This window comes from Microcoleus sp. B5-D4 (assembly GCF_036705145.1).
Taxonomy (GTDB): Bacteria; Cyanobacteriota; Cyanobacteriia; order Cyanobacteriales; family Microcoleaceae; genus Microcoleus.
Genome location: NZ_JAUBTV010000007.1, coordinates 1 through 57,671, shown reverse-complemented (window position 1 = coordinate 57,671; position 57,671 = coordinate 1). Strand labels below are relative to the sequence as shown.

The 57,671-nt window shown below is 45.8% G+C and carries 26 protein-coding genes (1 of these 26 running past the window's edge); 24 read left to right on the top strand and 2 right to left on the bottom strand.

Annotation, left to right across the window (positions count from 1 at the left end; translation table 11 throughout):
- The 8 genes from QUB10_RS05200 to QUB10_RS05165 form a co-directional block, all read left to right on the top strand.
- Nucleotides 1-2,746: the 3' portion of an amino acid adenylation domain-containing protein gene (locus tag QUB10_RS05200; RefSeq protein ID WP_333200168.1), read on the top strand. 527 nt of this gene lie to the left of the window's left edge; only the last 2,746 of its 3,273 coding nucleotides appear in the window; its start codon lies off the left edge, out of view; it ends in the stop codon at nucleotides 2,744-2,746.
- Nucleotides 2,747-2,950: 204 nt separating this feature from the next.
- The gene (gene panP, locus QUB10_RS05195; protein ID WP_333200166.1) at nucleotides 2,951-4,639 is read left to right on the top strand and encodes a pyridoxal-dependent aspartate 1-decarboxylase PanP; all 1,689 of its coding nucleotides are present in this window, start codon (nucleotides 2,951-2,953) and stop codon (nucleotides 4,637-4,639) included.
- A complete protein-coding gene (locus tag QUB10_RS05190; protein ID WP_333200164.1) occupies nucleotides 4,626-6,176 on the top strand; it encodes a condensation domain-containing protein in 1,551 nt (516 codons plus the stop codon). Before panP ends, QUB10_RS05190 begins: the two co-directional genes overlap by 14 nt.
- A 167-nt stretch (nucleotides 6,177-6,343) precedes the next feature.
- Complete coding sequence (locus QUB10_RS05185) at nucleotides 6,344-7,417, top strand: TauD/TfdA family dioxygenase (RefSeq protein WP_333200162.1); 1,074 nt, start codon at nucleotides 6,344-6,346, stop codon at nucleotides 7,415-7,417.
- A gap of 22 nt (nucleotides 7,418-7,439) precedes the next feature.
- Complete coding sequence (locus tag QUB10_RS05180) at nucleotides 7,440-10,679, top strand: amino acid adenylation domain-containing protein (protein ID WP_333200160.1); 3,240 nt, start codon at nucleotides 7,440-7,442, stop codon at nucleotides 10,677-10,679.
- Nucleotides 10,676-16,411 (top strand): amino acid adenylation domain-containing protein, encoded by a 5,736-nt coding sequence (locus QUB10_RS05175; protein ID WP_333200158.1) that lies wholly within the window; start codon nucleotides 10,676-10,678, stop codon nucleotides 16,409-16,411. Before QUB10_RS05180 ends, QUB10_RS05175 begins: the two co-directional genes overlap by 4 nt.
- A 191-nt stretch (nucleotides 16,412-16,602) precedes the next feature.
- Nucleotides 16,603-20,943 (top strand): amino acid adenylation domain-containing protein, encoded by a 4,341-nt coding sequence (locus QUB10_RS05170; RefSeq protein ID WP_333200156.1) that lies wholly within the window; start codon nucleotides 16,603-16,605, stop codon nucleotides 20,941-20,943.
- 59 nt (nucleotides 20,944-21,002) lie between these two features.
- Entirely contained in the window at nucleotides 21,003-22,394 is a 1,392-nt protein-coding gene (locus QUB10_RS05165; protein WP_333200154.1) for an aspartate aminotransferase family protein, read from the top strand.
- A 6-nt stretch (nucleotides 22,395-22,400) separates the two neighbouring features.
- Here QUB10_RS05165 and QUB10_RS05160 read toward each other — a convergent pair whose 3' ends face one another.
- Nucleotides 22,401-22,922 (bottom strand): hypothetical protein, encoded by a 522-nt coding sequence (locus tag QUB10_RS05160; RefSeq protein WP_333200153.1) that lies wholly within the window; start codon nucleotides 22,920-22,922, stop codon nucleotides 22,401-22,403.
- Between the two features lie 424 nt (nucleotides 22,923-23,346).
- On the opposite strand from QUB10_RS05160, the gene QUB10_RS05155 reads away from it, so the two are divergent.
- The 5 genes from QUB10_RS05155 (at nucleotide 23,347) to QUB10_RS05135 (ending at nucleotide 35,934) form a co-directional block, all read left to right on the top strand.
- Nucleotides 23,347-28,830, top strand: coding sequence for an AAA family ATPase (locus QUB10_RS05155; RefSeq protein WP_333200151.1), 5,484 nt, complete (start codon nucleotides 23,347-23,349; stop codon nucleotides 28,828-28,830).
- Nucleotides 28,831-28,963: 133 nt separating this feature from the next.
- Entirely contained in the window at nucleotides 28,964-31,483 is a 2,520-nt protein-coding gene (locus tag QUB10_RS05150; RefSeq protein ID WP_333200148.1) for a phosphodiester glycosidase family protein, read from the top strand.
- 240 nt (nucleotides 31,484-31,723) lie between these two features.
- A complete protein-coding gene (locus QUB10_RS05145) occupies nucleotides 31,724-33,217 on the top strand; it encodes a serine/threonine-protein kinase (RefSeq protein WP_333200146.1) in 1,494 nt (497 codons plus the stop codon).
- A 646-nt stretch (nucleotides 33,218-33,863) separates the two neighbouring features.
- Nucleotides 33,864-34,265 carry an endonuclease domain-containing protein gene (locus QUB10_RS05140; protein ID WP_333200144.1) on the top strand — a complete coding sequence of 134 codons (402 nt, stop codon included), beginning with the start codon at nucleotides 33,864-33,866 and terminating at the stop codon, nucleotides 34,263-34,265.
- A 307-nt stretch (nucleotides 34,266-34,572) separates the two neighbouring features.
- Nucleotides 34,573-35,934, top strand: a complete 1,362-nt coding sequence (locus QUB10_RS05135; protein ID WP_333200142.1) for a protein kinase domain-containing protein — start codon at nucleotides 34,573-34,575, stop codon at nucleotides 35,932-35,934.
- Between the two features lie 69 nt (nucleotides 35,935-36,003).
- On the opposite strand, the gene QUB10_RS05130 is transcribed toward QUB10_RS05135, so the two are convergent.
- A complete protein-coding gene (locus QUB10_RS05130; RefSeq protein WP_333200140.1) occupies nucleotides 36,004-37,137 on the bottom strand; it encodes a succinylglutamate desuccinylase/aspartoacylase family protein in 1,134 nt (377 codons plus the stop codon).
- A 229-nt stretch (nucleotides 37,138-37,366) separates the two neighbouring features.
- On the opposite strand from QUB10_RS05130, the gene QUB10_RS05125 reads away from it, so the two are divergent.
- The 11 genes from QUB10_RS05125 to QUB10_RS05075 all read left to right on the top strand — a co-directional run bounded on the left by QUB10_RS05125 (nucleotide 37,367) and on the right by QUB10_RS05075 (nucleotide 57,492).
- Nucleotides 37,367-40,105, top strand: coding sequence for a DEAD/DEAH box helicase (locus QUB10_RS05125; RefSeq protein WP_333200135.1), 2,739 nt, complete (start codon nucleotides 37,367-37,369; stop codon nucleotides 40,103-40,105).
- Between the two features lie 358 nt (nucleotides 40,106-40,463).
- Complete coding sequence (locus tag QUB10_RS05120) at nucleotides 40,464-43,205, top strand: family 10 glycosylhydrolase (protein ID WP_445300800.1); 2,742 nt, start codon at nucleotides 40,464-40,466, stop codon at nucleotides 43,203-43,205.
- 451 nt (nucleotides 43,206-43,656) lie between these two features.
- Nucleotides 43,657-43,872, top strand: a complete 216-nt coding sequence (locus QUB10_RS05115; protein WP_333200131.1) for a hypothetical protein — start codon at nucleotides 43,657-43,659, stop codon at nucleotides 43,870-43,872.
- A 115-nt stretch (nucleotides 43,873-43,987) separates the two neighbouring features.
- Complete coding sequence (locus QUB10_RS05110; protein ID WP_333200129.1) at nucleotides 43,988-47,932, top strand: PAS domain S-box protein; 3,945 nt, start codon at nucleotides 43,988-43,990, stop codon at nucleotides 47,930-47,932.
- A gap of 7 nt (nucleotides 47,933-47,939) precedes the next feature.
- Nucleotides 47,940-49,364 (top strand): response regulator, encoded by a 1,425-nt coding sequence (locus tag QUB10_RS05105; protein ID WP_333200127.1) that lies wholly within the window; start codon nucleotides 47,940-47,942, stop codon nucleotides 49,362-49,364.
- Between the two features lie 354 nt (nucleotides 49,365-49,718).
- Entirely contained in the window at nucleotides 49,719-50,111 is a 393-nt protein-coding gene (locus QUB10_RS05100; protein WP_333200125.1) for a response regulator, read from the top strand.
- On the top strand, nucleotides 50,108-52,678 hold the full coding sequence (locus QUB10_RS05095) for a response regulator (protein ID WP_333200123.1): 2,571 nt from the start codon (nucleotides 50,108-50,110) through the stop codon (nucleotides 52,676-52,678). The genes QUB10_RS05100 and QUB10_RS05095 overlap by 4 nt, the downstream gene beginning before the upstream one ends.
- Complete coding sequence (locus QUB10_RS05090) at nucleotides 52,653-54,311, top strand: adenylate/guanylate cyclase domain-containing protein (protein ID WP_333200121.1); 1,659 nt, start codon at nucleotides 52,653-52,655, stop codon at nucleotides 54,309-54,311. Before QUB10_RS05095 ends, QUB10_RS05090 begins: the two co-directional genes overlap by 26 nt.
- Before the next feature lie 68 nt (nucleotides 54,312-54,379).
- Nucleotides 54,380-54,895 (top strand): DUF1499 domain-containing protein, encoded by a 516-nt coding sequence (locus tag QUB10_RS05085; RefSeq protein ID WP_333200119.1) that lies wholly within the window; start codon nucleotides 54,380-54,382, stop codon nucleotides 54,893-54,895.
- Between the two features lie 607 nt (nucleotides 54,896-55,502).
- Nucleotides 55,503-56,378 carry a DUF2382 domain-containing protein gene (locus QUB10_RS05080; protein ID WP_333200117.1) on the top strand — a complete coding sequence of 292 codons (876 nt, stop codon included), beginning with the start codon at nucleotides 55,503-55,505 and terminating at the stop codon, nucleotides 56,376-56,378.
- A 220-nt stretch (nucleotides 56,379-56,598) separates the two neighbouring features.
- Nucleotides 56,599-57,492 carry a DUF2382 domain-containing protein gene (locus tag QUB10_RS05075; RefSeq protein ID WP_333200115.1) on the top strand — a complete coding sequence of 298 codons (894 nt, stop codon included), beginning with the start codon at nucleotides 56,599-56,601 and terminating at the stop codon, nucleotides 57,490-57,492.
- Nucleotides 57,493-57,671: the final 179 nt, after the last annotated feature.

Here is a 57,671-nt window from a genome sequence, read left to right as displayed (position 1 = left end):
CCCTCGCCCTTATCGGGATTACATCGCCTGGCTGCACCAGCAAGATTTATCGGCGGCTGAGTCATTTTGGCGGCAAACTCTCAAAGGTTTTGCAGCTCCAACTGCGATCGGCCGGGGCAATATTGTCGCGGGAAACCGTTTAGAAAGTAGTGGCGAACAGCAGGTGATATTTTCTGCAACAGCCACCGCCGCACTGCAATCTGCCGCGCGGCAGCATCAGCTAACATTAAATACCCTCGTACAGGCAGCTTGGGCGCTACTTTTGAGCCGATACAGCGGCGAGGAAGATGTGGTTTTTGGTACGGTTGTCTCCGGGCGACCGCCAGAGTTAATGGGTGCTGAATCGGTAGTGGGACTGTTCGTAAATCCTCTGCCAGTGCGCGTAAAAATTGACCCAAAGGATTCTATTTTATCCTGCTTGAAAGAACTCCAAGCGCAACAAGTTGAGGCGAGGCAGTATGAGTACAGCCCCCTCGTTGAGGTGCAGGGGTGGAGCGAAGTTCCTCGGAGTTTACCTCTATTTGAGAGTTTGGTCGTTTTTGAAAATTATCCTTCGGATGCTTCTTTGCAGGAGAAGATTCAAAACTTAAAAATAGAGAATATTCGCTCCTTGGAAACAACGAATTATCCTCTAACGGTGATGGCAATGCCCGGTGCGGAATTGACGCTGAAAATTGGTTACAATAGCAACCTCTTTGAAGACGCTGCTATCGCACGGATGCTCGGACACCTGCAAACTTTACTAGAGGAAATGACTGCCAATCCTGAGCGGAAACTGTCAGAATTGCCCCTATTGAGCGCCGCCGAACGCCAGCAATTACTTGTCCAGTGGAACGACACCCAAGCGGATTACCCCAAAAATTCCTCAATTCACGAATTATTTGCAGCGCAAACAGAGCGAACCCCAGATGCAGTGGCTGCAATTTGCGAAAATGAACAATTGACTTACCGCGAATTGAATGCCAAAGCCAATCAAATCGCGCATTACCTGCAATCTCTAGGTGTAAAACCCGAAGTTTTGGTGGGAATTTGCTTAGAGCGATCGCTGTCGATGCTGGTGGCCATTTTGGGCATTTTAAAAGTCGGTGCCGCTTACGTTCCTATCGATCCTGCTTATCCCCAAGAACGCCGCTCCTTTATGCTAGCCGACGCAAAAGTTCCGGTGCTTTTGACTCAAAAAAACCTCCTAGAAACCCTCCCCGAACACAGCGCTAAAGTCGTCTGTATCGACGCCGAATGGCAGGAAATTTCCCGCGAGAGCGATCGCAACCCCGCTGTTAAAGTGGAAGCTGAAAACCTCGCTTACGTCCTCTACACTTCCGGCTCGACAGGCACTCCCAAAGGCGTACTCGGCACCCACCGAGGCACAGTCAATCGCTGTTTTTGGAACCCCTACCCTTTTATCGAAGCAGATATTTGCGGTCAAAAAACGTCCTTAAATTTTGTCGATTCGGTTTGGGAAATATTTGCTCCTTTGCTGCATGGGTTGCCCACTGTCATTATTCCCGATCGCTCCGTCAAAGATATTAACCAATTCCTTCAAACCTTATCAAAGCAAAATGTAACTCGACTGGTGCTGGTTCCTTCTTTGTTGCGCGCTATCTTAGATTCCTTCCCTGATTTAGACAGGCGTTTGCCTCAATTACAATATTGGATTTGCAGCGGAGAAACTCTGCCGCTCGAACTTTGCCAGCAATTTCGAGAGCAGATGCCCCAGCGGGTATTAATCAATCTTTATGGCTCTTCGGAAGTAGCTGCAGACGTGACGTGGTACGATGCAACTCACTGTGTCGAGAAAGTTCCAATCGGTCGCCCGATCGCCAACACGCAAATTTATCTGCTCGATCGCAATTTGCAACCCGTTCCGATCGGAGTTCCCGGCGAGATTTACGTCGGCGGCGATGGATTGGCACAGGGCTACTTAAACCGCCCGGAATTAACCTCGGAGAAATTCATTTCTAACCCGTTTGGGCAACAAAAATTAGATTTTCTCGGTAATTATCATCAAAAAGTTTTGTTCAAAACAGGCGATATCGGTTGTTACCTGCCGGATGGTAATATAGAATTTCTGGGTCGTGGCGATTGCCAAGTAAAAATGCGCGGTTTCCGCATTGAGCTAGGAGAAATAGAGGCAGCACTTTCTCAACATTCTTCTGTATCCACCGCTGCTGTTTTGCTTCAAGAAAATGCACCGGGGAGTCAACGCCTAGTCGCTTACCTAGTTCCTAACTCAGGGTTCAGAAATCAGCACCCAGAACTTATTTCCGAACTGCGTTCATTCTTGAAGCACAAACTGCCCGATTACATGGTGCCTTCAGCTTTTATGCTATTAGATGCGTTGCCATTAACGCCCAACGGAAAAATTGACCGTCTCGCCTTATCTCAAAGGTGCGATTACGTTTCTGATGAAACAGCCTTCACTGAGCCACAAACGCCTACAGAGGAGAAAATTGCTGACATTTGGACTGCTATTTTAGGGCTAGAAAAAGTAGGAATTAAGCAAAACTTTTTTGACCTCGGCGGTCACTCTCTGATGGCAACACAGTTAATATCGCGAGTGCGATCGTGCTTTGGGGTAGAGTTAGCACTGTGCGATTTTTTTGCTGCTCCCACCCTTCAGAATTTAGCTGAACTAATCGAGGAAGAAATTCTGGCAAACGCCGATGCTAACCAGATAGATAAATTGCTCGATCTCTTAGAAAAGAGTGATGGAGAGTCAGCACAAACTGTGATGGTGGCTGAGTAAATATCGGGTGGGTCAAAAAACACAAAAAGCCCTTTGCTCCTTAAGGGTTCGCTGGGTAATTGGAGATTTAAAAATCCCATTTAATATCCATTCCGGTTGTATCGGAATGATTAAACCGCAGAGGACACAGAGGATACAGAGAAAGGGAAGAGAGAGATGAATAATGCCGATGCTAACGGATTTGATATAACAGGATAAATTCGCATGAGTAAACTAACAGTAAAAGCCACAAGTTCTCAAGATGTAATGCAGCCATTGAAAGCCTCGGTTAACCCAATTGAAGAAAAGTTAATGGAGCTATTCAGTGCCTCAGAAAAGTCATTTTTGGCAGAAGAAGCAATGGAGGAGCGAATTTCTGCCTTAGTTCAAGACTTTTTGTACGCAAAAACCGCTAGTACAGATATTGACTTAGAGTTAATTATTCAGCAGTTTATGGAAAACAAAATTCCCGCCCTTCCTACAGATGTTGGGAATTATATCGATGATTTGACCCAAACCCTCGTTGCCCATTCCATTCACACATCTTCCCCCCGATATATCGGTCACATGACGAGCGCACTTCCCTATTTTGTGCGCCCGATCGCGAAGCTGTTAACCGCGATGAATCAAAATTTAGTCAAGATGGAAACAGCCAAAGTTTTAAGCCCCTGCGAGCGCCAGACTTTGGCAATGATGCACCGATTAATTTACGATTTTTCTGAGGATTTTTATAACCAGCACATTCAAAAAAGTGACAGCACGCTCGGTATCATGACAACGGGTGGCACCCTAGCTAATATCACAGCTTTGTGGTGCGCTCGCAACGCTTCTTTAGGGCCAAAAAATAACTTTGGTGGCATTGAAAAAGAAGGCTTGTACGCAGCTTTAGAGTTTTACGGCTACAAGGGAATGGTGATAATCGGTTCGAGTTTGATGCACTATTCTTTTGAAAAGGCTGCCGGTTTATTAGGCATTGGCGATCGCAATCTCCTAAAAATCCCCACCGATTCCAATCACAGGATGGATTTGGCAGCGCTGCGCCAAACTGTAGCCGAATGTCGCGATCGCAACCTGCACATTCTGGCAATTATCGGTATTGCAGGCAGCACCGATTCGGGAAGTATCGATCCGCTTCCAGAAATAGCCGCGATCGCGCAAGAAGCAAACGCTCACTTTCACGTCGATGCCGCGTGGGGCGGCCCCGTGCTTTTTTCCCAACGTCACCGACACAAATTAGCAGGCATTCAACTAGCAGATTCCGTCACCATAGATGGACACAAACAAATGTATTTGCCAATGGGAATCGGTATGGTTTTATTCCGCAATCCCCAAACCGCCAAAGTTATTGAAAAAAACGCACCCTACACGGTGCGAAAAGACTCGATCGATCTAGGGAAACGCTCTCTCGAAGGCTCTCGATCGGGTGCGAGTTTGTTCTTGCAAGCCGCCTTAAATATCATCGGCCATCAAGGCTATGAGTTTTTGATAGATGGAGGCATCCATAAAACGCAGCACTTAGCCAATTTACTTCGGGAAAATCCAGCATTTGAATTGCTGCTAGAACCAGAAATTAATATTCTTTTATACCGCTACATTCCAGAAAAATTCAGGGAAAAAGCAGCCAAAAAACAACTAACAGAAGCAGACTACCACTTCATTAATGAATTTAACGAGCGCCTTCAGGAGGCCCAGCGGCAAGCCGGTCACACCTTCGTATCGCGAACAACCGTGCAAAACACCTGTTATGGCAAAACCATTCCCATTGTTGCTTTTCGAGTCGTCCTTGCCAACCCCCTCACCACTGAAGCAGATATCAACGTTGTTTTAAACGACCAGCTAAAAATAGCAGCAAAGCTTTCCTTAACTATCACAAACAGCGACCACTGCGAGGAAGTGAATTATGATGTCTACTAATCGTTCAGAACGACTAAAAAACCTCTCGCCCCAGAAGCGATCGCTCCTCCTCAAAGCATTAGGCAAAGAGGCAGTACAGGCTGAGCAATCTAAGCGTATTCCCAGGCGATCGCAGCAAAATTCTGCTCCCCTTTCTTTTGCCCAGCAACGGCTGTGGTTTCTCGATCGATTGTCTCCAGAAAACCCTGCCTACAACCTTCCTGCTGCTGTGCGGTTGCAAGGGCAATTGAATTTGTCGGCACTGCAACAAACACTCAATGAAATTGTCCGGCGTCACGAAGTTTTACGGACTGCTTTTGCAGAAGTGGACGGGGAACCTGTCCAACTGATTTCTCCTTCCTTGAATTTCGCTTTGTCGGTGGTAAACTTGCAACATTTACCAGAAACTGAGCAGCAAGCTGAAATTGAGCAGCGTACTCTTGAAGAAGCCCAACGCCCCTTTGACTTAACGCGAGATCCCTTACTGCGGGGCACTTTGCTGCAACTTGGTTCGGCAGAATATGTGTTGCTGCTGACGATACACCACATTATTTCTGATGGTTGGTCTATGGGCGTGTTGGTGCGAGAAGTAGCCGCACTTTATGAAGCTTTTTCCACTGACAAACCCTCTGGGTTGCCTGAACTTCCCGTGCAGTATGCCGACTTCGCCAGTTGGCAGCGGCAGCATTTCCAGGGAGAGAAATTAGAAAAACAGCTCGCTTATTGGAAACAGCAATTGGGAGGCGGTTTAGCTGTACTGTCAACTGATCGGCAGCGCTCTCCCGTGCAAACTTTCCAAGGATCGCAGCAATCTTTTGTGATTTCTGCGTCTTTAAATGAAAGGCTGAAAACGCTCGCCCAGCAACAAGATGTCACCCTATTTATGACATTCTTGGCAGTATTTCAATCCTTGCTATCCAGCCAAATAAAGCAGGATAACCTCGCTATTGGCTCTCCCATTGCCAATCGCAACCGCATTGAATTAGAGGAAATAATTGGATTTTTTGTCAATACTTTAGTGCTGCGAATTGACACCGCAGGTAATCCAACTTTCCGCGAACTACTCGGTCGAACACGCGAGGTAGCGTTAGCAGCTTACGCTCACCCGGATGTTCCTTTTGAAAAGCTCGTGGAGGAATTGCAGCCGGAGCGAAATCTCAGCTATAACCCGCTGTTTCAAGTGTGGTTTGTACTCCAGAATGCGCCCATGCCACCCTTGGAGTTAGCTGGTTTGACCTTGAGCATTCTGGAATTCGATGTCGGTATGTCGAGACACGACTTAAGCCTCACTCTCTGGGAGGCTTCAGAAGGAATTCAAGGCTTATTTGAGTACAAAACAGACTTATTTGAGGCTGCGACTATTGCCCGAATGGTGAGAGGTTTTCAAATCCTCCTCAACCAGGTAGTCATCCAGCCAGATATCAGAATCGACGACTTGGCAGAAATTCTTGCCGAAGCAGAAAGGCAGCACCAAATCGAACAGCAAAAACTAATTCATCTTTCGGGAATTCAAAAATTAAAAATGGCTAAACGCAAAGTTATGAAAAGTAGAAAATGATGGCTCATATCAATTCCGGTTGCATTGGAATGATTAAACCGCAGAGTACGCAGAGAACGCAGAGGAAGAGAACAGAGAGATGAATAGTTCCGATGCTAACGGATTTAATTTCAATCTCTCAGGTTTTTTCGGGAAAAAGGGATAAATTTTTCACCAAAGCAAAAATTATGACAAATACAGAAACAAAGAATCTCAATTCCCAAAAGTTAGGATCGGTTAGGCGCAAAGCCGTCAGCCTATCCTCAGAGGAATTAGTCAAAACCGCCTACCTCCAGCCCGAAAACTTTCTACCTCTAGTGGTTCAGCCAACAGTAGAAAAATTAAATCTCGCGGGTTGGGCTGCGAACAATCGCTCATCAATTGAAATGCAGTTATGGAAGCATGGAGGAATACTTTTTCGAGGCTTTGAAGTGGGCGGGGTGAATGGTTTCGAGCAGTTTATTCAAACTCTTGCGGGCGACTTGTTGGAATATTCTTTTCGCTCAACTCCGCGCAGTCAGGTGAGCGGAAATATCTACACTTCCACCGAGTATCCTGCTGAGCAATTCATCCCACTGCACAATGAAATGGCTTATTCTAGAAATTGGCCACTGAAAATCGCTTTTTTCTGCGTCAAGAAAGCCGAACAGGGAGGAGAAACCCCGATCGCTAACAGCCGCAAAGTGTTTGAAAGCCTGGATTCAAATATTAGAGAAAAGTTTGCCCAAAAAAAGGTTATGTATGTGCGAAATTACGGCGGTGGCGTAGATTTACCCTGGCAAAATGTCTTCAATACTGATAGCAAAATTGAGGTAGAAGAGTATTGCCAAAAAGCGGGAATTGAGTTAGAATGGAAAAGTGGCGATTCCCTTCGGGATAGCTTCGCTTCACGCTTGAGAACTCGGCAAATATGTCAAGCTGTCGCTGAACACCCACAAACGCAGGAAATGGTGTGGTTTAATCAAGCTCACCTCTTCCACATTTCCAATCTCGAACCCGCCGTTCGCAAAGAGCTTTTAACTTCTTTTAAAGAGGAAGATTTACCCCGCAATGCTTATTACGGCGATGGCTCGCCCATTGAAGATTGTATATTAGACGAAATTCGTCGCTGCTATCAGCAAGAAACGATTGTTTTCCCTTGGGAAGAAGGAGATGTCTTGCTGTTAGATAATATGCTAGCCGCGCACGGACGCACGCCATTTTCTGGTTCGCGTCGGGTTGTTGTCGGTATGGCAGAAGCGTTTAGCTGTCAAGATATTTAGGCTTATTAAAGGAACTTTAGAAATGCAAAACGAAACAATCGAAGGGTTTAGACTCTCTCCACAGCAACGGCATCTGTGGGGGTTACAGCAAAATAAAAGCCAACAGACTTATCGCGTTCGAGGTGCAATTTTAATTACCGGAAATCTCGATCGAGAGATTTTTACAAGGGCGCTGCAAAATGTCGTGAATCGGCACGAAATCCTGCGGACTAGCTTTCACTGCTTGCCTGGGATGACACTACCCCTGCAAGCGATCGCCAGCACTGGTGAAGTTCCTATCTCGGAACACAATCTGAGCGGTTTGTCTCCTGAAGAACAAGAAGCTAAAATCGCAGCGCTTTTTCCGCAACTAAGTCTGCTTCCTTTTGATTTTGAGCGCGGCCCACTTTGGCATATCTCTTTAGTCACTCTCGCCCAAGACAAGCACCTATTGCTGGCGAACTTCTCTGCCTTAATTGCAGATAGCGTCACCCTGAAAAATTTTACCCGCGAAGTCAGTCTTTCCTACTGGGCCTGTGCGTGCCAAGAAGAAGCAGCCGATGAGCCAATGCAATATGCCGATATTGCTGAGTGGCAAAATGAGTTACTCGAATCAGAAGAAACGGCAATCGGCCAAGAATACTGGCGAAAGCTGAACCTTGAATCTTTGGATTTATTAACGCTTCCTTGGGAAAAGAAGAATTCAGAAGCGGAATTTAAGCCGCTAGTAGAAAGGGTGGAAATTCGGGGTGATTTGTTGAACAGCCTGGAAGCGATCGCCCCAAAGCACAAAAGCGATATTTCTGCCTTCCTGCTGACTTGCTGGCAAATTCTCATTTGGCGGCTTACCAGAGAGCAAAACCCGATAATCGGCGTAGCGATTGACGGCAGAAAATATGAAGAATTAGAACACTCTCTGGGGCTGCTGTGCAAATACTTACCCCTACGATGCCTAGTGCAAGACGAGTTAAATTTCTCACAAGCGAGGCAGCAAGTTGAGCTTAATCTCAACGAAATGTACAACTGGCAAGAATATTTTAGCTGGGAAGAAATTTTAGAAAACGAAAAAAGCAGCAGCTTTTGGCCCGTCTGCTTTGAGTTCCAAGCAGAGCCTAAGAACTATGGTAATTCAGGCGTTTCATTTTCCCTTGTTCGGCAAGATGCCTGCCTAGAGCCATTCAAACTCAAGCTCTCCTGCCTTCGCCTGTGCAATTCCATAACCGCTGAATTTCACTATGATTCCGCTTTATTTGCTGCGGCAGATATAAAGCGCTTGTTACAACACTTTCAGGCGCTCTTAGAAAGCACAGTCAAAAATCCAGAAGTCGCTATCAGTCAGGTAGACATACTGAGCGATCGCGATCGGCTGCAACTTCTCATTGACTTTAACCAAACTCAAAAAGATTACCCGAAAAATAAATGCGTTCATCAGCTTTTTGAAGAACAAGCAGAAGGCAACCCAGACAGCATTGCCGTCATCTTTGAAAGTCAACAAATCACCTACCGAGAACTCAACGATCGCGCCAATCAACTCGCCCATCACCTGCAAAACTTGGGAGTTGAGCCAGAAGTCGTTGTGGGCATTTGCCTCGATCGCTCCTTAGAAACAATCGTAGGAATGCTGGGCGTACTCAAAGCCGGTGGCGCCTATTTACCCATCGCTCCAACGACCCCAATAGAGCGCAAAGCCCTAATGCTAGAAGACGCTCAGGTGAAGGTTTTGCTCGTACAACAGCGGCTCATCGAAACCTTGCCGAAAACTCAGGCAAATATTGTTTGCATCGATACAGATATTCCCACTGTTTCTGCATCTTACACGCCCCGTGTTTCTACAGACAATTTAGCTTACGTCATCTATACTTCCGGTTCCACTGGCATTCCCAAAGGAGTAGCGATCGAACACCGGCAACTGCTCAATTACCTGCACAGCATTCAGGAAAAATTAAACCTACCAGCCAAAGCCAGTTTTGCTACCGTTTCCACCTTCGCCGCCGACTTAGGAAACACAGCGATTTTCCCCGCCCTTTGTTTCGGCGGTTGCCTGCATATTATCTCCCAAGAACGCGCCACCGATCCAGAGGCACTGGGTGAATATTTCTGCCGCAATCCCATCGACTGCCTCAAAATAGTTCCCTCTCACCTAGCCGCCCTTTTAAATTCCTCTCAACCCAAGTCAATTTTGCCTGGTAAACGGCTTATTTTAGGAGGTGAATCTGCCAACTGGAGCTTAATTAAAACACTTCGCAATCTGGCTCCCAGTTGCTCAGTATTCAATCACTACGGGCCAACAGAAACAACTGTAGGTGTCCTGACTTATCAAGTCGAATTTGATAAAATTGGGTGCGATTTTGACACAGTTCCCCTCGGTCTTCCGATTGCCAACACTCAGATTTATATCTTGGATTCTTACTTGCAGTCGGTGCCCATAGGCGTACCTGGTGAACTGTACATCGGCGGTGATAATTTGGCGCGCGGATATCTTAACCGCCCTGAATTAACCGCAGAAAAATTTATTCCCAATCCCTTTGACACGCAAGCAAAGACGCGACTGTACAAAACCGGCGACTTGGCTCGCTATTTGCCCGACGGAAACATCGAATTTATCGGGCGAATTGACGACCAAGTAAAAATTCGCGGTTTCCGCATTGAATTGGGAGAAATTGAGGCGGTGCTGGGGCAACATCCAGATATCGCGCAGGCTGTAGTGGTGGCGCGGGAAGATGCGCCTGGTGAAAAGCGTCTCGTGGCTTATTTTGTTTCTAATCAGAAACAAGCACCTACCCACAAGGAAATTCGCAATTTCTTAACCTCAAAATTGCCGGAGTACATGGTGCCTTCTGCTTTTGTGATCCTCAAAAGTTTTCCTTTAACTTCTAACGGAAAAGTAGACCGACGATCCCTGCCCGCACCTGATGAAATGCGACCGGAGTTGACAGGAAACTTTGTCGCGCCTCGCACAAATATCGAGGAAGTTTTAGCCGCTATCTGGGCTGAAGTTCTCAAACTTGAAAAAGTCGGCATTTACGACAACTTTTTTGAATTAGGAGGGCATTCCTTATTAGCAACTCAAGTAATTTCCAGAGTGCGCCAAGCATTTCAGGTCGAGTTGCCTTTGCACCGTTTATTTGAGTCGGCCACTGTCGCCGATTTTGCTGTAGCGATCGCCCAAAAGCAAGCCGAACAAACAGACAGTGAAATGCTAGCGATGGTGTTAGCAGACCTCGATCAACTGTCAGAAGTACAAATTCAGGAAATTCTCGCCCAACAAGGAGTCAGTAAATGAGTGATTTAATCGAACGCATCGCGACTCTTTCTCCCCAAAAGCGGGAGTTGCTGTTGCAGCGACTCAACCAGAAAAAAGAAAACGTTTTGCTAGCAAAAATTCTGCCTCAAAGTCGAGATTCTAACACTTTTCCTCTGTCGTTTGCTCAACAGCGGTTGTGGTTTTTTGAGCAACTAACTCCAGGCAACTTTACCTATCACATCGTCGCCGGCGTGCGTTTGACGGGAACACTCGACGCGAGATCCCTCGATCGCAGTCTCAACGAACTTGTCAAGCGTCATGAAGTTTTGCGAACGGCTTTTAAGACAATAAACGGGCAACCCGTTCAGGCGATCGCTTCAAATCTGGAATTGAAAATTTTAGAAAGAGATTTGCGATCGCTTCCTGAAACTGAACGATCTCGCGAAGTAGAACGGTTAATCGCCGCAGAAGCAAAGCTTGCTTTCGACCTCTCACAAGCACCCTTATTGCGTGCCAAATTGCTGCAATTGAGCGATTCAAACTGGGTGCTGCTATTGAGTACGCACCACATCATTTTCGATGCCTGGTCAATGGGAATATTCATCCAGGAACTCGCCACGTTTTATCAAGCCTTTTGCACTGGCAAACCTTCTCCCCTTCCCGAACTGTCGGTACAGTACGCAGACTTTGCAAGTTGGCAGCGCCAGTGGTTGCAGGGAGAAGTTTTAGAGACGCAGCTTGCTTACTGGAAAAAACAGCTTGGAGGCAATCTCCCTGTACTAAATTTGCCAACTGATCGTCCCCGCTCGGCAGTACAAACCTTCCGAGGTGCGGTGCATAAATTCACCATTCCCAAGGCGATCGCAGAGGAAATCGCCCAATTAAGCCAGCGGGAAAAAGCGACTTTATTTATGACCCTACTGGCAGCGTTTAAAACATTGCTCCATCGCTACACCGGGCAAGAAGATATTTTAGTCGGCTCCCCCATTGCTAACCGCAACCGACGCGAAATCGAGGAATTAATTGGCTTATTTGCTAACACCTTAGTTTTCCGCACCAATCTGTCGAGCAACCCGACTTTTAAAGAGTTACTGGGTCGTATGCGAGAAGTAGCTCTCGGCGCCTATAACCACCAGGATTTGCCATTCGAGAAAGTGGTAGAAATCATACACCACGAACGAGATTTAAGTCATAATCCCCTATTTCAGGTATTGTTTTCTCTGCGAAATGTTCGGACGCCGCAGATAAAATTGCCAGGAGTGACGTTGAGCAGTTTGGAAATAGAACGGAACACGGCTCGATTTGATTTAGCGCTTGACCTGGAGGAAGGATTAGAGGGTATTAATGGAACGCTTGAGTACAGCCAAGATTTGTTTGACGCTAGCACTGCACGGCGGATAGCCGGACATTTTCTAACCTTACTAGAAAGTATAGCTGCTAATCCCGAACAGCGCATTTCACATTTGCCAATCTTGACGAAACCTGAACAGCAGCAACTGCTGTTCGAGTGGAACAATACTCAATCAAATTTTCCGCAAGATAAGTGCATACATGAACTATTTGAAGCGCAGACAGAGCGGACGCCGGATGCGATCGCTGTCGTCTTTGAAAATGAATGTCTGACTTACCGGGAACTGAACAAAAAAGCAAATAACCTCGCAAGTTACTTGCAAAAAATCGGTGTCAAACCAGAATTTTTGGTGGGGATTTATGTCGAGCGTTCCCTAGAAATGATTGTAGGGCTTCTCGGCATTCTCAAAGCCGGTGGCGCTTATGTCCCCCTCGATCCAGCGTATCCACCAGAGCGCCTGGGATTCATGCTGGAAGACGCGAAAATTTCCGTGTTACTCACTCAGAAAAAGCTATTAGAAACCCTGCCAAGAAATAGCGCCTCCATCGTGTTTCTGGATGCAGATTCGGAAGGCCTATCGAGCTGCGACGAGCCACTCGTGGGTTTACAAAATTCCTCCAATTTAGCCTATGTCATCTATACTTCAGGCTCAACAGGTAAACCCAAAGGAGTGCAAATTTCCCACGCCTCTGCCGTTAACTTCTTGAGTTCTATGCGCCAACAACTCGCGATCGCAGACGGAGATGTTTGGCTAGCAGTAACATCCTTATCTTTTGACATTGCAGCGCTGGAACTGTTCCTGCCTATTACAACAGGTTCTCAGGTTGTTGTAGCCAGCCGAGAAGTGGCATCTAACGGCGAAAAGCTTTTAGAAACATTAACAAATTCTGGCGCGACATTCATGCAAGCTACTCCAGCCAGTTGGAAAATGCTTTTAGCAGCAGGATGGCAGGAAAACAATCAATTAAAAATACTGTGCGGGGGAGAAGCTTTACCCCGACAACTCGCCAATCAGTTGCTTTTGCGCGGCGCTTCTGTGTGGAATTTATACGGCCCTACAGAAACCACTATCTGGTCTACTCTCAATCAGGTCGATCGCAAAGATGAATCAGTTTCCATCGGTCGCCCGATCGCTAACACTCAAATTTTCATATTAGACCGCTATTTAATGCCGGTTCCCGTTGGCGTTTTTGGCGAACTGCACATCGGCGGTGCCGGCTTATCTAGAGGCTACCTAAACCGACCGGAACTGACCGCAGAGAAGTTTATTCCTAACCCCTTTGTAGAAGACCCAATTCATGCTTCATTCATCCTTAATTCTTCATCGTTTATTCTTTCAGAACGCCTCTATAAAACCGGGGACTTGGCTCGCTATCTCCCCGATGGAAACATTGAATTTATGGGGCGCAGCGACCACCAAGTGAAAGTTCGCGGATTTCGCATTGAATTAGGCGAAATTGAAGCGGTACTCAGCCAATACCCAGCCGTGCGAGAAGCGATCGCACTGGTTCGAGAAGACAATCCGGGCGACAAGCGTTTAGTAGCTTATATCGTTGCTAACTCAGCACTCAAAACTCAAGACTCAGAACTTATTAATGATTTGCGCTCTTACCTGAAACAAAAATTGCCGCAGTACATGATTCCCTCAGCGTTTGTTTTATTGGAGTCGCTTCCTTTAACGCCTAACGGAAAAATCGATCGGCGATCGCTAAGAGCACCTGACACAAACACAGCCGAATTCGAGAGCAATTTTACCGAGCCTCGAACTCCCGACGAGCAATTAATTGCAGAAATTTGGGCGGAAGTTCTCGGTTTAGAGCGAGTGGGAATTCACGATAACTTCTTTGAATTGGGAGGTCATTCATTGCTGGCTACTCAGGCGATTTCTCGCCTGCGAGAAGCTTTTCAAGTTGAACTGCCCTTGCGCTCTCTTTTTGAATCCCCTACCGTCGCCACTGTTACCGAAAGCCTCTTGCAATATCGCGCCTCGCAAAAACTGAAAGCACCCCCCATCAAGCCTGCGTCAAGGCTGGGAGAATTACCCCTTTCTTTTGCACAACAACGACTGTGGTTTCTCGACCAATTGCAGCCGGGAAATCCTGCCTATAATATCCCAGCAGCCGTGCGCTTGAAGGGGGCGCTAAATGTAGCGGTTCTAGAGCAAACTTTTCAGGAGATTATCAAGCGACACGAAGCATTGCGGACAACTTTTAACTCGGTGGAAGGACGACCCGCTCAGGTTATTATTTCATCTTTTAAATTCACATTGCCGATCGTAAACTTAAGAGAGTTATCGCAAGCTGAACGAGAAGCCGAGGCAATGCGACTTGCCGCTGAAGAAGCGCGACAGCCTTTTGACCTAACAAAATGGCCGTTACTGCGCGTCACATTGTTACATCTTGACGAGACAGAATACCTGCTGTTAGTGACAGTACACCACATCGTAGCTGATGGCTGGTCGATGGGGGTACTGGTGCGGGAAGTGGCGGCGCTTTATGAAGCTTTCAGCAGTGGCAAACCTTCTCCCCTACCCGAACTTTCTGTACAGTACGCAGACTATGCTGTTTGGCAAACAAATTGGCTGCAAGGCGAAGTTCTCGAAGCAAAACTCGCTGACTGGAAGCAGCAGTTGGGTCAAATTTTGCCCCCGCTGCAATTGCCAGCCAAACAACCGCGTTCTGCTGTTTCTAGCGATCGAGCTGAGATTCAAGAATTTCAGCTTGATTGGCAAGTTTCAGAAGCGCTAAACGCACTCAGTCGGCAACAAAATGTCACCTTATTTATGACATTGTTGGCAGCACTCCAAACGCTGCTTTATCGCTACACAAATCAAGAAGATATTGTCGTCGGTACTGACCTAGCAAACCGCACACAAGTTGAGACAGAAGCTTTAATTGGTTTCTTTGTCAATATCCTCGTCTTGCGAACCGATATGCGCGGCAATCCTACATTTCGCCAACTGCTCGATCGCGTGCGCGAAGTGACATTAAAAGCTTACACTCACCAAGATTTGCCCTTCGACAAATTGGTGGAGGAATTGCGACCCGATCGCACCCTGAGTCAAACACCGCTCTTTCAAGTTTTATTCGTCATGCAAAATGCGCCTATGCCGAATTTAGAAATGGCGGGTTTAACTTTAATGCCGATTGCAGTTGATAGCGGTACGGCTAAATTTGATTTGGCGCTATTTGTCTCGGAAACAGAGACAGGAATTGTCGGCAGTTGGAAGTATAATTCCGACCTATTTGACAGAGAGACGATCGCTCAAATGTCAAATCGCTTTGAAACCCTCCTCGGCAGCATTGTAGCGCAGCCTGACAGTCGTTTAAACACTTTAGAAATACTCACAGAAGCCCAGAAACAGAAACAAGCCATGCAAGAATTAAAGCGTGAAAAAAGCAATTTTAGTAAGTTCAAAAGCGTCAAGCCGAAGCCAGTGGCATTGCCGCAAGGCGAATTGATAACAACCGACTACCTGCACCCCGACGAACTCTTTCCTTTATTAGCAAAACCCGCAGTAGCCGATGTCGATATCGCAGACTGGGCGAAAAATAACCGCGAATTTATAGAGGCAAAATTGCTACAGCATGGAGGGATTCTTTTTCGAGGGTTCACCGGCCCTGTGGTTGCCGCATTCGAGCAGTTTGCACTCTCAATTTGTTCGGAATTATTTGGGGAGTACGGGGATTTGCCACGCGAAGGAGTTAGCGGAAAAGTTTACGGTTCAACTCCTTACCCAGCAGATAAAGCTATCTTATTTCACAGCGAGAGTTCGCACCTGCACCGCTGGCCGATGAAAATCTGGTTTTTCTGCGTTCAGCCAGCGCAACAAGGCGGAGAAACGCCCATTGTTGACTGCCGTAAAATTTACCAGTTGTTAGACCCGAAACTCAGAGAAAAATTTGCCCAAAAGCAAATTATGTACGTCCGTAACTACACAGACGGACTGGATGTAAGCTGGAAAGATTTTTTCCAAACAGAAGACAAATCCGTGGTTGAAGAATACTGCCGACAAGCTGGGATGGAATTTGAGTGGAAAGCAGGAAATAATTTGAGAACTCGCAAAATTCGCCCCGCAATTGCCAAGCACCCAAAAACCAAAGAGATGGTATTTTTCAATCAACTTCCCTTGCATCACATTTCCTGCTTAGATGCGGCAACCCGCGCTTCCTTGCTCTCTGTTTTTGGAGAAGAGAACCTCCCCCGCAATGTTTATTACGGTGACGGCACTCCTATTGAAGACTCAGTAATGGAAGAAATTCAGGCAGTGTACGCGCAAGCTGCTGTTAGTTTTCCCTGGCAAGCAGGAGACATCTTAATGCTAGATAATATGCTTGCCGCTCACAGTCGCAATCCATTTATCGGTTCGCGAAAAATTGTTGTAGCGATGGGCGAAATGATCGGTGAAGCAGAGATTTAATTCCCTCTCATATCATGTCCGGTCGATTAGCCTGATTCCTGTAGGGGCGGGTTCACCAACAATATCTGCCAATAATTGACAATCTCAAAAACCCGCCCGGCCGGGATATTATGGTCAATCGATCGGGCATAATATCATCTCTTCCAGGCAAAGGTAACGAGAATAAAGTAGTGCTTTAAGAAATAGGAACAATGCAAACAATTAATGGATTTCGGCTTTCACCCCAGCAAAAATATCTGTGGCTTTTGCAGCAAGACAGCGCTGCTTATCGCATTCAATCCGCTATTTCGATCGAGGGAAGTCTTCAAACTGATAACCTCAAGAAAGCTTTAGAAAAAGTTAGCGATCGCCACGAAATTATCCGCACAAGCTTTCAGGGAAAGGTCGGGCTAAAAATTCCTATACAAGTTATCTCCGAACATAGCTCTGTTTCGTGGAACTGGGTTAACTTGAGTGAAGTAAATCCCCAGGAGCAAGAAGCCAAAATAGAAGAGATTTTTCAGCAAGAAAAGAGCGCTTTCTTCAACTTCGATCGCAATCCTGTTTGGCACTTGTCTTTAATTACACTTTCATCTGAAAGGCATATTTTACTGGTTAGTTTGCCCGCACTGTGCGCCGATAGTCGCACACTAAAAAATCTGGTTCAAGAAATCAGCCAGTGCTATGCCGCCTGCCTTCACGGCGAAGAAATTACCGAGGAAGTTGTGCAATACATTCAATTTTCCGAATGGCAAAATGAATTGCTCGAAGATTCGGAAGCGGCGGAGGGCAAAGAATACTGGACTGGGCAGAATTTTTCAGGGCTAGCGAGTTTAAGGTTGCCGTTTGAAAATAGATTAATTAACGCGCCAGCTCAATTTACTCCCCAAGCTTTTGAGGTCAAATTAGAGTTAGCTTTGCTGGTTCAAGTGGAATATCTCGCCCGCCAGTACAACACCTCACTTTCTACATTCTTGCTCGCTTGCTGGAAAATTTTGCTCTGGCGGCTGATTGGCCAATCAGAGCTCGCTGTTAGCGTGGTATTCGACGGTCGAAAATACGAAGAATTAGAGCCAGCGCTTGGGCTGTTTGCCAAATTTTTACCGCTGCGAGGCCAACTAACAGAAAACTTTTCCTTCGCGGAAACTTTGCAGCAAATTCAGCAGGAAGAACGGGAAGCATACAAGTATCAAGAATATTTCTCCCACGAATATCTAGGCAACTCTTCCGGCTTTCCATTTGGTTTCGAGTTTGAGGAACAGCTCGAAAAGCATTCGGCTAGTGGCGTAGTTTTTTCGATTTACAAGCAGTATGCGTGCTGCGATCGCTTCAAAGTTAAACTCTCTTGCCACCGCCAAAATGACTCGCTCGCCGCTGAGTTTCACTACGATCCTATCTTCCTTGCAGACAACAGTATCCGGTGCTTGGCAGAGCAATTTTACGCCTTGGTGCAAAGTGTAGCCAGTAACCCACAAACCGCGATCGGCAAGCTCGAAATGCTGAGCGATCGCGCCAGACATCAATTATTAGTAGAATTCAACAGCACAAAAGCAGATTACCCGCTCGATAAGTGCGTGCACCAGCTCTTTGAAGAACAAGCAGAGCGATCGCCGCACCGCATAGCTGCTGTTTGTGAAAATCAGCAAATTACCTACAGCGAACTCAACGCCCGCGCTAACCAAATCGCCCATTACTTGCAGCAATTAGGTGTCAAGCCAGAGGTGATTGTCGGCCTTTGCGTCGATCGCTCTTTAGAGGCGATCGCTGGAATTCTAGGCATCCTCAAAGCAGGTGGCGCGTACCTACCGCTCGACCCAGCCATGCCCAAAGAGCGCCTAGCATTGATGTTGCAAAACGCTCAGACTCCTGTGCTGTTAACCCAACAGCAGCTCATCAAAAATTTGCCTGAAACTCAGGCATATATCGTCTGCTTAGATACAGACATTCCCTCTTTTTCTCCTACTACTTTCGTCTCTGCTTCTGGTGAAAATTTAGCTTACATTATCTATACCTCCGGTTCCACCGGCACCCCCAAAGGAGTCGCTATTGAACACCGACAACTGCTCAATTACCTGCACGGAGTTCAGGAAAAATTAAACCTGCCATCAGGTGCCAATTATGCCACCGTTTCTACCTTCGCAGCAGACTTAGGACACACTGTTATTTTTCCCGCTTTGTGTTCGGGTGGATGCCTGCACATCATCTCTCAAGAACGCGCAACAGATACTCAAGCAATGGCCGCTTATTTTCAGCAACATTCTATCGATTGTCTGAAAATTGTTCCCTCTCACTTAAAAGCTTTGTTGAGCGCTGATAACGCCTCGCAAATATTACCGAAAAAGCGATTAATTCTCGGCGGTGAGCCTTTGATGTGGAATTTAATTGAAACAATTCAGAAATACAATCCCGACTGCTCGATCTTCAACCATTACGGGCCGACAGAAACAACTGTAGGCGTGCTGACTTATCAGGTAAAAATGCAGGGTGATCGCATTTCCCAGACAGTTCCTTTAGGTCGCCCACTACCCAACACGCAGATTTATTTGCTCGATTCGCACTTGCAGCCGGTTCCTGTAGGGGTAGCAGGTGAATTATATATTGCTGGGGCGGGATTGGCTCGCGGCTATCTAAACCAACCGGAGCTCACCGCAGAAAAATTCATTTGCAAGTCATTGACTCAGGAACCGGAAACTCGACTTTACAAAACTGGCGACTTAGCTCGCTATTTGCCAGACGGAAATATAGAATTTATCGATCGCGTCGATGACCAAGTAAAGCTGCGAGGTTTCCGCATTGAATTAGGGGAAATTGAGGCGGGGCTGTCTCATCATCCCTCTGTACGCGAGGCAGCCGTTTTACTTCAGGAAAATGAACCGGGAAATCAGCGTTTAGTCGCCTATATCGTTTCTCACTCAAAACTCAGCGTTCAGGACTCACAACTGATTGAAAGCCTGCGTTCATTCCTCAAAGAAAAGCTGCCCGAATACATGATACCTTCTGCTTTTGTGGTTCTGAAAGCACTGCCACTGACTCCCAATGGCAAAATAGACCGTCAAGCCCTTCCTGCACCGTCCATAGCAGCCAATTTTACAGATACGTTTGTAGGCCCTCGCACTCCCGGTGAGGAGATTCTTGCCGGAATTTGGAGCCAGCTTCTCAACCTTAAAAAGGTAGGAATTCACGACAATTTCTTTGACTTGGGGGGACACTCATTACTGATTACTCAGTTGTTAGCCAAAGTGCGAGAATCTTTTCAGGTGGAATTGCCTTTGCGCGTTTTGTTTGAAGCTCCTACTGTAGCTGGTTTAGCTCAAAAAATCGAAATGCAACAAGGGGGCAACACAGCGGGCGATCGCCCCTCGAATTTCGATATTAACGCTGAAGTTGTTTTAGATCCGGCAATTCGCCCTACAACTCCATTGAGCGAGCAAAAAACTGAACCAGCTTGCATTCTCTTAACAGGGGCGACGGGCTTTTTGGGAGCCTTTTTACTCCGCGATCTCTTGCAACAAACTCAAGCAGAAATTTATTGCCTAGTCCGTTCTGCCGATTCAGAATCAGCTAAAAAGCGGATTCAAAGCAGCCTCGAATCCTATTTAATTTGGGATGAAAGCAGCAGCGATCGCATTATCCCAATTGCTGGAGATTTGTCTCAACCACTTTTGGGGCTTTCCGAGGAGCAGTTCCAAGTTTTAGCCAGTAAAATTGATGTCATTTACCACAATGGCGCGTTTGTCAAGTTTACTTATCCCTACTCGGTTCTCAAACCCGCTAACGTTTTGGGGACGCAGGAAGTTCTGAGATTGGCGAGTCAAAGTAAGCTAAAACCAGTCCATTTAATTTCTACGATTTCCGTTTTCTCGGCAATGGGAGAATCTGGGATTAAGGTGGTGCGAGAGGAGGATGAACTCACTCCGGGAGAGGGTCTGAAAGGCGCTTACACTCAGACTAAATGGGTGGCAGAAAAGTTAGTAGAGGTCGCGCGCGATCGCGGCATTCCTGTTAGCATTTACAGGCCAGGTCGCATTTCTGGGGACAGCAAAACAGGGGCCTGCAATCCCAGTGACTTACTGTACAGGTTAATCGCTGGTTGCGTGCAACTTGGATGTGCGCCCGATGGTGATAAGCTGATGAATGTAGCGCCTGTTGACTATGTGAGCCGAGCGATCGTTCATCTTTCGAGCCAAAAAGAATTGCTCGGAAAAACTTTTCATTTAGTCAACAGTCAGTCCTTTCAAATGAGTGAATTGCTTGGCTGGATTGGCTCAATGGGTTATCCAATCAAACGAGTTTCTTCTGAGGCTTGGCAAGCAGAAATAATCAATCGCGCTGGATATTCTCCCGATCATGCTTTGTACCCGCTAGTCGGTCTTTTTTCCGAAAAAGTTTCTGAAGCGGAAATGCCACAATCAGGAACGCTACATTTCGATTGCCAAAATACGCTAGATGGACTTGCTACCACTGACATCACCTGTCCGCAAGCGGATGCGAATTTGTTTCGCACTTACTTTTCCTATCTCGCCGATTCTGGCTTGATAGGTAGCCGCAATTAAAACCTGTAAGGGCGCAAAGCATTGCGATCCTACCTGACTCAAACTCTGGAGAATTCAAAATGAACGAACAATTGCAGCAAAGACACATGAAAGCGCTGATAGAGCGCTACACCGATCGCACAAAGACCTCTAAGAATTTCGCGCAAAAATACCGTCCGGTTCTCGCTGACAATCGGGCTTCAGATGGGTTTCGCTTGCCCGTCAAGGAGATGTTTTATCCCATTGTCGCCGAGCGATCGCTGGGTTCTAAAATGTGGGATGTTGATGGCAACGAATACATCGATATCACAATGGGATTTGGCATCAATCTTTTCGGTCATAATCCGCCCTTTATTAAAGAAGCCCTATTAGAGCAACTCGATCGCGGCGTACAAATTGGCCCACAAGCAGACCTTGCCGGAGAAGTTGCGGAATTAATCTGCGAACTGACGGGGATGGAGCGCGTCGCTTTTTCTAATACTGGCACCGAAGCGGTGATGGCAGCCCTACGATTAGCTAGAGCGGCAACTAAACGCAATAAAATTGCTTTGTTTTCGGGTTCTTATCACGGTCATTTTGACGGAACTCTGGCAGTTGTAAAAAACATAAATGGCGATTTACGCACCATTCCCAAAGCGCCAGGAATTCCCGCTAATTTTATTGAAGATGTTTTAGTTTTGGATTACGGAAGCCCTCATGCCCTGGAAATTATCAAAGCTCATCAGCACGAATTAGCGGCGGTTCTCGTGGAGCCGGTGCAAAGCCGCCGTCTCGATTTGCAACCCAAAGAATTTCTCCAGCAACTCAGGCAATTAACAAAAGAATCAGAAATTGCGCTGATTTTTGATGAAATGGTCACTGGTTTCCGAATTCATCAAGGCGGCGCGCAGGCGTGGTTTGGCATTGAGGCAGATATTGCAACTTACGGTAAAATTGTCGGGGGCGGTATGCCCATTGGAGTTATCGCTGGAAAAGCTGCTTATATGGATAAAATTGACGGCGGTTTGTGGAACTACGGCGATGATTCCTACCCCCAGGTAAAAACAACAATTTTTGCCGGCACTTTTTGCAAGCACCCACTTGCTCTGGCCGCTGCGCGTTCCGTGCTGCGCTATCTTAAAAGTCAAGGCCCAGCCCTTCAGCAGCAGTTGAATCAGCGAACTTCGCAGCTAGTTGAAACCCTGAATGCTTATTTCAAAGAAAATGAAGTCTCTGTCTGGCTTGTAAATTTCGGCTCGCAATTTCGCGCTGTTGCCTCGGTTGAGATAGATCCGCTACTTTTTCACTTACTCGAAAAGCGTATTTTCATATCTGAAGGTCGTAGCTGCTTTCTCTCCACTGCTCACACTCATGAAGACACAGAGCGCATTATTCAGGCGGTTAAAGAGACTATTCAAGAAATGCGCGAAGGAGGCTTTTTCCCGGTTTCTTTTCACCCCCAAGCAGAAGTTTTTTCAATCGCCAGCAAGTAAAACTCGCTAGTAAATTATTAAAGGGTTACAAAGCACACGATCGCACCCATTACTTACTATTGAGACTGCGATCCTTTGGCTTGGTTCTACAACAAAGTCTGGGGCGAAGAACTTAGCAAGCTGGCACTTCACCTTGTGGAAAAATTGCTGCTGGCACATCTTTGCCACTTGCGATCGCAAAGCTTCAAAAAAGCCGATCCAAGCTGAAACGGAACTTCCCCGCTTTTGGGGGCGTTCGGGAGGCTGTATTTCTTCAGAGGGCGACAACGAGGCTAAAGTGCTTGCCCGCATTCGCTTTATGGCTCTCAAGCCCTTCTGATAAAATGACTTTTTATTGCGAACTAAACTCTGTATGGACTCTACCCACTCCTGACAAGAGTCAACAGCGATTAGCCAATTGTTATCATACAAACCAACCCAAAAGTTGCTATATCTTCTTCTAGTTTTACCTATCTCTTGAATCCGACCAACATATTTCTTTTGTCCCTGAAAATTGGTTTTTTTTCCCTGTAACCAGGCTCCAGTCATAGCTAAAGCAATTAAAATCATGGTTGGCAATCAATTGATCGGGTGATGCTTGACAACCCTCCCGATTATATCCTCCTGTTTTACAGTCTTTAAACATTGCTTCGATGCCGTAACGTTGACCGTAAACTCCGAGATCGCTTTTCAAATCTGGGTTCTTCGTTACTTACTATGCTAAATCAATAGTTAAAGCAGTAAAATCAATTGAACAAATATGTCAAAATGCCAATCAAGTCCTTGTCAGGCTTGACATTTAAGCTATAGCCTTTCTCAGTAACATGAGGTGCTCATAGGGCTCCGTGGGCATAGGGCATAAGGCATAGGGCATAGGGCATAGGACTCGCCCCCATACCTCACAACGCTTGAGAAGCGCTATATTAACTCTAAAAAGCTTCTGGCTTGACAGAAACAGTAGGAATAGGTAGGTATGGCTAGCATAACAAATATTTTTCGAGGATATCAGATTAACGAGCAAATATACGCAGGCAATCGAACTCTAGTTTATCGTGGCCGTCGGTCTTCCGATCAGCAGCCCGTAGTGATCAAACTGCTGCGAAATGACTTTCCTCGCTTCCACGAACTGGTTCACTTCCGCAATCAGTTTGTCATTACTAAAAACTTAGAGATACCCGGCACTGTCAAGGCATACAGCCTGGAGACTTACCATAACCAGTATGCTCTGGTGATGGAAGACTTTGGCGGAATTTCCTTATGTAGCTACCTCGCTAGTCTGGTGTTCGCCAGCAACGAACCTCTGGAAGGGTTGCCCATTAACGAGTTTCTTCCCATTGCCATTCAAATTGCCAACTCCCTCGATGGACTTTATCGCCACCACGTCATCCATAAAGACCTCAAACCGGCGAACATTTTAATTAACCCTGTCAGCAAACAAGTGAAGCTGATTGACTTCAGCATCGCTTCCCTGTTGCCGCGCCAAACCCAAGAAATTCAGAATCCCAACCTCATTGAAGGCACTTTAGCTTACATATCTCCCGAACAAACTGGGCGAATGAACCGAGGCATTGATTACCGCACAGATTTCTACTCTCTGGGAGTTACATTCTACGAACTGCTGACGAGACAGTTGCCTTTCCAAAGCGAAGATCCGATAGAGTTAGTACACTGTCACCTTGCCAAGCAGCCTATTCCAGTCCATCACCTTAACAAAAGCGTTCCCTTGGTGCTGTCTGAAATTGTTAGCAAACTGATGGCGAAGAATGCTGAAGATAGGTATCAAAGTGCGATCGGACTCAAGTTTGATTTGGAAACTTGTTTGTACCAGTGGCAAGAGACAGGAGCGCTGATTAACTTTAAAATAGGGGAGCGAGATTTGTGCGATCGCTTCATCATTCCCGAAAAATTATATGGTAGAGAGAGGGAAGTATTCTCCCTACTAGCAGCCTTCGATCGCGTGAGTGGAGGAAGCGCGGAAATGATGCTGGTGGCTGGCTTCTCAGGTATTGGCAAAACCGCCGTCGTCAACGAAGTTCACAAACCGATTGTCGCAGCTAGAGGCTACTTCATCAAAGGCAAATTCGACCAATTTGGCCGCAGCCAACCCTTCTCAGCTTTTGTACAAGCTTTTCGCGATTTAATGAAGCAATTGCTGAGCGAAACAGATGCTAAAGTTGAGCAGTGGAAGACTCAAATCCTGGCAGCATTGGGCGAGAATGCTCAGGTAATCGTTGAGGTAATTCCCGAACTAGAGCAGATTATCGGAGAGCAACCTCCCGCACCAGAACTCGTCGCCAGTGCTGCCCAAAATCGCTTCAATCGCTTATTAGAGAAGTTCATTCAACTCTTCACAACCAAAGAACATCCCCTCGTTATCTTCTTAGACGACTTGCAATGGGCAGACTCAGCCTCATTAAAGTTGATTCAACTTTTGACGAGCGATGGCGATCGGCGGTATCTCTTGTTAATTGGAGCGTATCGAGATAACGAAGTCAGTCCCGTACACCCTTTGGTGCTGACATTATCCGACATTCAACAAACCGGAGCCACAGTCAACACCATTACCCTCGCGCCGCTCGATCGCTCGGAGTTGAATTGTCTGATTGCCGATACCTTAGCTTGTTCTACAACATTGGCTCTGCCTTTGACAGAACTCGTTTATCAGAAAACCCAAGGCAATCCCTTTTTTAGCACACAATTCCTCAAATCTTTGCATGAAGATGAGATAATTGAATTTAATTTTGAATCTCGGTATTGGCAGTGCGATATCGCTAGAGTGCGAACATTGGCACTAACGGATGATGTAGTAGAATTCATGGCCGTTCAGTTGCGAAAGTTGCCAATCAGGACACAGGAAGTTTTAAAGTTAGCTGCTTGTATTGGCAATCAGTTCGATTTGGCGACCTTAGCAATTGTTGATGAAAATTCGCCAACAGAAACAGCAACAGCTTTGTGGAAAGCATTGCAAGAAGGGTTGATTTTACCAGTTAGCGATGTTTATAAATTTTATCAACAATCTAGTAAAGACTTAGCTGAGCCAGCGGCCCGGGAAGATACCCATCACTTATTAACTAGCCATGAACAATTAGCGAAATACAAGTTTTTGCATGACCGCGTACAGCAGGCTGCCTATTCTCTCATTCCCGAAGATCAAAAACGCTCGACCCACTTAAAGATAGGGCAACTGCTGTTTAAGGAAACATCGGAAGTCGAGCGGGAAGAAAGAATTTTTGAAATGGTTGACCATTTGAATATGGCGATTAAGCTGGTTAGCGATCGGGTGCAACGGCAAGAATATGCCCAGTTAAATCTAGTAGCTGGACGAAAAGCAAAAGCCGCAACAGCGTATGCTGCAGCCTTTGAGTGCTTGAGTAACGGAATTGAATTATTAGCAACGGATTGTTGGGACAGCCAGTACCAACTCACCTTAAACCTATATGAGGAAGCAGTTGAAGCGGCATTCCTGAGCGGTGAATTTGAACAAATGGATCAATGGGTGCAAATCGTGTTGCAGCAAGCCCGAACCTCTCTGGATACTGTGAAAGTTTATACAGTGCGAATTCAAAGTTACATCGCTCAGAATAATTTACCCTTAGCAGAACAGACTGCGCTGATTGTTCTCAAACAACTGGGCGTGGAATTTCCAGAGAATCCCAGCCCGGAAAAGGTTCAGCAAACGCAGGAAGAAACAAAACGCAAGTTCGCCAGCCACACGTTGGAAGAATTGATTAATCTTCCAGAGATGACCGACTCCTATTATCTGGCAGCCCTGCGAATTTTAGGCACGGTTGTGTCGGCTTCTTATCAGTCTGCATCTAAATTATTCCCGCTGATTGTGTGCAAGCCAATAGAACTATCTCTCACTTATGGAAATGCACCTACATCTGCTTTTAGTTATGCTTGGTATGGTTTAATTCATGCAGGAACAGGAGGTGATATTGATATCGGCTATCAATCAGGTGAGGTAGCTTTAGGTCTGCTAGATAATGTGAAAAGCAAAGAGTTGAAAACCAAAACCTACAACCTTGTTTATGGCTATGTCCGGCATTGGAAACGCTACCCCCAAGATTCTTTGCCATTTTTATTAGAAGCCCATCAAATTGCCCTAGAAGCAGGAGAATTAGAATATGCTGCCTATGGACTTTACAATTATACGGCGCTTTCTTTCTCTATGGGCAGAGACTTGGCGGAAATGGAGCGGGAGACAGAAACCTTCGATCGCGCTATTCATCAGATTCGTCAGGGAAACGCACTCAGTTTCGTGAAAATTTTTCGGCAGGCTGTTTTGAACTTGCGAGGCAAAACCGATAACCCCTGCCGTTTGGTTGGGGAAGCTTATGATGAAGACATCATGATACCGCAGCATCAAGCTAATAACGTGCAGTATGCGATTTGCAGCGTTTATCTCAACAAGTTGATTCTCGGTTATTTGTTTGAAAACTATCAACAAGCGCTGGAAAATGCCGTGCTAGCAGAGCAATATTCGGATGCTCTAACCGCAGGGCTTCAGTATTCGCTGATTTATTTCTATGGGTCTCTAACGTACTTAGCGGTGTATGCAGAGGCTGATGCGGAAAAACAAGCTGCACTCCTAGAAAAAGTAGCAGTAAATCAGGCAAAAAGCAAGCGATGGGCGGAGTATGCCCCTATGAATCACTTGCATAAGTTCTATTTGGTCGAGGCAGAGCGATATCGCGTTTTAGGACAGCAAGTTGAGGCGATGGATTTTTACGATCGCGCGATCGCTCTGGCTAAAGAAAACAAATACCTCAATGAAGAAGCTTTGGCAAATGAGCTGGCTGCAAAATTTTATTTACAATGGGGTAAAGAAAAAATTGCTCAACTTTATCTAATTGATGCCTACTATGCCTACTCTCGTTGGGGAGCTAAAGCGAAAATTGACGACATAGAACAACGCTATTCTCAATTGCTGGCTCCTATTTTGCAACATAATCAAGTTCGTTTGTTCGAGGCAGTGACCACCTCCCATGACACCTCATCTTCTAGCAAAAACCAAACAATTGCTGGAAGTACGAGTACCACAGTAATAGATTTACCAACTGTTATCAAAGCTTATCAAGCTTTGTCTAGCGAAATTAAGCTGGAACAATTGCTCACTACCCTGATGGAAGTGGCGATTCAGAATGCAGGCGCTCAAACAGGAGTATTAATTTTGAAAGAAGAGGAAAACTGGAAAATCGCCGTCCACTGTAGCGATAGCCAAGGCTGTATTCTGCAAGAAAATATTGGGATAGAGGACAGCGAATCAATTCCTCAGACTGTCATTAATTACGTCAAACGCACCCATAAAGCCCTAGTTTTCGATGATGTCAAGACAGAATTAATATTTGCTTCTGACCCCTATATAAAGCAGCAGCAACCTAAGAGCATCCTATGTACTCCGATTATCCATCAAGGCAAAATGATGGCAATTCTCTACTTGGAAAATAATCTGACGACGGGGGCATTCACTGGCGATCGCGTCGTCCTCCTCAACATCCTCTGCTCCCAAGCTGCGATCTCGCTGGAAAACGCCCGCTTGTATCAGGAATCTCAACAGCTTTATCAACAATCTCAGGATTATGCCCAAAAACTAGAGCAATCTATCCACAATCTCAAACAGATGCAGTTGCAATTGGTGCAGGGTGAGAAAATGTCGGCTCTGGGAAATTTAGTTGCAGGGGTAGCCCACGAAATTAACAATCCCGTAGGCTTTATCGCCGGCAACTTGCAACCGGCTATAGAATACGTGGGGGATTTATTCAATTTGATTGATTTGTATCAAGAAAAATTTCCCAATCCGGGAGGGGAAATTGAAGCCGAAATAGAGGATATGGACTTGGAGTATTTGCGAGAAGATTTGCCCAAATTGATTGGCTCAATGCAGGAGGGAGTCGATCGCATCCGCAATATCAGTACGAGTTTGAGAACGTTTTCGAGGGCTGATAGCGATCGACCAGTTTCTTTCAATATTCATGATGGACTTGAAAGCACTCTGCTAATTCTCAAGCACCGTTTAAAAGCCAGCGAGTTCCGCCCGGCCATTGAAGTTGTGAAAGAGTATGGTAACTTGCCCCTAGTGAAATGCTTTCCCGGACAGTTAAACCAGGTATTTATGAATGTACTGGCCAATGCCATTGATGCTCTGGAGGAGTCAAATAAGGGGCGCAGTTTTAGTGAAATTAAAGCCCTAGCTAATCAAATAACGGTTCAAACTGTTCTGAGCGAAGACAACAATCAGGTTTTGATTCGCATTAAGGATAATGGAGTGGGGATGTCAGTCGAAGTCAAGGAAAACATCTTTAACCACTTATTTACAACCAAGCCTGTGGGTCAAGGAACTGGATTAGGATTGTCGATCGCCCATCAAATTGTTGTAGAAAAACATGGAGGTACGTTACTGGTGAAGTCTTCTTTGGGGGAGGGTTCGGAGTTGGTGATTTCTATTCCGGGGTGAGCCTTTTGTAGTAGGGCTTGAGGGCAATTAGTGCGATCGGCTAAAAATATCGGATTTAGTAAGAAGAAACATACGGATTTTCCGGGTTTCTAAATCCCCATGCGTTTAGAAGTGAAATTGTGAGTTGTAAGCTGTGAAACGTAATTTTTTCTATTGGCGTCTAATATTGTCAGTCTCGATTTTACCCGTACTGGCGATCGCCCCGTCTTTAGTCGGGAATCAACCCGCAAGAGCACAAGAGGGGGAGATGGCTGGGTTGATTCATGCTTCGAGAGCCCGCCAGGGAATGAATTCCCTGGCTGATAGCGAAAGTCGGTTAAAACTTGCATCTTGCACCATTCTCAAAAACGGGCAAGATGCCCGTTCCACAAAGAGTGAATTTTCTTGTGGAACAGGCATCTTGCCTGTTGCTAAACAAGTAATTGAAAATGGTGCAATATCTCAGTTAAAACTTGCATCTTGCACCATTCTCAAGAACGGGCAAGATGCCCGTTCCACAAAGAGTGAATTTTCTTGTGGAACAGGCATCTTGCCTGTTGCTAAACAAGTAATTGAAAATGGTGCAATATCTCAGTTAAAACTTGCATCTTGCACCATTCTCAAGAACGGGCAAGATGCCCGTTCCACAAAGAGTGAATTTTCTTGTGGAACAGGCATCTTGCCTGTTGCTAAACAAGTAATTGAGAATAGTGCAACATCTCAGTTAAAACCGACTGAAATATTGACCGATAGTCCTCTTGAGAGGACTTCAGCTATGAGACAGGGGTTTCAACCCCTGTCGGACTATAGGTTTTTGACTCAATCCCTACCACCATCTTCGAGAATTATACAAGGCCGCCAAGTGTCCCTAAACGGCCGCATTCTCCCCCTAAGTTGGACTCAGCAGCCGGCAAACAGCACTTCTGGGAATTTCCGAACTTGGATTGCTGATGTTGGATTGATGCAAAGTGCGGGAGTGGATTTGCTTAGCAGCGCCGACAGTGCCAAACAACCGGTGCAGTGGTTTTCGGTATCTTTAACCGGTGCTCAAAGCTTAGCAGCGCGGGCAACAGGCCCGTATCGTTACTTAGATGTTACCGATTTTGCTAGACTTGCGGGCTGGGAGATATCTGCTGATGGGAATATTCTAAAAATTACTTCTCAAACTGCAAGTGTTACCGGAATTCGGCAAGCAGAAATAGAATCGGGCGATCGCATTGTAGTAGATCTCGATCGACCAACTCCGTGGCAAGTCAACTTTGTCAATAAACCAATCCCGTCGCCGACACCCACACCCAACCCCCCGGACGACCCCACAAAGCCCGCTATCCCACTGCCAAACCTCCGCCCAGCGCCAAACCTCGAAACACCAGACGACCCGACCAAACCCGCCCTGCCGCTGCAAATAACGCCCGCAGCGCCGATCGCCGGTCAAGAATGGTCGATCGCGATCGATGCCAAAGTCGTTCCCGCCATAATTCAGCAGACTTTCTCAACCAGCAAACAATTGCTATCACTAAAAGTCGAACCTGACGGCGTTCAAACCAAAGTCAAAGTGAAGATTCCTTTAGGTTGGCGGCCGCAAGTTTTCAGCCTGGGAAATCCCAATCGATTAGTTATCGACATTCGGCCAGATTCGTTAGTAGAAAAAAACATTGCTTGGGCGCCCGGTGTGCAGTGGCGGCAGCAGTATCAAAATTTAGGAACTGCTCGTTTTCCAGTAGTTTGGTTAGAAGTTAATCCGCGTCAAGCTGGTGTAAAAATTCGACCAATTCTCAGCAATCCGCCTGCCGATCAAGGCACTGCACCTTTATTGCAAACAGCAGAAGTTTCGGGTGCGGCTGCGGCGATTAATGCAGGTTTTTTCAATCGAATTAATCGCTTAGCTTTAGGGGCAATTCGGCGGGACAATAAATGGCTTTCTGGGCCGATTTTGAACCGGGGGGCGATCGGCTGGAACGATCGGGGAGAATTTATGATCGATCGTTTGACTTTGCAAGAAACTGTGATCACTTCGGCAAATCAAATTTTGCCGATTTCTCATCTCAATAGTGCCTACGTGCAATCGGGAATCGGTCGCTACACTCCTGATTGGGGAACAACTTATACTCCGCTGTCTGGCAATGAAATAGTTGTGACAGTTGCGGGCGATAGGGTTGTCAGCCAATCCCCCGGAGGTACGCCGGGAACAACAACTTTTCCCATTCCAGCTAACGGTTATATTTTGGTTTTACGTTCCGATTTTTCCCCTGCATCTGAACTATCCATCGGCACTTTATTGCGTTTAGAAACTAACACTTTTCCTGATGATTTTAACCGTTTTCCTTACATTCTCGGCGGCGGGCCTGTGTTGGTACAAAACAGTCAAGTTGTGCTGGATGCTAAGGCGGAAGGGTTTAGCGATGCCTATGTTAGACAGACAGCAATTAGAAGTGCGATCGGGCGAAATGCTGCGGGTAATTTGCTGATTGTAGCGGTGCACAATCGCGCGGGCGGGGCGGGGCCAAATTTCGCAGAACTGGCGCTGATATTGCAGCAAATGGGTGCTGTGGATGCTTTAAATTTGGATGGGGGAAGTTCGACGAGTTTGTATTTGGGAGGTAGTTTGCTCGATCGACCTCCGTCAACTGCTGCGAGAGTTCATAATGCGATCGGTATTTTCATTCAACCATAAACCGTCACGTTAAATAGTAGGGTGCGTCCGTGTGCGTTATCTTCTCAAAAATTGAGAATCTCCACACTGACGCACGTTACAAAAACGTTAAATCGTAAGGTGCGTCAGCACGAATCTTCACAACAATCAAGAATATCTGCACTCACTGATGCACTCTACAAATTAGAGCGTGCATCCAACAAACTCCCCCCGTCTCAGCTATAATCAAAACCATCCTCTCTACATCCTCACATACCCATCATGAGGCACTGGCCCCCCGGACAACAACTACACCAAGGCAAATACCTAATCGAAGAAATCCTCGGCGGCGGTGGATTCGGTGTCACCTACCGCGCTCAAAACCGCAAAGAAGGTAAAGTAGTCGCCATCAAAACCCTAAATGCCAACGTTCAAGGTAAGCCAAACTTTCGCGAATACCAAACCAAATTTGTCAACGAAGCTTTATCTTTAGCCCGGTGCAGCCATCCCCACGTTGTCCAAGTTTACGAAGTGTTTCCCGAAACAGTGGAAAATATCGAATTGTGGTGCATGGTGATGGAATTAATCGACGGATTTGACTTAGCTAGCCATCTCGAAGATAACGGCATTTTGTCGGAAGAAAAAGCTTTACCAATTATTCAGCAAGTGGGAAGCGCCCTGAGTTTTGTTCACCAGCAAGGATTTACTCACCTCGATGTTAAACCCCAAAATATTATGATAAGAACCCCCCCCAGCCCCCCCTTGGTAAGGGGGGGAGTAAGAGAAAATCCCCTCTTCTCTTCTTCGCCCCTTAGTAAGGGGGGCGAAATTTCTTCTCCCCCCCTTAGTAAGGGGGGCAAAATTTCTTCTTCCCCCCTTAATAAGGGGGGCCAGGGGGGTGCAGTTTTGATTGATTTTGGCTTAGCGCGACAGGTGACAGCACCGGGGAAATTGAGGACAAATAGCAATTCCGGGACTGAGTGTTACGCACCCATTGAATTATTAGAAAAACGCGCCGAACTTGGTGCTTATACTGATGTTTATTCCCTAGCAGCAACGCTTTATGTCATGTTGACTGGTGAGTTGCCGTTTCCGTCGCAATTCAGGAAGCAAAATATTCCTTTAACTCCGCCAAAGCAGCACAATTCAGAGATTAGCGACAGGGTGAATGCGGCGATTATCAAAGGGATGGAGTTGGAACCGCAAAATCGCCCGCAGTCGGTGCAGGAATGGTTGGATTTGCTGATACCAAAACCAGTGGCTGCTGAGACTACGCGGGTGATTTCAGCCGTGGGGATGGATTATATAAACTTGCGGAATTTATTGGCGGCTAAAAAGTGGAAAGAAGCCGATGAGGAAACGGCGAGAGTGATGTTGAAGGTGGCGGGTAGGGAGAAAGAAGAATGGCTGGATGTAGAACATATTGATAAATTCCCCTGCGAGGACTTGCGAACCATTGACCAACTTTGGGTAAAATACAGCAATGGGCGCTTCGGCTTTAGCGTGCAGAAGCGCATCTATCAAAGTTTGGGGGGAACCAGAGAATTTGATAGGGAGGTTTGGGATAAGTTTGGCGATCGGGTAGGCTGGAGAAAAAATAACCAATGGCTGCACTACTACTTTAAATACAAAGACCTCACTTTTTCAGAGAAAGCACCAGAAGCTCACTTCCCTGGGGGGTTTATATTGGGAGGGGGGTGGGTGGTAAAGAAAAATGTTGGTAGCTGGGTGCTGTTCTCTCCTCTCGCGTCGAGACTTGTAGACTGTAACATCTAAGCGTTTCAGCATTTCATAAAGATTTATAACAAAGCCCAAAACCACGAAGCCATGCCCTGTCTAGGTTTCCGACGGGGTTGTCGGGACATAACGAGCAAATAATCAAAGTAAAATCAATCTCAGAAACCGGGTTTCTGCGATAATTTATGTATCATCACCCAGATTCAGGAAGAAACCCGGTTTCTACCTCCCCACCAACAGCCTCCAAACTCCATAATTTAGAAACAAAATTTGTAGTTTGCATTAACAACCAAGACTAAGCAACCAACAATAAAACTCAAATAACTCTTGCTCCCCCCCTTACCAAGGGGGGGCTGGGGGGGTAAAAATATCAAACAACCAACTAAAAAACTCAAATAACTCTTACTCCCCCCCTTACCAAGGGGGGGCTGGGGGGGGTTAAATCCTAAACAACAAACGAACAAACTAAAAAAACGCTCTTACTCCCCCCCTTACCAAGGGGGGGCTGGGGGGGGTTAAAATCTAAACAACAAACGAACAAACTAAAAAAACGCTCTTACTCCCCCCCTTACCAAGGGGGGGCTGGGGGGGGTAAAAATATCAAACAACCAACAATAAAACTCAAATAACTCTTACTCCCCCCCTTAGCAAGGGGGGGCTGGGGGGGGTTAAATCCTATATAACAATGACAAAACTCTACAACAGAAGCTCAGAAAAATTCAAGCGGCAGAAGCTTCGCAGAGAAATGACAGAAGCTGAAAAGCAGCTATGGAAACGGATCAGAAACAGACAGCTTGAGAATTGTAAATTTCGCAGACAATATAGTGTAGCAGCATTTGTGCTAGATTTCTACTCGCCCGAAATCAAGTTAGCACTAGAAGTTGATGGTGACAGCCATTTTGTGGATGGCGCTGTAGAATATGATGCAGAAAGGCAAGAGTTTATTGAAGCGGCAAGGATTAATTTTTTGAGGTTTACTAATGAGGATGTTTATCATAATTTGGATGGGGTTTTAGAGGTTATTGTAGAGGGGATTAAATCGTTGAGAACATCGGGTGTTTTACCCCCCCCAGCCCCCCCTTGCTAAGGGGGGGAGTTAGAGTTAATTTCTTGCTAAGGGCGGGAGTTAGAGTTAGGTAGATTAGATTTAATCGCTGAGAACATCGGGCGTTTTACCCCCCCCAGCCCCCCCTTGCTAAGGGGGGGAGTAAGAGTTAATTTCTTGCTAAGGGCGGGAGTTAGAGTTAGGAGGGTAGATTAGATTTAATCGTTTATAACATCGGGCGTTTTACCCCCCCAGCCCCCCCTTGCTAAGGGGGGGAGTAAGAGTTAGCCTCTTGTTAAGGGGGAGAGTAAGAGTTTCGATAGTCCAAAATCCCAAATACGAAATCGATATGAGCTCAAAAGTTACCCTCACCATCACTTCCGGGAATCTCAAAGGCCGAGAATTCATCTTTGACACCCGCACAACTTGCATTATTGGCCGCGCCAAAGATTGCTATCCTAAGATTCCCGACGACGAAAAACATCGCACCATTTCCCGCTATCACTGTTTGCTAGATATCAATCCTCCCGATATCCGGGTGCGCGATTTCGGTAGCAAAAATGGCACTTTTGTTAATGGCAAAAAAATCGGTCAGCGAGAAGCTCATCACACTCCCGAAGAAGCGGCTCAAATCCAATTCCCAGAATATGACTTGCAGGGGGGAGATGAATTTACACTCAGCGATACTTCTTTTCGAGTTGCTGTTGCTATTGACCCGGAAATTGCCAAAAATCTCCAACAACAATCACCACCAATCGTTCCCTCAAATCAAGCCAATCTGTGGGAAATGCTGCAAGGTTTTCTGTTGAAAGCTGTGGCTAATGAAAGCCATATCGGAGTTCTCGGCGATTACCTTTTGCTCAAAGAATTGGGTAGGGGAGGTTTTAGTTTGGTTTATTTGGCGCAGCACAAGCGGACAAAGGAACAAGTTGCGCTGAAGGTGATGTTGCCAAAAGTGGCGGCAAATCAGCGGGCGGTTAATTGGTTTTTGCGGGAAGTTGAAAATATGAAAGTTTTAAAACATCCCAATGTGGTAGGATTAAAAGAGTTTGGTTATGCGGATGAAACTTTCTTTTTCACGATGGAATACTGCGATGGCGGTAGTGTTGTTGATTTGATGGAAAAACGCGGTTTCAGCACTTTGCCGATTGGTGAGGCTGTGGCTATTATTTTGCAAGTTTTAGATGGTTTAACTTACACTCATAATGCAGAAATTCCCAATGTCAGATTGGCTGATGGTAGTTTTGCAAAAGGACGGGGTTTGATTCACCGGGATTTGAAACCGGGGAATATTTTTCTGGCGAATGTGGGTGGGAAACAAGTTGCAAAAATTGGGGATTATGGGTTAGCAAAGGCTTTTGATCAAGCGGGTTTAAGCGGCCAAACGATGACTGGTAATGTTGTGGGTACGCCGTATTTTATGCCGCGACAGCAGGTAGTAAATTATAAGTACACGCAACCGGATGTTGATGTTTGGGCGGCGGCGGCTTGTTTGTATGTGATGATAACGGGATATTCCCCGCGAAATTTGGAGGATCAAGATCCGTTTTTGGCGGTTTTACAAAATGATGCGGTTCCTGTGCGCGATCGCACTTATGCGATTCCTCAACCGCTAGCCACAGTTATCGATCGCGCTTTAATTGACAATCCTGAAATTTATTATAAAAGTGCAGCGGAATTTAAACAAGCCCTATTCAATAGTATATCGTAAATTATGGTTCGACTACCAATAGGTTTTCAGAAACCCGCTTTCTTGAAGAAACCGAGTTTCTTGGTCTTCTCAATCTGCCATCACAGACAACACATACTCTCCTTGATTTACTGACTGATTGGTCGAAACATCAAAAATGAAAACATCCGACTCAGCACAAACATCAACCAAACTCGGAAATTCCCCATTCTTATTAAAGCTGAGAATTTGATAAAGCCGATCGCCCTTTTTGACATAACTCCCCAATTGCACTCGATTTTGAATCATCCCGCCCGCTGGCGCGTAGTATTTTATCACCGAATTCTTGGGGGTGAAAATAACTTGATGATTCGCAGTTTCCGGGAGAGGAAATCCATCTATTTTCAATAAACCCTTACTTGCTAAGTAATTTTTGATTCCCCGCAAGCCATTCGCCACCGACTCGGGATTCATTTCCATCCCCGAACCTAATTCTAAAGTCCAAGCTTCCACATCAAATTCGATCGCACTTCCCAACTCTGCTAAAATCTTCTCCAAAGCCAGCCAGGGCTTGAGAAACGCCTCGTCAAAAGCATCGCCATCGTACTCGTTCATCAAGATAGCCCGATCGAGCAAAAAAGCTTTCGCACTCTCCTCGCGGGAATTAAAACAATAAAGGTAATCTAAACTTTGATTCGTAGAACTGTGCAAGTCCAGCACATAGTCAGCATCCAAACACAAAGATTGTAGCTGATATCGGTAAAGTTCGCTGTAGGGGCGGCAACTAGGAGCGTTAATTTTTGCCAACTCTTTCGCAAAACTCAAAGCAATCGCTTTTCTGTAATTAACTTTGACAGTATCGGCATCGAGATGGATGTGAGACTTAGTAAAGCCCAGAATATCTTCCTCTTGTTTTTCAAAATCCCAGAAAATCCGGTTCCAATTTACCCCATCATAAAGATTGTAGCGACCAGGGGAAAAATGGTGCGATCGCTGGCTGACACCCACAGGATTACAAACAGGAACTAGCCAAATTTCCCCGCTTAACTGGCTGCTGTCCAAAGACATTAAAAACTCAATTAATTGGTAAATCACAGCATTACCGCTAATCTCAGCGCCGTGCAGGTTAGATTGGAGATAAGCTTTTTTGCCGGGAATCGCACCTTGGAACTGATAGACTTGCAGTGAAAGCCGATCGCCCGAAGCAAGCTGCACCACAGGAATAGTCGAAATAACTGGAATCATAGAAGGAAACTTGGGGAATTGGGCATGGGGCATGGGGCATGGGGCATGGGGCATTGGTAACGGGTAATTGTTACTAATGACTAATGACTAATGACTAATGACTAATGACTAATGACTAATGACTTCATAGCCGATTTGCGGGCGTTGGTCTAAAATCAATACAGTCCTCTGCTGACTTGCTTTCAGCAAGATTTAAGCATACTTACCCTGCAACCTTATAATAATCCTTGTGCCAGACACTGCCCAGAACCGCCCAGAGCTGGATCTGAAGACAATATTTCCCTTCGAGCTAGATAACTTTCAGAGAGAGGCGATCGCCGCCCTCGATGCAGGTAAATCCGTTGTCGTGTGCGCTCCCACAGGCTCTGGGAAAACGTTAATCGGGGAATACGCCATCCATCAAGCACTCGACCGAGGGCGGCGCGTCTTCTACACCACTCCTCTCAAAGCTTTGTCTAACCAAAAGCTGCGCGACTTCCGCAGTCAATTTGGAGACGACAACGTAGGTTTGCTGACGGGCGACATCTCCGTCAATCGAGATGCGCCGATTTTGGTGATGACTACCGAAATATTTCGGAATATGCTCTACGGTACGCCGATCGGAGAAGTCGGTACTTCCCTCACCGGAGTAGAAACCGTGGTGCTCGACGAGTGTCACTACATGAACGATCGCCAGCGCGGTACCGTCTGGGAAGAATCGATCATCTACTGTTCGAGCGAAATTCAACTGCTCGCCCTCTCAGCAACCGTTGCCAATAGCGACCAACTCACAGACTGGATTAACAAAGTCCACGGGCCCACAGAGCTCGTCTACTCAGACTTTCGGCCAGTGCCGCTGCAATTCCACTTCGCCAACCAAAAGGGGATATTTCCCCTGCTAGACGAGACCGGCAAAAGAGTTAATGGCCGGTTAGTCCCCAAAAAGAAGGGGCAAAAAGTAGAAAGAGGCAGCATTCCCACTCCGAGTTTGACCGATGTTTTATCCCGGTTGGACGATCGAGATATGCTACCAGCAATTTACTTCATCTTCAGCCGTCGCGGGTGCGACCAAGCAGTCGCAGAAGTCGGCAATTTCTCCCTGGTTAACGAAGCCGAAACAGCCGAACTCAAACGCATCATTGACGATTTTTTACAGCGAAACCCAGAAGCAGAACGCTTCGGTCAAAAAGAAGCACTTTTAAAAGGCATCGCCGCCCACCACGCAGGGATTTTGCCCGCTTGGAAAGGTTTAGTAGAAGAACTTTTTGGCAGAGGTTTAATTAAAGTTGTATTTGCCACCGAAACCCTAGCAGCCGGGATTAATATGCCCGCCCGCACCACAGTCATTTCCACCCTTTCCAAGCGCACGGACAAGGGACACCGACTGCTAAACGCTTCAGAATTCCTGCAAATGGCCGGTCGGGCTGGTCGGCGGGGCATGGACAAGCTGGGGCACGTCGTCGCAGTTCAGACGCGCTTTGAAGGCGCAAAAGAAGCCTCTTATTTGGCAACAGCCAAAGCCGACCCCCTCGCCAGTCAGTTTACGCCCAGCTACGGCATGGTGCTGAATTTGCTGCAAACTCACACTCTCGATGAAGCTCAAGAGTTGGTAGAGCGGAGTTTCGGTCAATACCTGTCTACCTTGTACTTGCAGCCACAGCAAGAAGAATTAGACCGGCTGCAAACAGAATTGGCGGTGCTTGAACAGTCCCTGGCGGCCGGAGGAAATGTCTCCACCCTGGAAAAAGAGCTCGCCCATTACGAAAAATTGCAGGCAAGACTCAAAGAAGACAAACGTTTGCTCAAAATTCTCTTGCAGCAAGCTGAAGAAGCCAGATTTAAGGAGATGTCCGTAGCTGTGGCTTTTGCAGTGCTCGGCACGGTTCTGAGTCTCAAAGGTAAGCACGTTCCGACAGCCAAACGATCGCACACAAATCCTGTACCCGCCGTATTGGTTGCCAAAATCGCAGGTTCGGGCCAAGCTCCAAATTTGGTGTGCTTGGGCAAAGATAACCGCTGGTATATCGTCGCCATTAGCGATGTTGCTACCCTGCACGCCGAATTACCCCGCTTGAGCGTTGCAGATACCTTGAACCCGCCGCCGGAAATGGCTCTGAGACTCGGCCAGTGCCGCTTGGGAACTGAAGAAACTGCTTCAATTGCTGCATCGATCCCACAATTGCCGACACCAGAACCCAGCCCAGAGGCGATCGAGCAACTGCAGAAAATCGCAGCCGTAGAAGCTAAGCTAGAAATTCACCCGGTTCTAGAATGGGGCAATCCCGGTACTTTGCTCAAACGCCAGCGCCGCCGAGAAGAATTGAAAAAAGAAGTTCGCAAAAGCGAACAAGACTTAGAAAAGCAGCGAGCTCGCTACTGGGAGCAATTTCTCAATTTAATCGACATCTTGCTGAATTTCGGCTGCTTAGAAAGAGTAGTTTCGGCAACTGTAAACCGAGATGACTCCTCCGACAGGTTAGTGCCCACAGTCTTGGGCCAAGCTTGCGCCGCCATTCGTGGCGATAATGAACTGTGGCTGGGTTTGTCCCTAATGTCTGCGGAGTTTGATGAACTCGACCCCCACCACCTCGCTGCTGCTTGCGCGGCTTTAGTTACAGAAGTTTCCAGGCCGGACAGTTGGACTCACTACTCGCTGTCCCCGGAAGTTTTGGCACCTTTGGACAATCTGCAAAAAGGCCTGCGCCGCCGATTGTTTCAAGTTCAGTACCGTCATGAAGCTGCAATCCCGATTTGGCTGGAACGGGATTTAGTGACTTTGGTCGAACAGTGGGCTCTGGGCGTTGAATGGCTGGAACTGATTAGCCATACGAGTTTGGATGAAGGGGATGTGGTGCGGATTTTGCGCCGGACTTTGGATTTCTTGTCTCAGATTCCTCATGTTCCTCATGTTTCGGATTCTTTGCGGAGGAATGCTTGTCGGGCGATGCAGTTAATCGATCGTTTTCCGGTGAATGAAGCTGCAACTTAGAAAAGTGTTGACAGTTGACAGTTGACAGTTGACAGTTGGCTGTTGGCTGTTGGCTGTTGACTGTTGGCCTCTTAATTGTATTTTTGGTTTTTCAACCCAAATGCACACAGATTTTAATCTAAAATCGTTTTCGGTGGCATCGGTATTGTTCAAAGGCCCAAATGTCCAAACAGTCAACTGTCAACAGTCATGAGGAATAGACCCAGATTTAAATCTAAAATCCCAAATCTAAAACCCCAAATCTAAAATCTAAAATCTAAAATCTAAAATCGATCGCTCTTAATTGTTATTAAATTTTTCTTTAGCGGTGTGGTGAGTAATTCTCATATTTATGCAACAAATCAAAAAGCCTGTTCAAATGCCTGATGCCTGCTCCCAGGTTCAAAAAATTCGCTTTTTTACTTTCTTGCAAAGAGTCTTAATTGGAACTCTAGCGAGTACATTACTCAATCTCTTCATCCTATTTCCCTCTCCGAGTTTCGCAGAAGTAGTTCTGGGCGTTGTTCGCAGTTCCGAGAATTCTCCCGACTGGGTAAAGATTACCACGCGCCTCTGGGAAAGCGGCATTGCTTACAAACCAATCAATCTCGAAGAAATCAAAAGTACGGCGGATTTAACAGGCGTTAACGTGCTGTTTTTGCCCAATATTGAAACTTTGAGTCCGACGCAAATTAAAGTTTTAGAAGCTTGGGCCTCCCAGGGCGGCCGCTTGATTGCTTCGGGCCCCGTCGGCCGCAGTTCCCCGGCCTTGGTGCGCCAATCTTTGCGCTCGCTCCTTGGGGCCTATTGGGCTTTTCCGTTAACCCAGCCGGCGACGCCACAACCACGCAGCCGCTGTCGAGATCTGGCTTGCACTACTTCTAACAGTTGGGTGCCACCAGAACAAAAAAATGTTTCAGTCCAAGGCGGTGTCTTGATTCCGGCTGATGCGAACAGTCAAACTATTGCTACTTGGAAAGATAGTTCCGGTTCCTCCGCAGCCATCGCCACGGATCGCGCTACCTATCTTGGCTGGCGCTGGGGTAGCGACGGTTCGGCAAATGTAGATAAGGCTTGGCTGCAAGCCTCGATCGCCCGCTGGGGAGGCACAATCGCTTCTGTACCTCTAGCGCCGCCCACTGGTGTCGCGCTCCCACTGCCAAGTCCCCCCTCCAGAGTCAGTAGAAACAGCCCTAGTTCGCCGCGTAGTACCCCGCTGAGCCGACTTTCTCCCTCTGGTTCCCTTCCCGATCCAGTTCCTGCAACTTTTACAGACCCTTCCGATCAGTCGGCGCCGGCGGGTTTGGACGTGCAGCCAAATTCCAATAAGCCGATCGTCAGCATTGAAGCGTACTTGATGCGCCAAGAACTCACTAACCTCCTCGGCAGGTTTGAAAGCGCCCTAACAGCATCTAATTCAGCCAATACCGCCATCAATCTCAATGCTGCTACCTCCCCTCAACTGGTGGCTGCAGAACAGGGCGGAGGCGGCCCGGCAGCCGGTCGCCCCCCTGTTCTACAAGCGATCAGGGGGCGGGCGATCGCCCAAGCGCGGCAGGTTTTGCAAACTTTTGACCAACTCCTGCAACAGCAAAACTACGCGGAGGCGAGATCGCAGTGGGTGGAAGCGCGGCAGTTGCTGTGGCAAAATTACCCGAAGGAAGGACAGCGGGTTGGGGCGGAAATTCGGGCGGTTTGGCTCGATCGCGGGACGATCGTCGCAGCACGATCTGAACAGGGTTTGGTGGCAGTGTTCGATCGACTCGCCGCCGCCGGTATCAATACTGTTTTCTTTGAAACTTTGAATGCCGGATATACCATTTATCCCAGTCAAGTTGCACCGCAACAAAATCCCCTGACTGTTGGCTGGGATCCGCTGGCATCGGCAGTTAAATTAGCCCACGAGCGAGGCATGGAACTGCACGCTTGGGTTTGGGTTTTTGCCATAGGAAATAAGCGCCACAATACTTTAATTGGCCAGCCTAGTTCTTATCCAGGCCCGGTGCTTTCCGCTCATCCAGATTGGGCAAATATTGACAATAAAGGACGCACGCAAAATCCTAACGATGGTAAATTTTATCTCGATCCTGCGAACCCGGAAGCGCGGAATTATTTGCTACAAATTGTCAGCGAAATTGCCAATAACTACAAAGTAGATGGGGTGCAATTAGACTATATTCGCTATCCTTTTCAAGATGACAATGCGAATTTTACTTACGGTTACGGTATTGCTGCGAGGCAGCAATTTAAGCAGTTGACTGGTGCAGATCCGGTGAATATTTCCCCCCGGAACGGCAGTTTATGGCGGCAGTGGGTTGAATTTAAAACTAATCAAATTAATAGTTTTGTAGCTGAAGTTTCTCAGCTTTTGCGCCAGAACTATCCGCGCACAATTCTGTCGGTGGCGGTGTTTCCGCACCCGGAAAGTCAGCGGATTTACAAAATTCAGCAAAATTGGGAAGTTTGGGCTCGTCAAGGTATTGTAGATTTGATTGTGCCGATGACTTATGCTTTGGATACTAACCGACTTCAGCGCATTACGGAACCGTTGGTAAAGGAACAAATGCTTGGTTCGGCTTTGATTTCTCCGTCGGTTAAGTTGTTGACTCTCCCGGAAGTTGTGGCGATCGACCAAATTCAAGCTTTGCGCGATTTGCCGACTGGGGGCTATGCTATTTTTGCGGTGGAAAGTATCAGCAGCGGGATGCAGGGCTTTTTTAACCGCACTCAAGGCACCCCAGTGCGTTCCACTTCTGCTGCAGAGCCGATTCCTTACCGACAGCCGTTTGCGGCGGCGGCTTCGCGGTATACTGCTCTCAAGCAGGAATGGAGTTTTTTGTTGGCTAACAATCAGTTGCGGGTGTCGGAATCTGAACTGAAAGTTTTGCAAAGTCGAGCCGATGAATTGGCGCAAGCTTTGAGCAAGTTGGCGGCAAATCCTTCTAGAGAAAGTTTAGCAACTGCTAAAAGATTGTTGGGGAGTTTTCAATCTCAATTTCAATCTTCGATGCGCTTGCATTCTGCCGAAAATAGCTATCAAGTGCAAACTTGGCAAAATCGTTTGGAGAGTTTGGATATGCTTTTACGTTACGGCGAAAGGATGGAGTTGAATCGCAGGTAAATACAGATTTTTCGGGTGTGTGCTGCTGTGGATAGTGCGATCGTGCTAACATTTGGGCGATCGTACTCTAATTAAGTTAGTCCGCGCTCCACGGGTAATCCTCACCTTGGTTTTTTCACAGCAATACTTCGTTCGATCCCGCAGATGCAGTAGAAAACCCGGTGTTTGAGCCAAGCAGAAACCCGCTGTCTTGGGTCGGAGTGCGATCGCGAACTTTAAGTTTGTAAGTAGGTCATCGCCAAATAACCATAGTATCTTATCAGGGAGGGTTGAGTTAAGATCCACGATCGAAGCGAGTAGATGAGTCCTCTCACCCGCCCGAACCATGTAATGTTTATTTGCACCTACTTACTTAGTGAGGACGGAAGTCCTCAAAACTCTTAAACGTCGAACTCAAACAATTTGATAATGAGTGATATCGTTTCCCGTTGCATCGGATAAGAGTCAACCATTGAGTTTTTCGACACCAAGTCAACAGTCAACAGTCAACAGTCAACCATTGAGTTTTTCGACACCAAGTCAACAGTCAACAGTCAACAGTCAACAGTCAACCATTGAGTTTTTCGACACCAAGTCAACAGTCAACAGTCAAGCATTGAGTTTTTCGACACCAAGTCAACAGTCAACAGTCAACAGTCAACAGTCAACAGTCAACAGTCATGTATGAGTGCAACCGGAAGTGATATGATTAACCGGGTTTGATATGACTCGCTGGTCTATCCCTCTAAGATTATAAAATCTACTAATTTCAACTGCCCATTTAAATTACTTTTAGGACGAATATGTTTCCTAAACCCCTCAATCGTTTGGCTACAAAATTTATCGGCAAAGTTCCATTACAAACGGTGCTCGTGGTTCCTTTTTTAGTGCAAATTGTCGGCACGGTAGGAGTTGTAGGTTGGCTATCTTTCCAAAACGGTCAGCGGGCAGTCAACGATGTGGCCGCTCAGTTGCGGGGAGAAATTAGCGATCGCATCAAAGACCGCATGGAAAATTATATGTCAATTCCCCACATTGTCAATCACCTGAACGTTCAAGGCATAAAACTGGGGCATTTGAACCTAGAAGAAAAGCAAAAACTGGAACATCATTTCCTCGAACAAATTCAATATTTTGATTCTATCAGCATCATTTACACAGGCAAAGAAAATGGAGAACACTCTGGAGCAATCCGCACTAAAAATGGGATTTTGATATCGGCTGCTGACAGCTCTACTGGCAATAAATTATCTCGATATACTGCGGACTCTCAGGGAAACCGCGTTCAATTAGTGCAAATTTCACCCAATTTTTACGACCCGCGAACTCGCCCTTGGTACATAGCTGCGGCTGCGGCTAAAAAACCAATTTGGACTCCAATTTATACAGATTTTTTGACGAGGGAACTGGCAATTACTGCTGCTTTGCCTATCTACGACGACGCTGGCAAATTGTTAGGAGTAGCTGGCAGCGATTTGCTCTTTTCCCGAATCAAAGAATTTCTGGTTAGCCTCAAAATTGGCAAATCAGGACAAACTTTTGTCATGGAGCGATCGGGGATGTTAATTGCTACTTCAACGGCGAGTCCAGAATTCGTGGTGGAAGGTAAAGAAACAAGGCGCATTAAAGCTTCAGAAAGCGAGAATCCGGTAATTCGCCAAACTGCACAACATTTAGATAAATTCTACGACAGCTTAACTAAAATCAATATTTCTCAACAACTTACTTTTGATATTGATGGCAAGCGAAATTTTATTCAGGTAGCTCCTTTTAAAGACGATCGAGGGTTGGATTGGCTGATTGTAGTAGTTGTACCAGAGTCTGACTTTATGGAGCAAATTAACCTCAACACGCGCACGACTTTTTTACTGTCGCTTGCAGCATTGATGGGGGCGACAATTCTGGGGATTCTTACTGCTAAATGGGTAGTTCAGCCGATTTTAAGATTGAATGCGGCGGCGAAAGCTTTGGCACGGAATGAATGGGATACAAAGCTCACTCTGAATCGCGAAGATGAACTCGGAGAACTTGCCACTGCTTTTAACAGTATGGCCGAGCAATTGCAGCATTCATTTACTTCTCTGTTGGAAAGCGAAAACCGAGTCCAACAATTTTTTAATGCCGTACCGCTAGGGATTTTTATTGCAGATTCCAAAGGTCAACCTTACTACATTAATCCTACCGGAGAGCAACTTTTATCTCAAGGAATTGTCCCAGCCGATTCCGAAAGTTTACGTCAATCCTACCGAGTTTATTTAGCGGGTACTCAGGAAATTTACCCGGCGGAACGCGACCCAATTTTAAATGCTTTGCAGGGTAAAAGTGTAACTGTTGATGACATTGAAATCTCCTCGACTGACAAAACTGTTCCCCTGCAAGTTTGGGGAACTCCTATTTATGACGCTCAAGGAAATATTATCTACGGGATGTGCGCTTTTCAAGATATTACAGAACGCAAACTAGCGGAGAAATTATTAAAGGAATACAACGACAATTTAGCAGTGCAAGTTGCAGAACGTACCGCCGATCTTGCCAAGGCAAAAGAAAAGTTTTCTAAAGCTTTCCGTTTAAGTCCTAATGCAATTACCCTGACTCGAATCAGCGATGGTCGCCACATAGAAGCCAATGAGAGCTTTTGTCGGATGATGGGGTACAGTCACGACGAAATCATTGGAAAAACAGCGGTAGAACTCAATTTCTGGGCGAGTTTGGGAGAGCGCGATCGCATGATTCAAATGTTAAAAAATAAGACAGCACTTCACAATTATGAGCTGAGGTTTCGCAATAAAAATGGTACAGAAAGAACGGCCCTGCTGTCGATAGAAACCATCGATATTGACGGAGAAGCTTGTTTTTTGTCGATTTCTAGCGATATTACCGAGCGCCAAAAAGCAGAAGCTGCCCTCCGGGAAGCAGAAGAAAAGTACCGCAACATTTATGAAAATGCTTTAAATGGAATTTTTCAAACTGCTATTGACGGGAAATACATCAGCGCTAACCCCGCTTTAGCTAACATCTATGGTTACGACTCGCCCGCCGAATTAATAGCAGCACAGCCGAATTTCCATAACCAGCTTTACGTGAAACCCAACCGCCGCGACGAATTTGCAGCGCTGATGAACGAGTACGGGATACTATCAAACTTTGAATCGGAAATTTACCGCAAAGATGGCAGCATAATCTGGATTTCGGAAAATTGTCGCGCTGCTTGCGATGAAGCAGGAAATCTACTTTACTACGAAGGTTTTATTAAAGATATTACTGATAACAAACAAGCGGAAATCAAACTGCAGCAGGCGAAAGAAGCGGCCGAAGCAGCCAACAAAGCGAAGAGTACCTTTCTCGCCAATATGAGCCACGAATTGCGATCGCCCCTGAACGCGGTCATCGGCTTTGCTCAAGTCATGATCCGCAGTAAAACTTTGTCTCAGGAACATCAAGAAGATGTCGGAATTATCCTGCGGAGTGGCGAACATTTACTGGCTTTGATTAACCAAGTTTTAGACTTGTCAAAAATCGAAGCCGGACGCACGACGATTAATGAAAAAAGCTTCAATTTGTACCAACTAATCGACGATTTAGAAGATATGTTTGCGCTCAAAGCTGAGCAAAAAGGTTTGCAATTAATCTTCGACAGAGACGCAGAAGTTCCCAATTACATTTGTACGGATGAAGTTAAATTGCGGCAAGTGTTAATTAATTTGCTCAATAATGCAATTAAATTTACTTCAGAAGGGGGAGTGTCGATGCAAGTCAAAGGAGGAAGGCGGAATATACATAAAAACAGCACTGACCAATTGCCCGGCCGCTACTGGCTGCATTTTGAAGTTCAAGATACTGGTGGAGGCATTGCTGCTGAGGAAATCCATCAGTTGTTTGAAGCATTCGTGCAGACGAAAACAGGTAAAGATTCTCAGGAAGGAACTGGTTTAGGTTTAGCTATTAGCCGCCAGTTCGTGCAATTAATGGGAGGTGAAATTACTGTTAGCAGCGAGCTCGGAAAGGGTGCAGTATTTCAGTTTGATATCCAAGTTCATCTGGTTGAAGCTAGTGATATTGAAACCAAAAAAACTCAACGCCGAGTTGTTGCCCTCGAACCGAATCAGCCGAGTTATCGCTTGCTAATTGTGGACGACAAACCTTTGAACCGCCAACTGTTAGTAAAACTTCTCAGTCCACTCGGATTTGAGTTGAGAGAAGCGAATAACGGTAAAGAAGCGGTTGATATTTTTATGGAGTGGGAACCGCATCTGATTTGGATGGACATGAGAATGCCTGTCATGGACGGCTATGACGCAACGAAACAGATTAAAACTACAACTGGCGGGCAAGCAACGGCGATTGTGGCCCTAACTGCTAGCGTTTTGGAGGAAGAACGGGCGGTGATTCTTTCGGCGGGTTGCGATGATTTTATGCGGAAACCGTTCCGAGAGGAGGATATCTTTGTGGCAATGGGAAAACATTTAGGAGTACGCTATATTTATGAAGATCCAACAGCAGTCAGTGGCGCAGGTTTAGGGGAGCCAAGTCAGGATGTGCTGACACCGGAGGCTTTCGCCTCTCTTTCTCCAGACTGGATGGCCCAATTCAAGCAAAGTATTTTGAGTGTGGACATGGAGGCGATCGCGACTTCGATCGCACAAATCGGCACTGTCAATCCCTCTCTTGCGGCCAAGCTTCAAGATTGCATTAATAATTTTGAATATGACAGAATTTTGAACATAATCGAGTTCAGCGAGAAACAGTAAATACCCGATGACTTCAACTTTACCTAAAACCAATCGAGCTAATATTTTAGTAGTGGACGATACCCCAGAAAACCTGCGGCTGCTGACAGGAATTTTGAGCGAAAAAGGCTATCAAGTTCGCCCGGTACCCAATGGCAAGCTAGCATTGTCTGCAGCTCAAAAAATACCCCCGGATCTAGTGCTGCTGGATATTATGATGCCGGAAATGGACGGCTATCAAGTTTGCCAGCAACTCAAAGCTTCTGAAATAACCAAAGACATTCCTGTTATTTTTATTAGTGCGATCAATGACGTGCTGGATAAAGTTAAAGCTTTTGCAGTTGGCGGAGTTGACTTTATTACTAAACCGTTTCAGGTTGAAGAAGTTTTAGCCCGGATAGAAACTCATTTAAAAATTTGCTCACTGCAACAAACTTTGCAAGAGAAAAATCAAGATTTAGCAACGGCGCTTCACCAACTGCAAGCCACCCAAGAGCATTTGATTCAATCGGAAAAAATGGCAGCCCTGGGACAACTGATTGCCGGCCTTGCCCACGAAATCAATACCCCCCTAGGCATTATAGGTTCCTCTATTAATAATATAGCTAATTTTTCTGACGAGTTTTTAGAAAAATTTCCGGAAATTTATCAACAACTTTCTGAGGAAAGCAAAGCTTATTTTTTAGCTTTACTCTACAGAGCCACCCATCAAGAAGTTTTATTCACAAGCAGAGAAAAGCGCAAATTTAAGCAGCAGTTGACGGCGGATTTGAGTGCAGAATCTGTTGAAAACGCCGAGGAAATTGCGGATACTTTAGTTGACATGGAAATCTACGAAAAAATAGAAGAGTTTTTGCCGCTTTTTAAATCGCCGGATTGGGAAGTAGTTTTAAATAGTGCTTACCAGTTTGCGAGCTTTAAAAAAAGTATTAGCCTGATCCAAAGAGCAACAGCGAAGTCGGGAAAAGTAGTATTTGCCTTAAAAACCTACGCTCATTTTGATAGCAAACCAGAAAAAGTCCAGGCGAACTTGCACGATGGCATTGAAACGGTGTTAACCCTTTATCAAAATCAACTGAAACACGGTATAGAAGTAGTTAAAAATTATGGAGATTTACCCCAAATTATGTGCTATCCCGATGATTTAAATCAAGTTTGGACTAATCTCGTTCATAATGCCCTGCAAGCAATGGATTATAAAGGTATTTTGACAATTGAAACTCGGCAGCAAGAGGAAAATATTTTCCTCAAGTTTACTGATAACGGTAAAGGTATTCCCTCAGAAGTTATTCCCAAAATTTTTCAGCCCTTTTTTACGACTAAATCTGCGGGCGAAGGTAGCGGTTTGGGATTGGATATTGTAAGAAAAATTGTGGAAAAACACCAAGGCACAATTGCTGTAGATTCTGTACCGGGGCAGACAACTTTTACAGTCTCGCTGCCAATTTATTAAACAAAACTTACCTGCTGGAGGCTGATTCCCTCTGACGGAAAGCATCCAGGATGCAAGCCCCCGGATTCATCCGTCCAGAAATAAAAAACCTGTATCCGATAAACAAACGCCCGAATTTATCTCGCGCAAGTCAATGCTTCAATTCTTTAATCTAAAATCTAAAATCTAAAATCGATTGACACTCGTCGCTGTCTCGCTGACAAATACAAGATTTATTACGAGAAACTGGGTTGATCTTCCGAAGTCCTATTAAAATAAGATAGGGAACAGATATCCTGCATCCTTGCCCGAAATCAATAACGTAAAAGCACGCTATGTCGGTAAACCTACTAAAATTCAAGCAGAGAGGAAAAGATGAATAAGCCTGTAATTCTTTGCGTTGACGATGAACCCGATATCTTGAATACTCTCAAGATGCAGCTAAAAAATGAATTTAAAAATGATTACTTTTATGAATTAGCTGAAAGTGGTGATGAAGCTTTAGATTTACTTGAGAATTTTCAAGAAGAAGATCAAGTGATTGTAGTTGTTTCTGATTGGCTGATGCCGGGAATTAAAGGTGACGAACTTTTAATTAAAGTTCACCAAAAATATCCTAAAATTATTAAGGTGATGTTGACGGGTCAAGCGGATGCTGCGGCAGTTCAGCGGGCAGTAGAAGAAGCAGATTTATACTGTTGTTTGTACAAACCCTGGCAAAGCAAAGACTTAATAGAGACTATAAAATCGGGGCTGGCTAATTTATGAAAAAACCTGTGATTGTTTGTATTGATGATGAACCTGACGTTTTGAACAGTTTAAAGATTGAACTGAAAAAGGCGATCGGCGATCAGTGTATAATTGAAACCGCTGAAGGGGGGGCTGATGCTTTAGAGTTGCTGGCCGATTTGCAGGCCGATGAATACGAGATTGCTTTGGTGCTTTCCGATTATATTATGCCGGATATTAAAGGGGATGAACTGCTCAGAAAAATTCACGAAAGCTCGCCGGAGACGCTGACCATTATGCTAACGGGGCAAGCTGATTTGGAAGCCCTGAGCAATGCTATCAAGTATGCTAAATTGTACCGTTATATCCCTAAACCTTGGCAAAATGAAGACTTAAAATTAACGGTAGTGGAAGCAGTTCACAGTTATTTGCAAGATCAAAAATTAACAGATGAAATTCATAAGCGCCAAGAAGTAAACGAGGAGTTAAAGCTAGCAAATGAGGCGCTGTCTGCGAGTGAAAGCCGCCTGAGTCAATTTTTAGAAGCTTTGCCAGTGGGGGTATCTGTTTATCATCCCGACGGCTCGATCGCCTATTTCAACCAGACAGCGCGGGATTTGCTGGGTGCAGACATTATCCCGGAAAGCACTGCGGAACAATTAGCTGCTACTTATCAACTTTATGTTGCCAATACTGATGAGCTTTACCCGCCGGATAATCTGCCAATTTTGCGTGCACTGAAAGGAGAATTTGTCAAGGTTGATGATGTAGAAATCCGTCAAGATGGCAAAAGAATTGCGATCGAGATCAATACCACGCCGATTTTTGACGCTAGCGGAAATATTGTTTATGCGATCGCAGCTTTTCAAGATATTAGCGATCGCAAACAAGCCGAAAAAATACTAGCAGATTACCACCACACCTTAGAAGCCCAAATTGACGAACGCACAGAACAACTGCAACAAGCCGCATTAGCTGCTGAAGCAGCAAACAAAGCTAAAAGCACGTTTCTGGCCAATATGAGCCACGAGTTACGCACCCCTCTCAATTCCATACTCGGGTTCGCGCAAATCATGGAACCCAGCCCGAATCTTACTGTCGAAAACCGAGAAAATATGAGAATTATTCGCCGTAGTGGCGAACACTTGCTTAGCTTGATCAATGAAGTCTTAGACTTGTCAAAAATCGAAGCGGGGCAGATGACGCTCGACCCGAAAAATTTCGACCTCTACCGCTTGCTTGACGATTTGCAAGATATGTTTCAACTGCGGGTAGAGAATCAAGAATTGCAGTTGCGTTTCCAGCGCGATGCTGACGTTCCCCAGTACGTGCGAACCGATGATATTAAACTGCGGCAAGTGCTGATTAATCTTCTGAGTAATGCGATTAAGTTTACGCAAAGAGGCGAAATAATCTTAAGAGTTATAAAGTTAGAAAAATCGGGATTTCTGGATTTATTGGAGAGTCCCACAGCTTGCTTTGATACCACAAGAAGCATTCGGGATTTTTCGAGAAGTAGCAGTAATTCTGCAACCGTTGAATGGAGGGATGAGACGGAGGATTTAACTGTGCCAGGTTTTTTCCTTCTCTTTGAAATTGAAGATACAGGAGTGGGCATTGCTTCGGAAGAATTGGGCAATATTTTTAAGGCATTTGTGCAAACCGCTTCCGGTCAAAAGATTCAGAAAGGCACGGGCTTAGGATTGAATATCAGCCGTCAATTTGTCCGCCTGATGGGAGGAGAAATTGTCGTAGAAAGTCAACTGGAACTCGGCACCACTTTTAAATTTGAAATTCCCGTCGGTGCGGTTTATGCTGCTGATCTTCCCGCTCCGCAACTTAACCGCGAAGTTACTGGGTTGAAACCCAATCAACCGTGCTACCGGATTTTAATTGTGGACGATCGCGAAGACAACCGCCAACTTTTAGTCAAAATGCTTTCTCCTTTAGGTTTTGGGGTGGAACAAGCCACCAACGGCCAGGAAGCAATAGAAATGTGGGAAAATTGGCATCCGCACTTAATTTTGATGGATGTGCGAATGCCAGTAATGGACGGCTACGAAGCTACTAAACAAATTAAGGCTAGAATCAAGCAGAGAGAGGAAGAGCAGCAAGGAAAGGGGGAAAGGAATATTTCCCATCCCGACTCCCCGATTCCAAAGATTATTGCTTTGACAGCTAGTACAATTGAAGGGAGGCAAGCGTTTGCTTTATTGGTCGGCTGCGACGATTTTATTAGCAAACCTTTCCGCAAAACAGATATATTTGATACCCTCACCAAACATTTGGGGGTGAAGTATCTCTATTCTAACTCAACGGACTTTATCTCAATAGGCGATCGAAATAATTTATCAGACTCCCTCCCTAATGCTGCGCTTGCTTATTTAGCTACACTTCCTGCAGAATGGATAGACAACATGAAGCAGGTAATCCGCAGTGCTGATTTTGACTTAATTGTCAGGACAATCGACGAAATAAGGGAGCCTCATCCTGAATTGGCGGAAATCCTCCAGGGTCATCTCGATAATTTTGATTACCAGAAAATTCTCAATTTAATTGCCGAGGCGGAGGACTCAGATAATGCAGATGAAGGCGGAACAAACTGAAAACTATCAAGCGGATATTTTAGTAGTTGACGATACGCCAGATAATCTGCGTTTGTTGATTAGAATATTGCAAAAAAATGGCTATAAAGTTCGACCTGTTACTAATGGTTTTTCGGCTTTAGATGCTATTCAATCGAGCGCACCAGATTTGATTTTACTCGATATTATGATGCCGGATATTGACGGCTACCAACTATGTAAAAAATTAAAATCACAATCGGAATTTAGGGAAATTCCCATCATTTTTCTCAGCGCGCTAGAAGAAGGAATAAATAAAGCAAAAGCTTTTGAAGTGGGCGGAGCGGATTATATCACCAAACCTTTTCAGGTGAAAGAAGTATTGGCGCGAGTGAGCAATCAACTTACTGTGCGTTCATTGCAAATGCAATTGCAAGAAAAAAATCAAAAGTTGACAGATCAAAATATCCAGTTGCACCAGGAAATAGCTGAGCGCCGCCAGGTGGAAATGGAAACGAGATTGCTGCTGCAGGCAACTCAAGCTATTAGCAAATCTGAGGATTTTGAGTCTGCTATAGATGTGATTTTAGGTTTAATTTGCCAAACAATTGAATGGAATCTGGGCGAAGCTTGGATTCCTTGCAGTGAGGGCGTTTTAAAAAGCGCGACAGGCAGGTACGTCAGCGACTCCAGTTTTGCCCAATTCCGACAGACAAGTTGGCAGTTAACTTTTGCTCCCGGTGTGGGACTCCAGGGGAGGATTTGGCAGTCGCAGCAGTCTGAATGGATCGAGGATGTTTCTACTGCACCGGAACAAGTTTTTTTACGGTCGGAAATTGCGGCCGCTGTGGGATTGAAAGCGGCTTTTGGGGTGCCAATTTTGGCGGACAATCAAGTGTTAGCTATTTTGATTTTTTATCGCGAAAAAGTTCTGAAAGGTCAACCGCGCTTGTTGGAATTAGTGAGTGCGGTTGCTACGCAGCTAGGTTCGCTAATTCAGCGGAAACAAGCTGAGGCAGCACTGAAATTGCAGCAAGAGCAAACAGAGAAATTGCTGCTGAATATTTTACCGAAACCTATTGCCGATCGCTTGCAAAAAGAGCAAAAGTTGATAGCGGACCATTTTGATGAGGTGAGCGTCTTGTTTGCTGATTTGGTGGGTTTTACAGAGTTCTCGGCTCACAAAAGTCCGACGCAGTTGGTAGAAATTTTGAACGGGATTTTCTCGGAGTTCGATAGGTTGTCTGAATTGCACGGGTTGGAAAAGATTAAGACGATTGGGGATGCTTACATGGTGGTTGGGGGTTTGCCGACGCCGCGGGAGGATCATTCTGAGGCGATCGCACTTTTGGCTTTGGAGATGCAGGCAGCTTTGGGGAGGTTTAATGCCAAAATGGGAGAAAATTTTCAATTGAGGCTCGGAATTCACAGCGGTTCAGTGGTGGCTGGAATTATTGGGATTAGTAAATTTAGCTATGATTTGTGGGGGGATACTGTTAATGTTGCTTCACGCATGGAGTCGAATGGATTGCCTGGTAAAATTCAAGTTACGGCGGCGACTTACGAGCGTTTGAAAGAGCAGTTTGTTTTAGAAGAACGAGGCTATATCCCGATTAAAGGTAAAGGAAGAATGCTGACTTACTGGTTAATTGAAGAAAAAAGTAAATCTTTGTGATTTTTCGAGGTCAATTTCAATTAATATTAAAATTAGATTTAATTTGCACTTTCTGGAGGGCTAATCCTTTGCAAACAGTTGAAACAAAATCGCCGACAGCATTGAAAAGAGTCCTGGTTATTTTAATATCACTGCTAGCAGTAGCGGTACTGTCGATCGCTACTTTTATCGCTATACCAGGAGAAAAAACCATGTTTGCTGGAAAAAGACCTGCCAATATCGGCATTGTGTCAGGAAAACTCGCAGCGTGCCCGAGTTCCCCCAACTGCGTCAGCAGCTTCAGTCAAGATGCCGAACACAAAATTGAGCCTTTGGGATACACTTCGTCCCAGAGTGAAGCGATGGTAAAGCTCAAAGGCGCGATCGACTCCTATGGAAAAACTAAAATAATCACGGCAACTGATAATTACCTCTATGCGGAGTTCACCAGTGCTTTGATGGGGTTTGTTGATGACGTTGAATTTTTGGTAGATGATGCAGCAAAAGTCATCCATGTGCGATCGGCTTCGCGTCTGGGAGAGTCGGATTTGGGAGTTAACCGCAAACGGATAGAAGCTATCAGAACTCAATTCAATCAACTCTGAACTGAAAATTTCTAGCTTTCCGCAAGCCCCTCTCCTGCAGGGCGGTTTGATTATCCGTAGGGGCAAACCCCCCGTGGTTGCCCCGATATTTGAAACACGGATTCCCTCGTCTGTGGAGGGGGTAGGCACGGGGGCGCTACCCCTACAAAACGATGATTTCCCTTCATCCGTGGAGGGGGTAGGCACGGGGGCGCTACCCCTACAAAACGATGATTTCCCTGAGAATAAAACAGCTCTGCCCTCTCCTGCAAGATGAGGGGCTTTGATATTTGGGTCTTACTATGTAATGTTGATTTTTAACCACCTACTTAACAATTATTAACAGTAGGCACACCGCAAAAGAAAAGGAGTATGCAGCAGGGGGAGTAGGACACCGCAATGCCGTGTTCCTACGGTTGGCTTTGAGTTTTAATAGTTGTTATAAGGTTGACGATTGTATAGTTTTACAATCTTTAAAAGAGCTGAGCGCGCTAGCACAGAAGCAGAGATGCCGTAGTATTCCTCTAGGATTAAACAACCTAAATTATACACTTCTGACTTTAGGGAGAGGGAACTGAACGAATTAATTTCTACTATTAATTTAAGTAGAGCAAAGAGGAAAAAACACATGGCACTTCAAAAATTAGCAGACTTTTATCCTAATTATCAGGAAGAAATCTTTGCTGGAGACGACATCAAGGGATTTGATGTTTATGCTGGCGACTCGGATGAAAAAGTAGGCACGGTTTATGACGCTTTGGTTGATGACACAGGTCGTTTCCGCTATCTGGTAATTGATACCGGTATTTGGATTTTTGGCAAAAAAGTATTGTTGCCAATCGGTTCGGCTCGCTTCGACTACGGAGCCCATCGGGTCTACGCAACAGGCCTTCGCAGCAAAGCTCAAGCAGAACAATTGCCGGCTTACAATGAATTAGAATCAATAGATTACGATCGCGAAGAACAGGTAAGAGGCGTTTACCGCAATCAAGACACTGCTGCGGCAAGCACTGCTATGGCAAGCACTGCCGCTCCTGCTAGCTACGATCGCAGCAGCTACAGCTACGATATCGATCGCCCCCTCTACGAAACCAACGAACAGCAGCACCAAAATCTCAAGCTTTATGAAGAACGCTTGATTGCCAACAAAAACCGCGCAAAAACAGGCGAAGTAGCAGTTGGCAAGCGCGTGGAAACTGAAACAGCGCGAGCTTCAGTACCCATTGAAAAAGAACGAGTCGTAATCGATCGAGTAACCCCGGTAGAAGCGGGTCGAGTAGTTTCAGTCGGTGAGGCTGACTTCCAATCAGGGGAAGTTGCACGCATGGAAGTCTACGAAGAAACGGCCGACATTCACAAGGAAGCTTTCGTCCGCGAAGAAGTCAACGTCAGAAAAGAAGTTGTTCGCAGCACCGTTGAGGGCGAAGAAACCTTGCGTCGTGAAGAATTAGACGTTAAGACTGAGGGAACTGCGGTTGTAGATAATAAAAATCCAAAGATCTAAACCAACCGCAACAGGTATTGCAGAGGAATTGCGCCTTAATGACATAATTCTGTCACCGCGCAGGTTTGATTGGATTGGTGGCGATCGCGCAATTCCTATGTGAGGGGCGGGGGGGTACAAAACTTGTCTAGTTTTGGCAACGTTTATGCACTTTCCCCGCCTTTACCAATTTCCCCTTACCACTTCATAATAAAAATCCCTAAGCAGGAAAGTTTAAAAAATGAACGGTCAAGCATCAGCAGAAAAGATAGCAACTGCCAAATCAATAACCCGTCTCAACCGGGTGCCTGAAAAAGTCAGAACTAAGCTAAAAAGTTTTACCGTCAAAGACAACCAAGGTCACTTGGTAGGCAAAGTTAAAGATGTCTATTTTGATGCTAACGGTCAGTTAAACTTTGTGGTGGCTGGGCTAGGCAGCGACAATCCTCGCATTTTTTTATTAAGTGTTAAGCTGCTCAAAAAAGTCGATTATCACCAAAAAGCGCTGTTTGTAACTATTAATTCGGATCAAGTCGATCTGCTGCCAGTAGTTTCGGCAAATGGCGGGCATCCGTATTTAGAAAATGCCTCAGAACCGGATAGTGAATTTAGCAACAGTGAGTTAACAAATCCCTCAACAGTTATGTCAAATCTAACAGATGCCGATCTCATAAATGCAGATTTGGAGACAGATGAGGATGAGGAAAATTTCGATATTGTCGATCAAGAAGTAATTCGCCTGCTAGAAGAACGATTGGTGATCAATCGCAGCAAGCGCAAAGTCGGCGAAGTGATAGTGCGTAAAGAAATTGAAACTCGGATGGTACAAGTGCCTATCCAGTGGGAAAAGCTGATTGTCGAACAAGTCGGCGACGATCCGAAGGTGTTGGCCGAAATAGATTTAGGCGAGGGAAGCATCACCGGTATAGATTTGACTGAGATTAAGACCGATCGCGAAGAACCGACAGTTAAGGCTGAATTTACCTCTGTGCAGAAAGCTAGCAAAATCTTAAATTCGATCGCCTCTCAACCCCGTCACGGTTGCGTGAAAGTCCGCCTAGAACTCGTTCTGGAAGACAAGCAACTTGAGGATACTTACCAAAAATGGATGACGGAACACAACTCAGAGAGTTAAAATATTCGTCCTTTTCCGTGTAGATTTTAGCTATTAGCGAGAAACTTCAATCTAACAGGGGACTGTGGCGAGTCGTGCTGGGGAGAAAGTTCACCGCCATCTACTAAGGATCGCGAATTAAATAACTTACAATTTTAATTGTTATTGTGGGATGGGCGTCCCGCCCGTCCTTTTTGGAC

Coding starts and splice junctions, on each gene's coding strand:
- panP (WP_333200166.1), top strand. CDS start 2,951: ATGAGTAAACTAACAGTAAAAGCCACAAGTTCTCAAGATGTAATGCAG.
- QUB10_RS05190 (WP_333200164.1), top strand. CDS start 4,626: ATGATGTCTACTAATCGTTCAGAACGACTAAAAAACCTCTCGCCCCAG.
- QUB10_RS05185 (WP_333200162.1), top strand. CDS start 6,344: ATGACAAATACAGAAACAAAGAATCTCAATTCCCAAAAGTTAGGATCG.
- QUB10_RS05180 (WP_333200160.1), top strand. CDS start 7,440: ATGCAAAACGAAACAATCGAAGGGTTTAGACTCTCTCCACAGCAACGG.
- QUB10_RS05175 (WP_333200158.1), top strand. CDS start 10,676: ATGAGTGATTTAATCGAACGCATCGCGACTCTTTCTCCCCAAAAGCGG.
- QUB10_RS05170 (WP_333200156.1), top strand. CDS start 16,603: ATGCAAACAATTAATGGATTTCGGCTTTCACCCCAGCAAAAATATCTG.
- QUB10_RS05165 (WP_333200154.1), top strand. CDS start 21,003: ATGAACGAACAATTGCAGCAAAGACACATGAAAGCGCTGATAGAGCGC.
- QUB10_RS05160 (WP_333200153.1), bottom strand. CDS start 22,922: ATGACTGGAGCCTGGTTACAGGGAAAAAAAACCAATTTTCAGGGACAA.
- QUB10_RS05155 (WP_333200151.1), top strand. CDS start 23,347: ATGGCTAGCATAACAAATATTTTTCGAGGATATCAGATTAACGAGCAA.
- QUB10_RS05145 (WP_333200146.1), top strand. CDS start 31,724: ATGAGGCACTGGCCCCCCGGACAACAACTACACCAAGGCAAATACCTA.
- QUB10_RS05140 (WP_333200144.1), top strand. CDS start 33,864: ATGACAAAACTCTACAACAGAAGCTCAGAAAAATTCAAGCGGCAGAAG.
- QUB10_RS05135 (WP_333200142.1), top strand. CDS start 34,573: ATGAGCTCAAAAGTTACCCTCACCATCACTTCCGGGAATCTCAAAGGC.
- QUB10_RS05130 (WP_333200140.1), bottom strand. CDS start 37,137: ATGATTCCAGTTATTTCGACTATTCCTGTGGTGCAGCTTGCTTCGGGC.
- QUB10_RS05120 (WP_445300800.1), top strand. CDS start 40,464: ATGCCTGATGCCTGCTCCCAGGTTCAAAAAATTCGCTTTTTTACTTTC.
- QUB10_RS05110 (WP_333200129.1), top strand. CDS start 43,988: ATGTTTCCTAAACCCCTCAATCGTTTGGCTACAAAATTTATCGGCAAA.
- QUB10_RS05105 (WP_333200127.1), top strand. CDS start 47,940: ATGACTTCAACTTTACCTAAAACCAATCGAGCTAATATTTTAGTAGTG.
- QUB10_RS05100 (WP_333200125.1), top strand. CDS start 49,719: ATGAATAAGCCTGTAATTCTTTGCGTTGACGATGAACCCGATATCTTG.
- QUB10_RS05095 (WP_333200123.1), top strand. CDS start 50,108: ATGAAAAAACCTGTGATTGTTTGTATTGATGATGAACCTGACGTTTTG.
- QUB10_RS05090 (WP_333200121.1), top strand. CDS start 52,653: ATGCAGATGAAGGCGGAACAAACTGAAAACTATCAAGCGGATATTTTA.
- QUB10_RS05080 (WP_333200117.1), top strand. CDS start 55,503: ATGGCACTTCAAAAATTAGCAGACTTTTATCCTAATTATCAGGAAGAA.
- QUB10_RS05075 (WP_333200115.1), top strand. CDS start 56,599: ATGAACGGTCAAGCATCAGCAGAAAAGATAGCAACTGCCAAATCAATA.